General features: G+C 72.9%; 41 protein-coding genes, 1 tRNA gene and 1 pseudogene. 26 read left to right on the top strand and 17 right to left on the bottom strand.

The window, feature by feature from the left end; translation table 11 throughout:
• Window positions 1-318: 318 nt before the first annotated feature.
• The gene (locus ACFYZR_RS31895) at window positions 319-1,566 is read right to left on the bottom strand and encodes a streptophobe family protein (protein WP_391916902.1); all 1,248 of its coding nucleotides are present in this window, start codon (window positions 1,564-1,566) and stop codon (window positions 319-321) included.
• A 158-nt stretch (window positions 1,567-1,724) separates the two neighbouring features.
• Between ACFYZR_RS31895 and ACFYZR_RS31890 the strand changes: the two genes are divergently transcribed.
• Both ACFYZR_RS31890 and ACFYZR_RS31885 read left to right on the top strand, forming a co-directional pair.
• Entirely contained in the window at window positions 1,725-2,933 is a 1,209-nt protein-coding gene (locus ACFYZR_RS31890) for a DUF6777 domain-containing protein (protein ID WP_391916900.1), read from the top strand.
• A complete protein-coding gene (locus ACFYZR_RS31885) occupies window positions 2,933-3,709 on the top strand; it encodes a DUF998 domain-containing protein (protein WP_391916898.1) in 777 nt (258 codons plus the stop codon). The genes ACFYZR_RS31890 and ACFYZR_RS31885 overlap by 1 nt, the downstream gene beginning before the upstream one ends.
• Here ACFYZR_RS31885 and ACFYZR_RS31880 read toward each other — a convergent pair.
• Window positions 3,658-5,247 (bottom strand): hypothetical protein, encoded by a 1,590-nt coding sequence (locus ACFYZR_RS31880; RefSeq protein WP_391916895.1) that lies wholly within the window; start codon window positions 5,245-5,247, stop codon window positions 3,658-3,660. The two genes, ACFYZR_RS31885 and ACFYZR_RS31880, sit on opposite strands and share 52 nt — an antisense overlap.
• A 155-nt stretch (window positions 5,248-5,402) precedes the next feature.
• On the opposite strand from ACFYZR_RS31880, the gene ACFYZR_RS31875 reads away from it, so the two are divergent.
• The 5 genes from ACFYZR_RS31875 to ACFYZR_RS31855 all read left to right on the top strand — a co-directional run bounded on the left by ACFYZR_RS31875 (window position 5,403) and on the right by ACFYZR_RS31855 (window position 10,432).
• The gene (locus tag ACFYZR_RS31875; protein WP_391916907.1) at window positions 5,403-6,434 is read left to right on the top strand and encodes an SDR family oxidoreductase; all 1,032 of its coding nucleotides are present in this window, start codon (window positions 5,403-5,405) and stop codon (window positions 6,432-6,434) included.
• Complete coding sequence (locus ACFYZR_RS31870) at window positions 6,424-7,023, top strand: TIGR03086 family metal-binding protein (protein WP_391916893.1); 600 nt, start codon at window positions 6,424-6,426, stop codon at window positions 7,021-7,023. The genes ACFYZR_RS31875 and ACFYZR_RS31870 overlap by 11 nt, the downstream gene beginning before the upstream one ends.
• Window positions 7,024-7,106: 83 nt before the next feature.
• Window positions 7,107-7,910 (top strand): serine/threonine protein kinase, encoded by an 804-nt coding sequence (locus ACFYZR_RS31865; RefSeq protein ID WP_391916891.1) that lies wholly within the window; start codon window positions 7,107-7,109, stop codon window positions 7,908-7,910.
• The gene (locus tag ACFYZR_RS31860) at window positions 7,907-9,325 is read left to right on the top strand and encodes a serine/threonine-protein kinase (RefSeq protein WP_391916888.1); all 1,419 of its coding nucleotides are present in this window, start codon (window positions 7,907-7,909) and stop codon (window positions 9,323-9,325) included. Before ACFYZR_RS31865 ends, ACFYZR_RS31860 begins: the two co-directional genes overlap by 4 nt.
• Window positions 9,326-9,460: 135 nt before the next feature.
• Window positions 9,461-10,432, top strand: coding sequence for an alpha/beta hydrolase (locus ACFYZR_RS31855; RefSeq protein ID WP_391916886.1), 972 nt, complete (start codon window positions 9,461-9,463; stop codon window positions 10,430-10,432).
• A gap of 41 nt (window positions 10,433-10,473) precedes the next feature.
• Here the strand turns inward: ACFYZR_RS31855 and ACFYZR_RS31850 are convergent, their stop codons facing one another.
• Complete coding sequence (locus ACFYZR_RS31850) at window positions 10,474-14,589, bottom strand: trypsin-like peptidase domain-containing protein (protein WP_391916883.1); 4,116 nt, start codon at window positions 14,587-14,589, stop codon at window positions 10,474-10,476.
• Window positions 14,590-14,878: 289 nt separating this feature from the next.
• Here ACFYZR_RS31850 and ACFYZR_RS31845 point away from each other — a divergent pair, with 289 nt between their 5' ends.
• The 3 genes from ACFYZR_RS31845 to ACFYZR_RS31835 are packed head-to-tail and all read left to right on the top strand — an operon-like array spanning window position 14,879 to window position 17,395.
• A complete protein-coding gene (locus tag ACFYZR_RS31845) occupies window positions 14,879-15,613 on the top strand; it encodes a hypothetical protein (RefSeq protein ID WP_391916881.1) in 735 nt (244 codons plus the stop codon).
• Window positions 15,613-16,278 (top strand): RES family NAD+ phosphorylase, encoded by a 666-nt coding sequence (locus ACFYZR_RS31840; protein WP_391916878.1) that lies wholly within the window; start codon window positions 15,613-15,615, stop codon window positions 16,276-16,278. Before ACFYZR_RS31845 ends, ACFYZR_RS31840 begins: the two co-directional genes overlap by 1 nt.
• Before the next feature lie 31 nt (window positions 16,279-16,309).
• On the top strand, window positions 16,310-17,395 hold the full coding sequence (locus ACFYZR_RS31835; RefSeq protein WP_391916875.1) for a hypothetical protein: 1,086 nt from the start codon (window positions 16,310-16,312) through the stop codon (window positions 17,393-17,395).
• Between the two features lie 162 nt (window positions 17,396-17,557).
• On the opposite strand, the gene ACFYZR_RS31830 is transcribed toward ACFYZR_RS31835, so the two are convergent.
• The gene (locus ACFYZR_RS31830) at window positions 17,558-17,815 is read right to left on the bottom strand and encodes an RICIN domain-containing protein (RefSeq protein WP_391916873.1); all 258 of its coding nucleotides are present in this window, start codon (window positions 17,813-17,815) and stop codon (window positions 17,558-17,560) included.
• A 160-nt stretch (window positions 17,816-17,975) separates the two neighbouring features.
• On the opposite strand from ACFYZR_RS31830, the gene ACFYZR_RS31825 reads away from it, so the two are divergent.
• On the top strand, window positions 17,976-18,704 hold the full coding sequence (locus ACFYZR_RS31825) for a L,D-transpeptidase (protein WP_391916871.1): 729 nt from the start codon (window positions 17,976-17,978) through the stop codon (window positions 18,702-18,704).
• A 142-nt stretch (window positions 18,705-18,846) separates the two neighbouring features.
• Window positions 18,847-20,550, top strand: a complete 1,704-nt coding sequence (locus tag ACFYZR_RS31820; protein ID WP_391916905.1) for a GAF domain-containing protein — start codon at window positions 18,847-18,849, stop codon at window positions 20,548-20,550.
• Window positions 20,551-20,593: 43 nt separating this feature from the next.
• On the opposite strand, the gene ACFYZR_RS31815 is transcribed toward ACFYZR_RS31820, so the two are convergent.
• From ACFYZR_RS31815 to ACFYZR_RS31800, 4 genes are all read right to left on the bottom strand, one after another.
• Window positions 20,594-21,286 (bottom strand): response regulator, encoded by a 693-nt coding sequence (locus ACFYZR_RS31815; RefSeq protein WP_391916868.1) that lies wholly within the window; start codon window positions 21,284-21,286, stop codon window positions 20,594-20,596.
• Window positions 21,287-21,421: 135 nt separating this feature from the next.
• Window positions 21,422-22,435, bottom strand: coding sequence for a zinc-dependent alcohol dehydrogenase family protein (locus ACFYZR_RS31810; protein ID WP_391916866.1), 1,014 nt, complete (start codon window positions 22,433-22,435; stop codon window positions 21,422-21,424).
• Window positions 22,436-22,871: 436 nt separating this feature from the next.
• Entirely contained in the window at window positions 22,872-23,345 is a 474-nt protein-coding gene (locus ACFYZR_RS31805; protein ID WP_391916864.1) for a hypothetical protein, read from the bottom strand.
• Window positions 23,346-23,447: 102 nt separating this feature from the next.
• On the bottom strand, window positions 23,448-24,704 hold the full coding sequence (locus ACFYZR_RS31800) for a DUF418 domain-containing protein (protein ID WP_391916862.1): 1,257 nt from the start codon (window positions 24,702-24,704) through the stop codon (window positions 23,448-23,450).
• A gap of 323 nt (window positions 24,705-25,027) precedes the next feature.
• On the opposite strand from ACFYZR_RS31800, the gene ACFYZR_RS31795 reads away from it, so the two are divergent.
• The 5 genes from ACFYZR_RS31795 to ACFYZR_RS31775 all read left to right on the top strand — a co-directional run bounded on the left by ACFYZR_RS31795 (window position 25,028) and on the right by ACFYZR_RS31775 (window position 27,980).
• Window positions 25,028-25,414 (top strand): hypothetical protein, encoded by a 387-nt coding sequence (locus ACFYZR_RS31795; protein ID WP_391916860.1) that lies wholly within the window; start codon window positions 25,028-25,030, stop codon window positions 25,412-25,414.
• Window positions 25,411-26,244 carry a transcriptional regulator gene (locus ACFYZR_RS31790; RefSeq protein WP_391916857.1) on the top strand — a complete coding sequence of 278 codons (834 nt, stop codon included), beginning with the start codon at window positions 25,411-25,413 and terminating at the stop codon, window positions 26,242-26,244. The genes ACFYZR_RS31795 and ACFYZR_RS31790 overlap by 4 nt, the downstream gene beginning before the upstream one ends.
• A 55-nt stretch (window positions 26,245-26,299) precedes the next feature.
• Window positions 26,300-26,734, top strand: a complete 435-nt coding sequence (locus tag ACFYZR_RS31785) for a roadblock/LC7 domain-containing protein (protein WP_391916854.1) — start codon at window positions 26,300-26,302, stop codon at window positions 26,732-26,734.
• A gap of 93 nt (window positions 26,735-26,827) precedes the next feature.
• Window positions 26,828-27,202: a hypothetical protein gene (locus ACFYZR_RS31780; RefSeq protein ID WP_391916851.1), complete on the top strand. Its 375-nt coding sequence runs from the start codon at window positions 26,828-26,830 to the stop codon at window positions 27,200-27,202.
• A 205-nt stretch (window positions 27,203-27,407) separates the two neighbouring features.
• Window positions 27,408-27,980 carry a hypothetical protein gene (locus tag ACFYZR_RS31775; RefSeq protein ID WP_391916848.1) on the top strand — a complete coding sequence of 191 codons (573 nt, stop codon included), beginning with the start codon at window positions 27,408-27,410 and terminating at the stop codon, window positions 27,978-27,980.
• A gap of 71 nt (window positions 27,981-28,051) precedes the next feature.
• On the opposite strand, the gene ACFYZR_RS31770 is transcribed toward ACFYZR_RS31775, so the two are convergent.
• Both ACFYZR_RS31770 and ACFYZR_RS31765 read right to left on the bottom strand, forming a co-directional pair.
• Window positions 28,052-28,924, bottom strand: coding sequence for a hypothetical protein (locus ACFYZR_RS31770; protein WP_391916845.1), 873 nt, complete (start codon window positions 28,922-28,924; stop codon window positions 28,052-28,054).
• Entirely contained in the window at window positions 28,917-29,570 is a 654-nt protein-coding gene (locus ACFYZR_RS31765) for a hypothetical protein (RefSeq protein ID WP_391916843.1), read from the bottom strand. Before ACFYZR_RS31765 ends, ACFYZR_RS31770 begins: the two co-directional genes overlap by 8 nt.
• A gap of 352 nt (window positions 29,571-29,922) precedes the next feature.
• On the opposite strand from ACFYZR_RS31765, the gene ACFYZR_RS31760 reads away from it, so the two are divergent.
• Complete coding sequence (locus tag ACFYZR_RS31760) at window positions 29,923-30,570, top strand: 50S ribosomal protein L25/general stress protein Ctc (RefSeq protein ID WP_391916840.1); 648 nt, start codon at window positions 29,923-29,925, stop codon at window positions 30,568-30,570.
• Between the two features lie 7 nt (window positions 30,571-30,577).
• Window positions 30,578-31,996 (top strand): glutamate decarboxylase, encoded by a 1,419-nt coding sequence (locus ACFYZR_RS31755; protein WP_391916837.1) that lies wholly within the window; start codon window positions 30,578-30,580, stop codon window positions 31,994-31,996.
• 65 nt (window positions 31,997-32,061) lie between these two features.
• On the opposite strand, the gene ACFYZR_RS31750 is transcribed toward ACFYZR_RS31755, so the two are convergent.
• Complete coding sequence (locus ACFYZR_RS31750) at window positions 32,062-32,706, bottom strand: response regulator (protein WP_391916835.1); 645 nt, start codon at window positions 32,704-32,706, stop codon at window positions 32,062-32,064.
• Entirely contained in the window at window positions 32,703-33,920 is a 1,218-nt protein-coding gene (locus tag ACFYZR_RS31745) for a sensor histidine kinase (RefSeq protein WP_391916832.1), read from the bottom strand. Before ACFYZR_RS31745 ends, ACFYZR_RS31750 begins: the two co-directional genes overlap by 4 nt.
• 169 nt (window positions 33,921-34,089) lie before the next feature.
• Between ACFYZR_RS31745 and ACFYZR_RS31740 the strand changes: the two genes are divergently transcribed.
• A complete protein-coding gene (locus ACFYZR_RS31740) occupies window positions 34,090-34,638 on the top strand; it encodes a heme-binding protein (RefSeq protein WP_391916829.1) in 549 nt (182 codons plus the stop codon).
• A gap of 73 nt (window positions 34,639-34,711) precedes the next feature.
• Here the strand turns inward: ACFYZR_RS31740 and ACFYZR_RS31735 are convergent, their stop codons facing one another.
• Together ACFYZR_RS31735 and tdh are read right to left on the bottom strand one after the other, a co-directional pair.
• Entirely contained in the window at window positions 34,712-35,899 is a 1,188-nt protein-coding gene (locus tag ACFYZR_RS31735) for a glycine C-acetyltransferase (RefSeq protein ID WP_391916826.1), read from the bottom strand.
• Between the two features lie 63 nt (window positions 35,900-35,962).
• Complete coding sequence (gene tdh, locus ACFYZR_RS31730) at window positions 35,963-37,003, bottom strand: L-threonine 3-dehydrogenase (RefSeq protein WP_391916824.1); 1,041 nt, start codon at window positions 37,001-37,003, stop codon at window positions 35,963-35,965.
• Between the two features lie 94 nt (window positions 37,004-37,097).
• Here tdh and ACFYZR_RS31725 point away from each other — a divergent pair, with 94 nt between their 5' ends.
• The 3 genes from ACFYZR_RS31725 (at window position 37,098) to ACFYZR_RS31715 (ending at window position 40,440) form a co-directional block, all read left to right on the top strand.
• A complete protein-coding gene (locus ACFYZR_RS31725; protein ID WP_391916822.1) occupies window positions 37,098-38,012 on the top strand; it encodes a LysR family transcriptional regulator in 915 nt (304 codons plus the stop codon).
• Window positions 38,013-38,146: 134 nt separating this feature from the next.
• Entirely contained in the window at window positions 38,147-38,473 is a 327-nt protein-coding gene (locus ACFYZR_RS31720; RefSeq protein WP_391916820.1) for a putative quinol monooxygenase, read from the top strand.
• Window positions 38,474-38,646: 173 nt separating this feature from the next.
• Window positions 38,647-40,440 carry a choice-of-anchor A family protein gene (locus ACFYZR_RS31715; RefSeq protein ID WP_391916817.1) on the top strand — a complete coding sequence of 598 codons (1,794 nt, stop codon included), beginning with the start codon at window positions 38,647-38,649 and terminating at the stop codon, window positions 40,438-40,440.
• Between the two features lie 13 nt (window positions 40,441-40,453).
• Here ACFYZR_RS31715 and ACFYZR_RS31710 read toward each other — a convergent pair whose 3' ends face one another.
• Complete coding sequence (locus tag ACFYZR_RS31710; protein WP_391916815.1) at window positions 40,454-41,584, bottom strand: WD40/YVTN/BNR-like repeat-containing protein; 1,131 nt, start codon at window positions 41,582-41,584, stop codon at window positions 40,454-40,456.
• Window positions 41,585-41,703: 119 nt separating this feature from the next.
• Between ACFYZR_RS31710 and ACFYZR_RS31705 the strand changes: the two genes are divergently transcribed.
• Window positions 41,704-41,777, top strand: a tRNA-Lys gene (locus ACFYZR_RS31705).
• Between the two features lie 61 nt (window positions 41,778-41,838).
• Here ACFYZR_RS31705 and ACFYZR_RS31700 read toward each other — a convergent pair.
• Window positions 41,839-44,097 carry a germacradienol/geosmin synthase gene (locus ACFYZR_RS31700; protein WP_391916812.1) on the bottom strand — a complete coding sequence of 753 codons (2,259 nt, stop codon included), beginning with the start codon at window positions 44,095-44,097 and terminating at the stop codon, window positions 41,839-41,841.
• A 208-nt stretch (window positions 44,098-44,305) separates the two neighbouring features.
• Here ACFYZR_RS31700 and ACFYZR_RS31695 point away from each other — a divergent pair, with 208 nt between their 5' ends.
• Window positions 44,306-45,007, top strand: a complete 702-nt coding sequence (locus tag ACFYZR_RS31695; RefSeq protein WP_391916810.1) for a VC0807 family protein — start codon at window positions 44,306-44,308, stop codon at window positions 45,005-45,007.
• On the opposite strand, the pseudogene ACFYZR_RS31690 reads toward ACFYZR_RS31695, so the two are convergent.
• Window positions 45,000-45,609: pseudogene (locus tag ACFYZR_RS31690) on the bottom strand (DNA polymerase/3'-5' exonuclease PolX); the annotation flags it as partial. The gene ACFYZR_RS31695 and the pseudogene ACFYZR_RS31690 sit on opposite strands and share 8 nt — an antisense overlap.
• Before the next feature lie 146 nt (window positions 45,610-45,755).
• Between ACFYZR_RS31690 and polX the strand changes: the two are divergent.
• Complete coding sequence (gene polX, locus ACFYZR_RS31685) at window positions 45,756-47,477, top strand: DNA polymerase/3'-5' exonuclease PolX (RefSeq protein WP_391916808.1); 1,722 nt, start codon at window positions 45,756-45,758, stop codon at window positions 47,475-47,477.
• Window positions 47,478-47,674: the final 197 nt, after the last annotated feature.

Here is a 47,674-nt window from a genome sequence, read left to right as displayed (position 1 = left end):
CGGGGCGGGGGGGGGGGGGGCGCGGCGGGGGGGGGGGGGGGGGGGGCGGGGGGGGGCCGGGGGGCGCCCCCCCCCCCCCCCCCCGGGGGCCGCCGGGGGGCCCGGGGCGCCCCGGGCCGTGGGGCCGTGACCGGCGGGAGACCGCCGGGCACGGCCCCACGTGCGTGGGCGGTTCGGGGGCACCCACCCCCACGGCCCGCCCTGCCGGGCGGGGTCCGCCCCGTCCTGGCCCACCCCGCCGGACCGGTACGTCAATCTGCGGGCGCGTCGTGGCTGGTCGCGCAGTTCCCCGCGCCCCTTCGGGGCGCCGGCCGGGAATCAGCCCACCCCCGCCGTCCCCTCGCGGCGCCGCAGGTAGCCCACGAGCACCCCGCCCAGGAACCCCGCCACCAGTCCCCACAGCAACCCCAGTCCCACCAGCGGCAACAGCCGCGCGTCGAGGGACACCTCGCCGCCGAAGTCGCCCAGGTCGCCGATGCCGAGCAGCGACAGTCCGTAGCGGGCCGAGATCCGGGTGAGCAGCCCCACCATCAGCAAGGCCAGCGCCAGCGTCATCGCGAGGCGGATCGCCAGTCGCCAGGGGCTCGTTCCGGCGGGGGAGCGGGCGGCCGCGACGAAGCCGGTCGCCAGGAGGGCGAGGGCGGCCAGCAGGGCCAGCAGCCAGGCCCGTCCGTCATGGGCGGAGAGCGAGGACAGGTCCACCGTCGCGGTCCCCTGCCCGCCCTCCCGCAGGACCGCCGCGAGCGCCTGCGGCATCGGCAGCCCGATCCCGTCCGGGACCCGCCCCTCCCACGCGCCGCCCAGCCCGATCCCGAGCCCCATCCAGGCGAGATTGGGCAGCCCCAGCAGCAGGACCGCGAACGTCCGGTCGGCGTGGCCGCGCGTGGCGGCCACCACCAGACCCGCGAGCAGCCCGAGCACCACATAGCCCAGCAGCAGCACCAGCACCGCGAACGCCGCCGGGCGGATGGAGTCCTGGAAACGCAGCAGCCGCGAGGGCAGCGGCGTCCTGCGGGAGGCGGCCGTCGCCACGACCAGCAGGACCAGCAGCCACAGCAGCCCGTAGCCGACCGTCGGCCCGGTCGCGGCGCGGAAGCCGACCGTGGGTGTCACGCCCAGCGCCGCGCCGAGCTCGTCGAGGACGTCCTCGTCCAGGCGGATACGGAACGTGTGCCGGGCCGCCCGCGCGACGAGCAGCAGCGCCACCAGCCACACCACGGCCGTACGGGCGGCCCGGCCGAGGAACGCGGCGCCGCTCGCCACCGCGTGATGGCGCATCGGGAGCAGGAAGACCACCGCGAGCGCCAGGGCCCCGGCGAGGGTCACCGACAGCGGTACGACGGCCAGCCCCGCGCCCGTACGGCCGAGGAAGCCGGCGCCGCCCGACAGCTCGACGGTGCCGCCGACGGCGCTGACGACGGTGGCCGCGACCACGGGGGCCAGCGCGTCGGCCCCCAGCGCCCCCGCCCCGGCGGCCCACAGGCCGAGCGCGGCGACCGCGACCATGGCGGCCACTGCGGCCGCCACGGCCGCGAGGGCGTCCCCCCAGGCACGCAGCTCGCTCATGTCGCCAACGTAAGCCAGCGGCGATCACACCACCCGTCCGGGCGCGCGGGCGGGGGAACGAGGGGCGACGGCAACTTGCGGGGCCCATGGGTCTGGTACACACAATGTGCGCAGGGGCGGCGAAAAGGAATAAAAACCTCCACCGAGGAGTCAGGGCCGTGTCGTCCGAGCCACCGTCAGCCAACCGCCCCTCCGGCCCACCGTCCGGCCCCCTGTCGGGCCGGGGCTCCCAGCCGCCGGACCGCCCGGCGGGCGAGCCGGAGCCGACCCGGCCCGACTGGTCGGCACCCCGCCCCGAGGCCCCCGGCGGCCCCGCCGGACCGGGCGGTCCCGGCGGCCCGCCCGCCCCGCCGGCCGGCGGGCGGGGCACCCCGGGCGAGGGCCCCGGTGAGGGCCCGGGCGGCGGCGCACGGTGGTGGCGGTCGAAGAAGGCGCTCGTCTCGCTCGCCGCCGTGGTCGTCGCCGCCGCGCTCGCGGTCTTCTTCCTCCGCCAGAACTCCGGCGGCTCCGCCGAGGTCTACCTCCAGGCCGCGACGGCCAACGGCAGGGACCCCTTCACCCAGTCGACGGCCAAGGACTACGGCGCGTCGGCGTCCTCCCACCCCGTCGTCCCGGTCGGCACGGGCGGCGACGGCGGCACCCGCAGCGTCAAGGGCGACACCCGGGGCCTCTACGGCGGCTCCCGGCACAACGCCAGCTGCGACGTCGAGCGCCAGATCGGCTATCTGACCCAGGACCAGGCCCGGGGCCGCGCCTTCGCGGGCGCCGCCGGCATCGAGCAGAACGGCCTCGCCGCCTATCTGCGCGGCCTGACCCCCCTGCAACTGCGCGCCGACACCCGGGTCACCAACCACGGCTACCAGGACGGCTCCGTCACCAGCTACCAGTCCGTCCTCCAGGCCGGCACGGCCGTGCTCGTCGACGACCGGGGCATGCCCCGGGTGCGCTGCGCCTGCGGGAACCCGCTCGGCCCGCCGGTGGCCGCCAAGGGCACCCCGACCGCCAAGGGCGACTCCTGGCCCCTCTACAAGGCGTCCGACGTCGTGGCGGTCACCCCGGCCGACTCCGTCCTCGAGTACTTCGTCGTCTGGGACCCCGACACCGGCGAGTGGTTCGAACGGCCCGTGGGCACCGACGGCGAGGACGACCGCTCCACCTCGGCCCCCAAGGGCGGGGTGACGATGAGCCCCAAGCCGAATCCGTCGCAGGGCGGCGGGCAGCAGTCCCCGCCGGCACCCCCGCCCCCGCCCAAGTCGCCGCCGCGCACCACGCCCCCGCCCGCTCCCACCACGCCCTACGGCACCACGCCGCCCACCCAGCCGCCGGCGCCCCCGGCGTACGGCCCGCCCCCGGTCCGCCCGCGCTGATGCCCCGTCCGACGTGTGACCCGCACACCGCGCGAGCGGTGTGGGCACCGCCGCTGCTGACCACGGCGGCCGTGGTCTACAACGACTGGGTGCTGGAGTTCCTCCTGCCCACGGGCCTGGACCCCCGGCACTCCTACGTCAGCGAGCTCTACGCCGCCGACCAGCGCTTCCACGGGCTCTTCGGGGGCATCGAGCTCGTGGCCGCCGCCCTGGTGGTCGCGGGGGCGCTCCTCGCGCGCGGCCGGTCGCGGGACCGGGCGCCGGGCAGGCCGCCGAGCCGCTTGGAGGAGGCCGGCTGGTGGTCGCTGGTGGCCTTCGGCGCGGCCTCCGTGGCCGACGTCGCCGTCCCGATGCGCTGCGCCCCCTCGGTGGAGAGCCTCTGCGAGGCCGTCAACCCCTGGCACACGACCACCAGCGCGCTGGTGCACCTCGCGCTGTTCGCCTCGATGGCCCTGCTGGTGACCGCGGCGGCGCTCGGCGCCCCGCGTCGCCCCGTCCTCCGCCGCTGGGGTCCGTGGGTGCTGGGCGCCGCGCTGACGACGGCGCTGGCTACGGTGGGCCCGCTGCTCGGGCGGCCGGGCTGGCACGGGGTGCCCCAGCGGGCGCATCTGCTGCTCGTGGGGGTGTGGTTCGTCCTGCTCGCCGCCGCCCTGCGCGCGGAGGCCCGGCGGCCGCCGCGCGCGGCACGGGTGCCCGAGCCCCCGGACCCCCGGGTCGGCGCCGCTCAGCCCGTCGGCCCGTACACGTGCAGCGCGCCGGAGAACGACGGCAGGTAGACACGGCCGTTGGCCACGGTCGGCGGAACGAACTTGGCGAACTTCCCGACGTCGTCCCGGGCTGCGTTCATCCTGCTGTGCCACACCTCGTCGGTCAGGTCGTGCGCCCGGTAGGCCCGCAGGACGCCGTCCACCACGGCCTGGTTGGCGTTCTCCCGCCAGGGGTGGGAGGCCCACACCAGGCCCGACCGGGGGTCCCGGCCGGCGGCGGAGACGGACAGCATCCCGCCGGGCATGCCGGGGGAGCCGCCCGGCACGCCCGTGGGGTCGGTGGTGGTGCTCGTCGACACCGGGGACGGGTCCAGGCGTCCGCCGGCGAAGCGGTAGGCGCGCAGGAAGGCGTTCTCCGGCCAGATGTAGCACCAGGGGCCGCCGGGGACGTCCCACCAGACCGGGCCGCCGTGGATGTGGTGGGTGTTCGCGTCGGGCGTCACCACGAAGAAGCTCTGCGGTATCTGGCTGTCGGAACCGGCGTGGAAGTGCCCCATCGCGGCCGTGTCGAGCAGATAGAACTTGCCCTCCTTGCCCCCGCCCAGCAGTAGCCGGGTGCCCGGGAGCAGCAGCGGCCCGGCCGAGCCGAGGTCGGCGTCGGCGGCGTCCAGCCCGGCGTTGTTGAACGGCGAGAACCAGTCGGCGGGCGTCAGGTCCGGACGGAGCTTGACGACGCTGTCGCCGAGCTCCGAGCCGTCGGGGCGGAAGCCGCCGTTGCCGGTCATGAAGTACAGGCACCCCGCCTCGTCCACGGCGAGCCCCTGCCCGGCCTGCCAGATGCCGCCCAGCCCGGTGCCGGGCGTGGTGACGTACACCCCCGTCCGGCGCAGCGTGGTCGCGTCGAAGCCGAACACCCAGCCGTGATACGGGCTGCGGTCGCCGTAGGCGGCGAAGGCGGCGTACACCGTGCCGTTCGCCAGGGTCAGCGCCGAGCGCTGGATCTGCCGCTTGCTGGTGAACGTGAGCCGCCCGCCCACGCTGCCGTCACCCGTCCCCGGCACGGTCGCCTCGACGCGCACGGCGCCGCCGAGGACCGGCTGCCCGGTGCGGGTGTCGAGCGCGTGGAGGGTGTGGTGGTGGCCGTCCGCCTCCTTGGTGAAGGCCAGCACGTAGATCACGTGGCGCGCGGCGTCGATGACGGGGGTGCTCACCACGCCCACCTCGACCGCGATGTCGCGGTAGTGCGACGGGCCGATCTCGGGGTCGGGCAGCGGGCAGGACGGGCCCAGCGAGGTGCGCCACAGCGGGGCCGAGGCGGTGGGGTCGACGGCGTCGTAGGCGTAGACGCTGTTGTGCATCGTCGCCACGTAGACCACGTCGCGCGGGCCCGGGCCCGGCAGCTCCACCCCGGGGAGGACCAGCGGCTGGGCGTAGACGTGGCCGTCGACCGCGCGGCTGAAGAGCCGGCCGAAGGAGGCGGGGGTGACGTTGCCCGGATGGAGCGTCGTCTCGCACGCGTTGAGGCCGGTGCGCCTGTTGTCATTGTGCTGCGTGGTGACCGCCACCCGACCGTTCGGTGCCTTTGGACCGTTCGGTGTGCGCGGCATGGCGCTCCCTCCTCCGTTCCCCCCCCGGCGGTTCCGGGATTCAGGGTGGGCGGCAACACCAGGTCACCGTCACCGGAATGGGTGAAAGCGCACTGATGTCGCCTCTATCGGCAGGTTTGTTTGCCGTTGACGGTCGCGGGTACCCGACGCCGGTGATGAAGAGAAACCAGCCGAGCGTCGTCGTGGTGACCGGGGCGAGCGGCGGCGTGGGCCGGGCCACCGCCCGGGCCTTCGCCGAGCAGGGCGCGAGCGTGGCGTTGCTCGCCCGCGGCCGCAAGGGGCTGGACGCCGCCGCGGACGAGGTCCTGCGGGCCGGCGGCGCCGCGCTGCCGCTGTCCGTGGACATGGCCGACCACCGGGCCGTCACCGAGGCCGCCGACCGGATCGAGGAGGTCTTCGGCCCGGTCGACGTCTGGGTCAACAACGCCTTCACCGGCGTCTTCGCCCCGTTCGTCGAGATCGAACCCGACGAGTTCCGGCGCGTCACCGAAGTCACCTATCTGGGCTATGTGTACGGCACCCACGCCGCGCTGTCCCGGATGCTCCCGCGCGACCACGGCACCATCGTCCAGGTCGGCTCGGCGCTGGCCTACCGGGGCATCCCGCTCCAGTCCGCCTACTGCGGAGCCAAGCACGCCATCCAGGGCTGGAACGAGTCCCTGCGCTGCGAACTCCTCCACCAGGGCAGCAAGGTCCGCACCACCATGGTCCAGCTGCCCGCCCTGAACACCCCGCAGTTCGGCTGGGTGCTCAACCGGATGCCCCACCGCCCCCGGCCCGTGCCGCCCGTCTACGAGCCCGAGCTCGCCGCCCGCGCCATCCTCTTCGCCGCCGCCCACCCGCGCCGCCGCGAGTACTGGGTGGGCGCGAGCACCGTCGCGACCCTCCTCGCCAACGCCGTCGCCCCCGGCCTGCTCGACCGCTACCTCGCCCGGACCGCCTACGACAGGCAGCAGACGCCCGATCCGCCGCCGCCGCTTCCCGCGGTGAACCTGTGGCACCCCGTCGACGGCGACGGCGGCCACGACCACGGCGCCCACGGCGACTTCGGCATGGGCGCCCGGACCCACGGCCCGCAGCTGTGGCTCTCCGAGCACCGGGGCGCCCTGGCCGCCGGAGCGGCGTTCGTCGCCGCCGCGTTCGCCGCGACCCGCATGCGGGCGGACCATGGGTGGCATGAGCGCTGACACGCCCCCGACCGAATCGCGCCGCAGGACCGTGCGCGCCCGGCACGCGGAGGCACTCGACCTCTTCACCGACCGGGTCCGCGCCGTCCGCCCCGACCAGTGGCAGGCGCCCACCCCGTGCACCGAGTGGACCGTCCGCGACCTCGTCAACCACCTCACCGTCGAACAGCTGTGGGTGCCACCGCTGCTGGACGGCGCGGGCATCGCGGACGTGGGCGACTCCTTCGACGGCGACCAGTTGGGCGACGACCCCGTCGCCGCCTGGGAACGGGCGGCCGAGGCCGCCCGCGAGGCGTTCGCCGCCCGGGGTGCCCTCACCGGCACGGTGGAACTGTCCTACGGGCGCACCGCCGCCCACGCCTACTGCGCCCAGATGATCGCCGACCTGGTCGTCCACGCGTGGGACCTCTCCCGGGCCATCGGCGCGGAGGAACACCCCTCGAAGGCCCTGGTGGACTTCACCCGCCATGAGGTGGAGCCCTACGCCGACGCGCTCTCCGGCTCGGAGCTGTTCGCCCCAGCGGTCGAACCGCCGCCGGGCGCCGACTCCTGGCAGCGGCTGCTGGCGCAACTGGGGCGGCGGCCCTGAGCCCTGACCCCGTGACCGGACGCGGGATCGGTACTCTTCGGCACTGAGTGACACCTGGTGACGGGGAGCGAGGAGGGGGCCGAGTGAGCGGGATAGTCGTCCATCTGCCGCGGGGGAGCGGCGGTGAAGTGCCGGGCGGCAGCCACGACACCGGCGCGGTGACGTTACGGCTCGGCCCGGGGGAGGTGGCGCGCTTCGGCCGGGGGTCCGCGACGACCCCCGTCGAGCTCCGTCTCGTCGACGAGGCGATCTCCCGGCTGGCCGGGGAGATCCGGGTGACCGACGACCACTGGCAGCTCAGCAATCACAGCGCGACCCAGAGCTATCTGGTGGAGAACCCGGAAGGGGCCGGGGAGTACTTAAGAGTGCCACCGCGACGGGCCGGGGCGCCGATTCCCTTCGAGTTCTCCAGGGTCGTGCTGCCCACCCGCGGCGACGCCACGGTCGCCTTCCAGGTGTTCGCGCCCGACCACGTCTATCTGGACCCGGACGGCGTGGGCGGGCCCTGGGAAGGCCGCACGGTCACCGCGTACTCCCTGGACGAGACCGCCACCTACTTCCTGGTGCTGGTCGCCCTCTGCGAACCGCGGCTGCGCGACGAGTCGCCCGTGGCGGTGCCGACCACCCCGCAGATCGTCGAGCGGCTGCGGGGCCACGCCGCCTGCGGCCGGCTGACGGCACGGGCCGTCAGCTCGCACATCGACTACCTCGCCGGGGAGAAGATACGGATCGCCTTCCCCACCGGGGGCGAATCCGGCCGGGAAGCCCGCCGCAACGGCAAGCGCGAGGCGATCGTCGGGCTCGCGCTGCGGTTCGGGCTCGTCAGGGAGGAGCACCTCGCGCTGCTGCCGCCCCGCCCCGGGGCGGGCGCCGGGGTGACCGCGTGACACCGCTCCCGCCCGGCCACCGCATCGGCGACTGGGAGGTCACCGAGCCCATCGGGACCGGCAGCTGGGCCACGGTCTACGCCGGACGACCGGCGGGCCGGAGCGAAGACGAGACCGACGACGGCACCCACGACGTCGTCGCGCTCAAGATCCTGCCCACCGAGGGGCTCGCACCGAGCCAGGCCCGCAAGGTCGCGGAGACGGCCCGGCGCGAGGTCGAACTCGGGAGCCGGGCCCGCCACCCCCGGCTCATCCGCCTGCTGGGCTCCGTCGTGCTCAGCGAGCCGGGCCATCCGTTCCTGGACGGCGCGATCGTGCTGGTCATGGAGCGGGCCGCGCGCAGTCTGCGGGACGTGCTCGACAGCGGGGTGACCGAGGCCGAGGCCGGACGGATCGTCGCCGAGATCTGCGAGGGCCTGGCGCATCTGCACGCCACCGGCTGGGTGCACGGCGACCTCAAACCGGAGAACGTCCTGCTCATGGCGGACGGTTCGGTCAGGCTCTCGGACTTCGGGCTCGCCACGGAACTGACCGGCGACCAGGGCACCCACGGCTACGCGCCCCCGATGGGCACCTTCGACTACCTCCCGCCCGAGCGCTGGAAGGCCCCGCTCGGCGAGCACGGCGTACGGGTCCGGCCCAGCGCCGACATCTGGGCCCTGGGCGTCATCGTCCACCAGGTGTTCGCGTCCGGCGCCTCCCCCTTCCCCGGCGCCACACCGGTGTCGCGCGCCGCCTCGACGCAGGAGTACGCCGAGGGGCGGGCACCGCTGCGCATGGACAACGCGGTGCCCCCGTTCTGGCGCGCCCTGGCCGCCGACTGCCTGGCCCCGACGCACTCCGCGCGCGCCGCCCACACCGCCGAGAGCCTGCTGGCCCGCATCACCGCCCGGCAGGACGACCGGCAGGACGCCCGGCCGGAGCCGGCGGGCCCCGGCGGGGAGCCGGGACGCCGCCGACGTCGTCGTACGCGTGCCGCCGTCGTGGCCGTCGCGGTGTGCGCCGTGGTGGCGGGCTGGGCGTCCGTCCTCCACGATCCCGGATCCGCCCCGCCCGACGGCCCCGGGTCCGCGCCGAACGGCCGGATCCGGGTGTTCAACGTCGAGCGGTCCTGCCAGGACCGCCAGGACCGGAACGCCGAGTGCAGTCTCGGCCTGGCGATCGATCCCTTGCGGCCCTACACCATCGACAACGTCGTTCCGGCACGGGTGTGGCACGACGACGTCCTCGCCGTCGACTGCCAGTTGTCCAGGGGCGTGCCCATCGTCGACGAGACGGGGACGTGGTCCGCCGACTGGTTCCGCGTCCGGCTCCCACGCGGCTCCGCGCGGCCCACCGCCTGGCTGCCCGCCGTGCGCACCAAGGATCGCCCCGCGCTTCCCGTCTGCCCGCGCCCCACACCTTCCTATCGGTGACCGCCGGGCGCCGTCACTCCGGATCGTTCCGGGTGCCGCGCCCCGGCGCACCGCCGCTACCTTGCGGCCCGCACGTCTCTCTTCGTTCGACTCGTTCGACGGCATTCGACGACATTCGACGACCAGGAGGTCATCGTGAGTGAGCACCGGCCCACCCGCAGAAGTCTTCTGAAGGCCGCAGGCGGCCTCTCCGCCGCGGCGGCGCTCGGCGCCGGTGGGGTCCTCGCGGCGGCGTCCACGGCCCACGCGGTCGGTGACGGCTTCGGGCTGCGCGTCGCGGAGCGCGGCGAGAACGACCCCCGTATGTGGTACTACCGGTTCGAGACCGCCGAGATCGGCTGGAAGCCCGCCGTCAACGTCCTGCTCCCCGACGACTACCACACCAGTGGACGCACCTACCCCGTCCTCTACATGCTCCACGGCGGCGGGGGCGACTTCATCGAGTTCGACCGCGCGGGCATCCGCGAGCTGACCGCCGGCAAGCCGATCATCGTCGTGATGCCCGACGGCGGGAAGACGGGCTGGTACTCCAACCCGGTCCGCTCCAACGTGGGTCCCCGCAACTGGGAGAACTTCCACATCAACCAGCTCATCCCGTGGATCGACGCGAACTTCCGGACGTACGCCGAGTACGACGGCCGCGCCATCGGCGGATTCTCGATGGGCGGTTTCGGCGCCCTGAAGTACACGGCCAAGTACTACGGCCACTTCGCGTCGGTGAGCTCCTACTCCGGACCCGCGAGCCTGCGCCGCGACGGCGGCCTGGTCGTCCACTGGGCGAACCTGACGTCCGCCCTGGACCTGGGCGGCGCCACCGTCTACGGCACCCCGTGGGACCAGAACCGGGTCAGCATGGACAACCCGGTCGAGCACATCGAGAGCTACCGGAACAAGCGGATCTTCATGGTCGCCGGTACGGCCCCCAAGACCGCCTTCGACTGGCTCAACGAGCCCGAGGTCCTGGCCGGCCAGCGGGAGTTCCGCGGTCTCCTCGACCGGGCCGGCATCCCGTACGAGGCGCACGAGGACGGCGGCGGCCACTTCTTCCGCAAGGAGTTCTTCCGCGGCGACCTCGACGGCATCATCGGCCGCCTCCGCAAGGCGTAGGCGCAGGCGCGGGCGCAGGCGACGGGACGGGCGGCGTGCCGCTAGGAATCCGGGCACACGGGAGCGGACGGCAGGTCGCGCAGGTACGAGGAGCGCTCGCTGTCGGTGAAATCACGGTGGAGGGCCCGGCAGAGCGTCCTCGCGGCTTCCTCCGCGTCGGGCATTCCCACGGCCCACAGCCGTACGGTCCTGTCGTCGCCTCCGGTGGCGAGAGTGCCGCTGTCGGGGCTGAACGCCACCGACCGCACGATGCCGCTGCGGCCGGGGAGGGTGGTGCGGGTCTCACCGCCGGTGACGTTCCGGAGCCGCACGGTCCTGTCGGCGCCGCTGGTGGCGAGGGTCCTCCCGTCCGGGCTGAACGCGACCGACTCGACCGAATCCGTGTGCTCGGTCAGGTTGTCGCGGGGGATCTCCTTGGCCACGTCCCAGAGCCGTACGGTCTTGTCCGCGCTGCCCGTGGCGAGGGTCTTGCCGTCCGGGCTGAACGCCACCGAATTGACCTGGCCGGAGTGGCCGGTGAGGTAGTTCCGGGCTTTGCCCCCGGCCGGATCCCACAGCCATACCGTCCTGTCCTGGCCGCCGGAGGCGAGGGTCCTGCCGTCGGGGCTGAAGGCCAGGGACAGCACTTTGCCTGTATGAACGGGGAGGCTGTTCTTCATCTCCGCGCGGGGCATATCCCACAATCGCACGGTCCCGTCGGTGTTTCCGGCGGCCAGGGTCCTGCCGTCGGGGCTGAACGCCACCGATAGCACCTCTCTGTCGGGGTCGGTGTAGGTGCCGCGGGGGTCGCCGCCGGCCGTGTCCCAGAGCCGTACGACTCTGCCGCCACCGGCGGTGGCGAGGGTCCTGCCGTCCGGGCTGAACGCCAATGAACTCACGGGATCCGTGAGCACGGTGAGGGCTTGGCGTGGTGTGCCGCCGGTCAGGTCCCAGAGCCGTACGGTCCTGTCCTCGCTGCCCATGGCGAGCGTTCTGCCGTCGGGGCTGAAGGCCACCGCGCTCACCGTTCCCGTGGGGCCCGTGAGGGTGTTGCGGGCGCCCCCGCCGGCGATGTTCCAGAGCCGTACGGTCTTGTCGGTGCCGCCGCTGGCGAGACTCCTGCCGTCGGGGCTGAAGGCCACGGACAGCACCGTGTCGCGATGGCCCGTCAAAGTGCCGCTGAATTCCCGCTCGGGAATGTTCCAGAGCCGTACGGTCTCGTCGCCGCCGCCGATGGCGAGGGTCCTGCCGTCCGGGCTGAACGCCACGGACCGCACACGACCGGTGTTGGCGGTGATGGTCTCCCGGGAATCGCCGCTGCTCGTGTCCCACAATCGCGCGCTTCCGTCGTCCTCACCGGTGGCGAGGTTTTTTCCGTCGGGGCTGAAAGCCACCGTCCGCACCGCGTGGATCGGGTCGATTTTCCGCTGGATTTCTCCACTGGACGTGTTCCAGATCAATACGGACTTGTCGGTGCTGCCGGTGGCGAGGGTTTTTCCGTCCGCGCTGAATGCCACCGATCTCACGGTGTCGGTATGGCCGGTGAGGACACGCCGGACCTTCGCGCCGGGCACGTCCCACAATCGGACCGCCCCGTCCAGGCTTCCGGTGGCGAGGGTCCGGCCGTCACGGCTGAACGCCACGGATTCCACGGCGCCGGCCGGGCCGGCGAGAGAACTCCGGAGCCTTCCGCCCGGCACGTCCCACAACCGCACGGACCCGTCGACACCGCCGGTGGCGAGCGTTCTGCCGTCGGGACCGAAAGCCACCGACGACACGATGTCCGTATGCCCCTTGAGGGTTTTCCGGACCTTCCCGGTGGCCGTGTCCCAGAGCCGTACGGTCCTGTCGTCGCCTCCGGTGGCGAGGGTCCTGCCGTCGGGGCTGAAGGCCACCGAGTTCACCCGGGCCGTGTGGTCGGTGAGGCGGTGCCGCAGCGGGAGGGCGACGGCCCGGTAGAGGCCGGCGACGGCTTCGTCGGTCGGGCTGGTCCGGTAGGCCTGGACGGCCAGCAGCGAGGCGAGGTCGGGCTGGGTGTCGATCAGGGCACCGGACTGGGTGGCGAGCTGCCGGGACTGGGACTTGTACTGCTCGGCGAGGGTCTTCTGCCGGGCGTCGACGGCTCTCCGAGTCTCCCAGAAGGCCATTCCCGTGGCGATCAGGGCGAGAACGAGCAGAACGGCCAGGACGGTGTTGACGAGCAGGCCGCGCCGGACCGTGGCCTGATGGCGCTCCCGGCTGGTGGACAGGAATTCGGCGATCTCCGTGGGGAGGGGGCGCCGGCGGGCCCAGTCGGTGCCCTCGTCGAGGGCGGTTCCGTGCAGCAGGTCCCCGGGGAGACCGCTGCCGGCGTGACGTGCGTGCTGTTCGGCCGTACGGTGCAGCCAGACCTGGAAGCGGTGGTCCTGGGCCACCCAGTCGCGAAGATCGCCCCAGTCGCGGACGAGCGCGTCGTGGATGAGCTCGGCCGTGGGCTCGCCCGGCAGTCCGCCGCGCCTGGTGGCGGTGCGCGTGGTGACGATGCGGTAGCGGGTCAGGGCCGCGAGGACCGTGTCGAAGACGCGACCGTGCTGGGGGTGCACGGCCTCGGTGGCCAGCGCGCGCAGGCGGGTGAGGGGCACCTGCTGGCGTGTCGCGGGAATGGCGTGGCCCTCGTCGGCGGGGCGTACCAACGCCGTGAGGATGCGTCTGGCGATGGGGCGGTGGTCGGCCGGCAGCTGATGCAGGGCGGTGTTGCACCAGGTCGCGAGGTTGCCGGAGATCTCGCCGAGCTGCTGGTACGCCTGGTGGGTGAGCCGGCCGTCGGAGCGTCGCTCCCACAACTGGCTCAGCGTCAGCTCCAGGGGCGGCAGCAGGGTGGTGGACGCCTGTCCGGTGGGGCTCGCGGCGAGGACGTCGGTGATGATGCGTTCCGGCAGCCCGTCCTCGAAACGCGCTCCCGCCGCCCGGGCGGGCCGGGTGATGATCTCCCGGAGCTCCGGGACGGTGAGCGTGGCGGGAACGTTGAGCAGCCCGGGGGCCGCGGCCGCCAGCAGCTCGGGCGCGAGGGCCGCCAGTTGGGGATAGAAGTCGTCCCGCATGATCAGGACGACACCGAGCTCGGTGCCGGGGGCCGTGAGCGACCGGGCGGCGGTCGCGCATCTGCCCGGTACCGGGCCGTCCGTAGGGGCCGGCTGGGCGAGGACCTCCTCGAACTGGTCGATGACGAGGAGCGCGCGGTCGTAGCCCGGTTCGGCGGCCAGGCGGCGTCGCACCGCCGGCATGATTCCGTCGGTGGCGGCCCCGGGCAGACCCGCGCGTTCGAGCTCGGCCAGGAGATCCTGTCCGGGCCGTGCCAGCAGCGGCAGCCAGCGGTCGCTCCCCGGCAGGACGCCCGAGGCGAGGGCGGGCAGCAGCCCCGCCTGGACGAGGGACGACTTCCCCGCGCCGGACGGCCCCAGGAGCAGCAGGAGCCGTCGTTGCGTACCCAGCGCCTCCAGCAGGCCGTGCACCGCGGAGTCCCGGCCGTGGAACCATTCGGCGTGCTCGGCGGTGAACGGTTCCAGCCCCCGGTACGGGCACACCTCCTGCTCGACGAGTTCGTTCCAGGCCTCCCGCAGGACCTGTGTGGGTGTGGCGTAGGCCAGGGAGAGGCCTTTGAGATGCCGGTCGGGGGCGGCGATGGAGGTGACCATGCCGATGACCAGTCCGGTCATCTCGTCGATCACCGGTCCGCCGCTGAAGCCCGTGGTGATGTCGTTCGCGTCGGTCAGCTGCAGCAGTGTGCTGGATCCGTTGCCGCTCGCCAGCAGATCGCCGGCCTCCGCGTACCCGAAATGACCCCCGGGTGGTGCCTGGGCCGGAAACCCGAAGGTGCGCACCCGATGCCCCCGGCAGCCCTCCGCCGACCCCAGGGACAGCACGCCCATCTCCGGCGGAGCGCTCTTGAGACGCAGAACGGCGATGTCCTGCGCACCGGGAGGCCGCCATGGGCCGGGCAGGACATGGGCCTCGACGTGTCCGGCGACGTCCGTGTGCGGGAAGGCCACCCACACCGTGGCGCCGGGGCCGTGGCCGGCGGCGTGGACGACGTGCGCGCAGGTGATGACGGTGTCCGCGGCGACCGCGAACCCCGTTCCCGCCACGCCGCCGTCCGCGTCGAGTATCTGGGCGACCGCTTTGGAGATCTTCTCGCTCACTCGCGCGGTTCTCACCGGAATCAGTTCCCCCGTATCTTCCAGTGGAATTGACGCCATATCCTCGCCCGCAGTGCCATTGCCCTGGAGGCGAAGGCGGCGTCCTGGCAAGGTAGCAACCTCCCCCGGTGTCACGGGCCGATTTTCCGGGTCGCCGGGCAACGGTATCCGGACAACGTGAATCGGCCGCGATTGTCCGGCCGGGGGAGGAAGTGGAAGAAACGCTTCGGACGATTCCTTCGTCTTGCCAAGAAGTGTGCGGTGCAATTCCTCGCCCCGGAAGGGAGACCGGATGGACCACGCGGAAAAACTGCTCGCCGTGATCTGGGAGGAATCGGGTGACCTCCGAGATCATCTGGACGACGACCAGTACCGGTCGCTGCTGGCTCTCGCGCGACACCTCGTCGACGTGGCGGACGATCCCGCCGTCGCGCTGAGAGCCGTCCACGACATCCGGCACCTCCTGAGGGCACTGCCCGGCGGCCATCCGGTGTGGCCGGCGCTCAACGCCCTGCTGGTCCCCTCTTCCCAGGCGCCCGGGGGGCCGGTGCCCGCTACAAGTGCCCTGCTGACCAGGCCGTCGGCGTGCGCCGGTGCACGAGCCGTCGAGAGGGGCGGAGAAGGAGAGGGACCCGTGAAACCGACGAGCATTCCGGAACCCGAGCCCGGCACCGACGCCATCGTCGCCGAGGTGCAGCGCCGATTGCTGACGGCACCCTCGCTCTCCGCCCACGAGGCGCGGCACCGCTGCGCGGGCGGGCCTCCTCCCGAGCTGATCCGGCTGGACGACCCGCTGCGGGGCGAACGGTATCCGGCCTTTCAGTTCGCCATCGGTTCCGGCGGACCGCCGATCCCCGTGGTGCGCCGGGTCAACCGGCTGCTCATGGCGCACGTCGACCCCTGGGGCGCCGCGGACTGGTGGCTCAGCGGCAACACCTGGCTGGGCGGGCCCCCCGTCTCGTTCCTCGGGATGCTTCCGGACGAGGCGCTGACGGGAGTGGCCCGGGCCTTGGTGGAGGGGGACTGATGACGGGCAACGTCTCACCCGCCTTGTACGCGATGCGACCCAACCCGTATCTGCTTCCCGCGGGGACGGAATGGTGGCGCGTGCACAACAAGGCCCGCTCGGCTGCGCAGTTCAACCCCGTCTCCGTCGACGCCCACTTCGGCGGCAACCGCTTCGACGGCACGTCGTACGACCCGTACCCCTACCTCTATCTGGCCAGTGACCCGGCCACCGCGCTGGCCGAGACGCTGCTGCGCTCACTCGACTTCGACACCGAGTCGGGCATGCGGCTCATCCCGTACGCCGCGGTCGCGCACAAGGCGCTGAGCGTGCTGCGGACGCGGTTCGACCGGAAACTCATCTCGCTGATCAGCGAGGAGGACCTCGCGGCCGTCTGCCAGGACTCCTGGCTGCTGGAGACCGAGGGCGACGGATACGCGAAGACACGGCGGTGGGCGAGCGAGATGCGCGCGCAGGACCCCGAAGCCGCCGGCCTGGTCTGGCAGTCCCGCAGACACCGGCCCCGCCTGGCCTCCGTCCTCTTCCAGGACCGGTGCGGAAAGGAACCATTGACCGTGTCGGCCGCCGTGGCCGAATTCCAGGATCTCGGATCCCCCGCCGGTGTCGCCGCCGTGAACCGGATCCTGGCCCCGCTGCGCGCGGCTGTCGTCGACCCATGGCGCTGACACGACTTGTCCGCCCGCGGCGCACGGTGCCATGGTGCCTGACGTGCCGACAAACGATGCGGACTACACGTCAATGCTGGGAGAATTGAAGGAAATCAGAAGAGCCGGGCTCGTAAAGCTCCGCGCGCTGCGCGTTCCGGTGCTGCAACGGACGGCGGTCGCGCGGACGTCGAACGGTTCCGTCGAGGAACTGCTCCGGACCGCCGTCTGCCGGCTCGACGAGGGGACCCTGCGCACGGCGGCCGAGTACACGCTGGGTCTGGCCCAGGGCACACGCGACTGGCCGGGCGCCGACCGGCGAAGACGCGCGGCCGAGATCTACGGAGTGAGCATCGAGCGGTTCCGCAAGGACCAGGAGCTGATGCTGCTCGGCCAGGTCGTCGAGGCCATAGACCACCTCGGGGAGGAGACCGCCGCGGACCGGTGGGACATCGGCACCACGCACCGCGCCGTCACCGTCGCCGTCCGCGGCCGGGCCGTTCCCATGACCGTCCACGTCCACCCGGTCGACCTTCTGCGGGACGTCGATGTCGTGGTGGCACCGACCAATGTCTTCTTCGCGCTGCCCGAGCCGTACAAGTCGTCGGTCTCGGCGTCGCTGCGCCGGGCCGGGGCCGTCCGTGGGGTGACCGGCGACGTCCTGGAGGACCGGATCCAGGACGACCTGCGGGCCTGGGCGGCGCGACAGGGCGCCCTGGGCCGTCCCGTGCCGCCCGGCACGGTGGCCGCCACCGGCTCCGGCGCCCTGACCGGCCAGGGAATACGCCGGATCTACCACGCCGCCGTCGCCGTCCCCCGGGGCGGCACCAACGACTACGACGTCCAGCCCGCCGACGTCACCCGGGCCGCGACCCGGGCACTCGCGATCCTGGCGGAGGAACAGCACGAATTCCGCCCGCCGCTGCGCTCGGTGTGCTTCACCCTGCTCGGCGCCGGCCGGGGCGGTCTGCCCTACGGGACCAGCGTCGGCGCGCTGTGGGCGGCGGTGGAGGCCGAGCTGGCACGAGGCGCGCGATGGGATGTCCACTTCGTGGTCCGCAACCCTTCGGCGGCGGCGCTGCTGTCCCGGCTGGCCACCCGGATCCGCCCGGAGGCCGACCCGTCCCCGACCGGCTGACCGGCTTCACTGGAGTCGTGCGGCCGGGCCGAGGACGGGGTTGTGGAGTACGGGGGTCTTCACGCCCGTACGAGGTCGTTGTGCGGCGCAGCGAGCGAGGGGGCGGCATCAGCAACTGATGCCGCCCCCTCGGTGATTCACACGCGCTGTGCCGATCGCCGGTTAAAAGCGGAAGGTCCAGAACTGCTGCTTCACATTGGCGAAGTCCCACTGCTGAACGCGGGCGCCGTTCCTGGAGCTGGAGTCCTCCACCTCCAGGCACTTGCCGGACCTGTCGTTCTTGATCGTGGTGCCGTCGAAGTGGACGGGCTTCGCGGAGACGGCGTCGGACCGAACGGCGTTGGCGGTCGAGCCGGAGCAGCCCAGCGCGACCAGGGCCAGCGCGCCGGCCATGGCGGCCTTGAGGGAGATGTTCCTCATGAGACTTCCCTTCGCTCGGTGAACCTCGGCATTCCCAGCTAACGGGAGGAGCTGGTCGTGGAACGGTCGCCGGAAGGGCGGATCCTGGCGCTCCCGCGGACGGCACCGCGCCGACTGATTCGAAGCGCAACCAAGCGGCCTCCCCGTGTGTCATACGGGCATGACAAGCGCAGCAGCGAGCAGAGCGAACGTACGCGCACGCGGAAGACTCGGTGTTCTCCTCGGCGCGGCCGTGCTGGCCGTGCCGCTCTCCGTGGCGGCGGGGGCGGGGAGCGCGCAGGCGGCCACGGCCTCCTGCACCGCCGGGGCCGGGCCGTACCAGAAGCAGGCCGAGCGGTTCCTGGGGCGGCCCGTCGACGGGCGGCAGTCGGCCGCCGACTGCCGGGCGATCCGGGACTTCCAGCTCGACCACGCCATCAGCCCCGCCATCGGCTACGCCGGGCCCGTCACCTGGGGCGTGATGGACCTCGTGGCCAAGCAGCGCGCCGCGGGGAGCGATCCCAACGCCGAGCGCAAATGCCCGGTGGACAAGGGACGGATCGCCTGCGTCGACCTGACCCGTCAGCTGAGCTGGATACAGGACGGCTCACGGCTGGCGTTCGGGCCGGTGCCGATACGGTCCGGCCGGGACGGGTACGGGACACGGACCGGGCTCAAACGGATCTACTGGCGCAGCGTCGACCACTGGTCGACGATCTACAAGGTGCGGATGCCCTACAGCCAGTTCTTCGACGGCGGGCAGGCGTTCCACGCCATCGACGGCAACGTCTGGTCGGCGCCGGGCTCCCACGGCTGCGTCAACATGCGGCGCGGGGACGCCAAGACGTACTGGTCGATGCTGAAGAACGGCGACGACGTCTACGTCTACGGGCGCAAGCCCGGCACCTGAGCCGACGCCCCGGCCGGGCCCTGTCCATGGCCCGGCCCCCGGCTCGTTCGGCGCTCCGGTCTGCGGATACGGTGGTCCCCGGGTGGGCTGGTCGTCCGTCCGTGAAGGTTCGGACGCGCCTACGAGGAGGCACGGCACGGTGGTGCGGTTACCCCAACTCAGACTGGACGAGCTGCTGGAGGAGCTCCAGGCCCGGATCGACGCCGCGCGGGGCACCCGGGACCGGGTGCACAGCCTCCTGGAGGCCGTGATGTCGGTCGGGCGCGAGCTCGACCTGGAGCATGTGCTGCGCCGGATCGTCGAGGCCGCGGTGGTGCTCGTGGACGCCCGGTACGGCGCGCTGGGCGTCATCGGGCCGGACGGGCGCACCCTGTCGCAGTTCCTCACCGTCGGGCTGGCGGAGGAGCACATCCGGGCCATCGGGCCGTACCCGTCGGGCCACGGCATCCTCGGCGAGCTCATCCGCCACCCCGAGCCGCTGCGGCTGTCGCGGATCTCCGCGCACCCGGCCTCGTACGGCTTCCCGGCGGAGCACCCGCCGATGGCCAGCTTCATGGGCGTGCCCATCCGGGTGCGCGAACAGGTCTTCGGCAATCTCTACCTGGCCGAGAAGCAGGGCGGCGCGGACTTCGAGGACGAGGACGAGGAAGTGCTGTCCACGCTCGCCGTGGCCGCGGGCGTCGCCATCGACAACGCCCGGCTGTACGAGGAGTCCACCCGCCGCGAGCGCTGGCTGCGGGCGGGCGCCGAGGTGACGAACCGTCTGATGTCCGGCAGCCGGCCGGCCGACGTCGTCGGCCTGATCGCCGAGCGGGCGAAGGAGATCACCTGCTCCGACCTGGTCACCGTCTCCCTGCCGCTGCCGGAGGGGGAGCCCGCGCTGACCGTCGAGGCCGCCCTGGGGGAGGGGAGCGAGGAGCTGCGCGGCACGGTGCTGCCGGCCGAGGGCACCCTCGCCGGGAGCGCGTACGTCTCGGGCCGGCCGGTCCTGAGCGCGGGCCTCGCCGCGGACCCGGCGAACTCCGCGGGGCCCTGCCGCGCCACCGGCCCCGCCGTGGCCGTGCCGCTCACCTCCGGTGACGCGGTGCGCGGCGTGCTGCTGCTGGCCCGGGCCAAGGGCCGCGCGCCGTTCACCCGGGAGGAGACGGAGCCCCTCCTCGCCTTCGCCGGGCAGGTAGCCGTGGCCATGGAGCTCTCCGAACGCCGCGCGGACGCCGCGCAGATCGCCGTGCTGGAGGACCGCGACCGCATCGCCCGCGACCTCCACGACCTGGCCATCCAGCGGCTCTTCGCCACCGGGATGACGCTCCAGAGCGCCGACCGTTTCATCGACCACCCCGAGGCCGCCGAGCGCGTCCAGCGGGCGGTCGACGACCTCGACGAGACCATCAAGATCATCAGATCGACGATCTTCGGCCTGCGGTCCCGGGAGACCGCCCCCCAGCACGGGCTGCGCACCCGGGTCGTCCAGACCGTCGGCGAGGGCGGCGCGCTCCTCGGCTTCGCCCCGAGCCTGCGAATGGAGGGGCTGCTGGACACCCAGGTGCCGCGCGAGGTCACCGAGGACGTCGCCGCCGTCCTGGGAGAGGCCCTGGCCAATGTGGCCCGCCACGCCCGCGCCCGGTCGGTGGACGTCGCCGTCGTCAACGACGGCCGCCGGCTGACGCTGACCGTCACCGACAACGGTGCCGGGATGCCGGAGGGCGAGGACGGCCGTCGCAGCGGTCTGCGCAACCTCGGCGAGCGGGCCGACCGCCACGGCGGCCGGCTGCTGCTCACAGCGCCACCGGGCGGCGGGACGACCCTGACGTGGAGCATTCCGCTGCCGGACCAGCCGGCCGGGTAGTGAGGGCCGGGGGCCGACGGCCGGGAGTCGCGGGCTACGGGGCTCAGGACGGCCGGGCGACGCTCGACGCGAGCACGGCCGCCTGGATCCGGCGCTCCACGCCGAGCTTGGCGAGCATCCGCGAGATGTGGTTCTTGACCGTCTTCTCCGACAGGTAGAGCCGCTCCGCGATCTGACGGTTCGTCATGCCGTCGCCGATGAGGCCGAGGATCTCCCGCTCGCGCGGCGACAGCCCGGCCAGGCGCTCGTCCTCCGGCTCGGGCCGCTCGTCCTCGCCGCGCAGGCTGTTCATCAGACGTGTGGTCGTCGCCGGGTCCAGCATCGACTGGCCGGAGGCGACCGTGCGGATCGCGGCCACCAGATCGGAGCCCTTGATCTGCTTCAGGACATATCCGGACGCCCCCGCCATGATCGCGTCCAGCAGCGCGTCGTCGTCGTCGAACGAGGTGAGCATCAGACAGGTCAGCCCCGGCATCCGGGACCGCAGCTCACGGCAGACCGTGATGCCGTCGCCGTCGGGCAGCCGGACGTCCAGCACCGCCACATCGGGCCGGAGCGCCGGCCCCCGCGTGAGCGCCTGGGCGATGCTGCCGGCCTCGCCGACGACCGAGATGTCGTCCTCACCGTCGAGCAGATCGTGGATGCCCCGCCGTACGACCTCGTGATCGTCCAGGAGGAACACCCGGATCGGCCGCTCCGCGGAGAACGCCCCTCCTCGCGCTGACTGCTGCTCCACCGCTCCGGCTCCTCATCGCTTTCGTCGGCATGTCGTCCTGTTTGGATCATGATCCAACATTTGTCGGACCGCCATGGGCCGAACGGCCCCGATCCGGCCAGGGACGCGGCCGGGGATGCGTGGCCGGGGGCCGGTTCACTCCTCCGCGATGAGCACCGCAACGCCCGTGACCCGGTCTCCCGCCAGGTCCGCGAGCGCCTCGTCGGCACGGCTCATCGGATACGGCTGTACGTGCACCACCGGCCGGTGCCGGGCGACCTCCGACAGATACGCGCGCCCGTCGGCCCGCGTGTTGGCGGTGACGCTGCGCAGCGTCCGCTCCTGGAAGAGATGCCGTTGATAGCCGAGCACCGGGATGTCGGTGAGATGGATTCCGGCCACGGCCAGCGTCCCGCCCCGGTCCAGGGCCGCCAGCGCCACCGGCACGAGATCCCCGACGGGAGCGAAGAGGATCGCCGCGTCGAGCGGCACGGGCGGATCGTCGTACGTGCCGCCCGCTGACGCCGCGCCCAGCTCCAGCGCCAGCCGGCGGGCCGGCTCGGCACGCGTGAGGACGTGCACGGAGGCGCCCTGGGCGATCGCCAGCTGCGCGGTCAGATGGGCGGACGCGCCGAAACCGTAGATGCCGAGCGCGCCGCCGGGCGGCAGCTCGGCCCGCCGCAGCGCGCGATAGCCGATGATGCCCGCGCAGAGCAGCGGCGCGAGCTCCTCGTCCGGCGGGCCCTCCGGCAGCCGGTAGGTGAAACGGGAGTCCGTGACCACGTGCTCGGCGTACCCGCCGTGGATGTCCCAGCCGGTGTAGCGGGAGTCCGGGCAGAGGTTCTCCCGGCCGCCGGTGCAGTAACGGCACGTCCCGCATGTGCCCGCCAGCCAGGCGGCGCCGACGCGGTCGCCGGGGGCGAAGCCCTCCGCGGCCGGCCCGGCGGCCAGCACCCGGCCGACGATCTCGTGGCCGGGCGTACGGCGGGACGCGCGCGGCGGCAGATCGCCCTCCGCCAGATGCAGATCGGTACGGCACACCCCGCACGCCCGCACCTTGATCAGCAGATCGTACGGGCCGGGTTCCGCCAGCGCTCTGCGCTCCCGGCGCAGCGGGCGTTCGGCGGCGGGCGCGGTGCGGTCGACGACCCAGGCCGTGGTCTCCGCCACGGCCGCCATGGCAGCCCCGGGCCCGGGGGATTGCGGATCCTGCGGTTCCGGGACCGTCATCGTGCTCACCTCCGGCCGTCGTCCCCGGCAGCGCCCCCGTCGGGCCCTCGCTCCTTCCACCGTGCGCCGGACCGGGAAGGACGGCAAGGCCCGGGTGTCCCCGCGAGGGGCCCGTTCGGCCCCTGCGCGCCGCGGCGCCACGACGGCATGCTGGTCACAGCCCGGACGGGATGTCGTCCCCGCCCGGTCCCCCGGGCGCGTGCCGGGGCCGGAAGCCGATGGCCGGCCCCGGCACGCCGCCCCGGCGGGCACGCACCGCCGGGCACCGTCCGGCCCGGCCCCCGACCGCTCTCCCGGGTGGGGAACCGGACCGGACGCCCCCGATGCGAGCAGTGGCGCAACGGCGCCCGGTATCCCGCGTAAGTCGCGGAAGGGCTCAGTGGTGCCAGCGCGGGCGGCCGCCGTCGCCACCGCAGGTGATGAGGAGGCCGCCGGCGTCGTGGGTACTGGCGCCCACGTCGCCGTTGCGGCAGTACTGGCCCGCCTTGTAGCAGTTCCCGGCGCTGGAGCGGATCTCACAGGACGACTTCGACACGGACGCCCCGTTCGCGCCCGCCGTGCGCTCCGCGCCGGGTGCCGGGGGCTCGGTCTGCGGCCCGCGCGTCTTGGGCGGCGCCTTCGGCGCGTGGGTCGACGGCTCGGAGGTGGGCGCGGGGGTGTGCGTCGAGCTCTCCGTGTGGTCCGGCGCCGTCGGCACGGACGTGGACACGGCCGGTGAGGCGGACGGGCGCGTCGACGACTTGTCGTCCCCCGTGCACCCGGTGAGGGTCAGCGCGGTCGCGAGGGCGAGCCCGCACGCGGCGGCGAGGCGCCGGCGGAAGGCGGGGCGGGACACGGTGGCTATGGCCAAGGCGGAGCTCCACGATCGGTACGGACGGGCAGACGGCATCGCCGCCGAACGTGGGGGGACCGGCAACGCTCACCCTAACGCCCCGCACGGTGATCCGCCCCGTCAGCGCCGCAGGGCCCATTTCTGCACCGACTCCAGCGGGCCGTGCGCGAACTTCCGCAGCCACAGCGTCGATCCGGCCACGAGCACCAGGCCCACCGCCGCCCAGAGCCCCATGACCCACCACGGCCCGGTGCCCGCGAACCGGTCCGCGAGCCCCAGACCGATGCCGTAACAGGCCAGGACGCACAGCACGTTCTGGGCGACGTAGCAGGTCAGTGCCATCCGCCCCACCGATCCCAGCCCCGCCGCCACCCGGCCGCGTCCGGGGTCGCGTCCGTGGCCACGGCCCCGCCGTCGGTCCAGCAGCACACCGATCAGGCCGAGGTACCCGATGGCCACCACGGGGGCGGCGGCATAGCGGCCCAGCAGGAAGAAGTCCGTACCGCCGAGCGACATCGCCGCGTTGAACGGCAGCCCGGCGCCCAGGCCCCAGCGGAGCATACGGACCCGCAGCCGCCGCCCCGCCTCGTCGTCGGCGAAGGCTCCCGCGCGGAACAGCCGTACGCCGAGGAGGAAGAGGAAGACCAGCAGCCCGAAGGAGATCACGGGCTCCATGCGCAGCGCGATCGCGTTCTGGAGCCGGAAGACGACCTGGTCGAGGTAGTCGCCGTGGGCGTAGAGGCCGACGACGCGGGGGTCGGGGCCGTCGCCACCGCCGCCCGTGCCCGCCGTCGCCATGCCGAGGGTGAGCAGCGCCATCACGGACAGGTGCAGCCCGCCCGCCACCCACATCGCCGTGCGGCGGACGCGTTCGGAGCGGGCGAGCAGCCGGGCCACGAGCAGGGCGGTGACCGCGTACCCCATGAGCACGTCCCAGGCGAAGACCAGTACGAAGTGCACGGTTCCCTCGGCGAAGAGGAACAGCGCGCGCCGGTGGTAGCGGCCGGGCCAGGGCTGTCCCCGCTCGGACGCGGAGGCGAACTGGATGGCCAGCCCCACGCCGAACAGCATCGTCAGCATGGACAGGAACTTGCCGTCGGCGAGGAAACGGAAGACGCTCTCGGCCGCCGCCGGCAAGGACGGCTCGGAGAGCAGCCCGCGCAGCGTGCCCCTGTCACCGCCCGTGCCGCCGCTGACGACGCCCCACTCCGCCCCGGGCCCGGAGAACAGCCACACGTTGGTCATCAGCGTGCCCAGGACGGCCGCGCCGCGCAGCACGTCGAGGAGCGGCAGCCGCCCCGGAGGCCCGCCGTCGGCACCGGCGCGGCCGGAGGCGGGCGCCGGTGCGGGCGCGGTGGATCGTACGGTCTCCGTCATGGAAGCCCCCGGAATCGTCGTTCTCCTCATCCTCGGCGCGCGCCGGACGACGGACCTCGTAGGCAGTGATGAATCCTCGCTACATCCTTCGATGTAGCGCCGCTCCTCCCGGTCCGAAGAACGGTCCGAAGAACGGACCGGGACCGAGTCGGTGCGGGTTTATAGCACCTCCGCACATGTGCCGAGGGAAAATGCCAAAACCCTCACCCTCCACCACCGTTATCGGTTACCTTCCGTCGCATGGGTCACGTCCCCTGGTGATCACCCCCCTTGTACCGAGACGCGGCGCTCCTCGTTGCCGCCGCGCGGCTGGAGAGGATCGTGTGACCGGAATAGACGGGTGCCTGACGGAGGCCATGGCCATACCCGGGGCGCGGGGCGCGAGCCTGGTGGACTGGACGAGCGGGCTCACCCTGGGGGCGGTGGGCGACGGACCGGACGGCGATCCCGAGGCGTCGGCGGCGGAGGCCGCCGAACTGGCCCGGCTCGCCGTCGAGAACGGTGTGTTCACGGGCGGTGGTGCGCGCCGTGACGGCCCGGTCGAGGAGCTGATCGTCACGGCCCGGGGGAGCTACCACCTGTTCCGGTACGTGGCGACCTCGTTCGACAGCAGCGTCTTCCTCTACGTCCGGCTGGACCGTACGGAGGCCAATCTCGCCGTGGCGCTGTTCCGGATGAAGGACCTGGCCACCCGGCTGGTGTCGGCATGACGGCGTTCGCGGGAGCGGAGAGGGTGGAGAAGGCGGAGAGGGCGGCGGTCATGGACCCGGGCTCGCGGGCGGGCGGGGCCGTCGTGACGGCCACGCTGGACCGGCTGGTCCGGGAGCGGGCGACGGGGGCGCTGCACGGCCGGGCCGGGGCGCTCTATCTCGCCGACGGCGCCCTGGTGCACGCCGAGAGCCCGGTCGTGCCGGACGTGGGATGGCGGCTGACGGCGGGCGGCCGGCTGTCGAGGTCGAGCTGGGAGGAGGCGGTGGCCGAGGGCGGCCCGGGCCACCGCGCGGGGAACCTGCTGGTCGAACGGGGCCGGCTGAGCCGGGGCGAGCTCGAACTGTGCCATCTCAGCGCCCTGTTCGACGCGGCCTATTTCGTGCTGTTCCCGCTCGACGGCTCCCAGCGGGCCCCCGACCGGTTCCTGCGGGAGGCCCGGCACTGGTTCGGGCCCGTCCGTCCCGTCCCCGTGGCGGCCGTGCAGCGCGAAGCGCGCCGCAGGCGGGGCCTGCTGGAGCGGGCCTGGCCCTGCCCGGAGGTCGATGTGTCCCCGGTCGTCCCCGTCCCCGGCGCCGTCCGCCGCGCCCACCCCGGCGCGGTGCTGGCCGCGGCCGACGGGGTGCGGACGCCGACGCAGATCGCCGGGGCGCTGGGCCGCTCCGCCTTCGCCACCCTCCTCGACGTCCGGCGGCTGGCGGCGGCGGGGCTGGTACGGACCCCGGCGCCGGGTACGCCGGCGCCCCGCCCGGCACCGGCCGCGCGGGTCCCCGCCGACGCCCCGGAGATCTCCCTGCTCAGGCGGATCCGTGACGCATTGGAGGCCTTGTGACCCCGAGACGCTCCGCGACCGTGCCGGGTGCCGACCGGGTCCCGACGATCCCATGATGAGGCGCGCGTTGAGGCAATTCGTCGTAAGGAGGCAGCAGATGACCGCCGCACCCGAGGTGCTCGCCGAGCTCCAGGGGTTACGTGTCCGGGTACCGCATCTGACCGGTGCCATGGTGGCGAGCACGGACGGGCTGGTGATCGCGCACCTCGTCACCGGTGCCGAACCGGACGGGCTGGCCGCGCTGACCGCGGCGGCCCTGGGAGTCGGCGCGCGGCTCTCGGACGCCGTGGGCCACGGGGGGTTCCGCGAGCTCGTCGTCAGCGGCGAGCTCGGCTACGTGGCCACGTACGCGGCCGGCACCACGAGCGTACTGACCCTGCTGGCCTCGGCCGACGCCAACGTGGGGCGGCTGAATCTGGAGGCCCGCAGGACGGGCGCCCGTATCGCGGAGCTCGTCGACGGCGCACCGGAGCGGCAGCGCCAGACGTAGCCGATTGCGTATTTGTCAATAAATTTCCCCGCGCGTGCCCGATGCGCGTATATCCCATCACCGGTAATTCATCGACAAGGAAACGGATTTCCCATGGCGAACACCGAAATGGCCCTCAAGGACGCGATGAACTCGATCGACGGCGCGCTGGGCGTGGCCCTCGTCGACTACGGCAGCGGTATGGCGCTGGGCACCCTGGGCGGCTCCGCGACGCTCGACCTCAACGTCGCGGCCGCGGGCAACACGGACGTCGTCCGGGCCAAGCTGCGCGCGATGGAGATGCTCAACATCCAGGACGCCATCGAGGACATCCTCATCACCCTCGGTACGCAGTACCACTTGATCAGGCTGCTGACGGGCCGGGGCGGCAGCGGTCTGTTCCTGTACCTGGTACTCGACGGCAAGCGCGCCAACCTCGCGATGGCCCGCCACCAGCTCCGGCGCATCGAGTCCGAGCTGGAGGTCTGAGGCGTTTTGGCGACATGACGACCACACCGCGCCGGTGCCGCCGCTCCTGGCATCCCCCGGCGCGGCATGTCAACGGCGCCACGCCCGAAGTGCACCATCCGGCCGGGCGGTTGCTGGGCTGTTAGGGGTGGCCCGATTTGCGGGGGCGGCGCACCCGGCGCAGGGTCTTCGTGAAGATCCCCTTCTGTTCGAAGGAGTTACCTCCATGGGTGTCCCCCGAAGATCCGGCCTGCTGGTGTCCGCCACCGTGTGCGGTGCGCTCCTCCTCGGCACCGCGGCCCCCACCACGGCCGGCACGGTGTCCGCGCCGGCCGGCGCGTCCGGCGCCACCGCCCACGTCCAGGCCCCCTCGCCCGACGCCCTGCGCAAGGCCGCGGGCCAGGCGATGCGGGCCATCGACGAGAACGCCGTCGGCAAGGAGGCGGCCGAGGAGGCCGCGGGCTGCGCGGCCCTCGGCCCGGAGCGGTCCCGCGCCGGGCACTGCGGAGTGATCCGGGAGAACCTCGACGCGCTCGGCCGGGCCCGGGCCGGCCTGGAGCGGCAGGCGGGCTCCGGACGTCCCGAGCTCCGCGCGGTCACGTTCGCCACGACCGACGCGGTCGCGGCGACCGTACGGCTCGCGAAGGAGCGGGCCGCGCGCGACGGCGGCCGGGTCGACGGCGCCGGGCTGGTCCCCGCCGTGCAGGGCCTGCTGAGCGGCGTCGTCAACGCGCTCGGCGGCGTGGTGGGCGGCCTCAACGACCTGATCAGCGGGGTGGTACGGGGCCTGCTGATCTGACGCGAGGTCCGGGCCGCGGCACGAGGCGCGGCACGGGCGCCGGTGCGGGCGACCGCGCCGGCGCCCGACCGTCACCACGGACCGAACGGGACGAGGTCCGGGCCCACGCCGTGCCAGTCGTCGCCTCCGTGGGCGACACGGTGGAAGAGGTGCGCGGCGTACCAGACGACCAGGTCCTGCCCGTCGGTGCTCTCGTCGTTCAGATAGGCGCCGAGCCCGTCGTCGGCCGCGCCGCCCTGCCGTCCGTAGCGGTCCTCGCTCGCGCGGTAGCGCAGCAGCCACAGGTCGGAGGCGGAGAAGGCGTCCGCGGTGCCGTCGTTCGGCCCGGGCAGCACGTGGTAGCCGCGGTGGCTGTCCAGGTCGACGACGGCCCAGCTGCGGCGCGAGGGCGGGTTCTTCAGCCGCTTGGTCTCGGTGCGGAAGGGGTGCCAGCCGACGCCCCAGCCCTCCTCGCCCGTATAGGTGTTGTATTCCAGCGCCAGATCCCGCCGCGCGCCGTCGATGTCGAAGTCCAGCCGCCAGTAGACGTGGTGGCGGTGGTCGAAGGGGCACTGGATGCCCGCGCTGAAGAGCCGGGGCATGACCACGCCGTTCTCCCAGAACACCCAGCGGTGGGTGAGCCGGTAGGCGCTGATGGTGTGGTACGACTCCACGCTCAGGGCGCGCAGGCCCCCGCTGGTGTAGGCGTAGACGCACACCCTGCTCCCCGGGCAGCGGGAGGTGGGGTGCGAGTTGTTGTAGTTGAGCGGGTCCTTGTACGGGCCGCACGGCCCGTCGTACTGCACCCGCAGGGACGGCAGGCTGGCCTTGGCGAAGACCTGGTGCCCCCGGTAGGCGGCGTCGAGGATGACGATGCCCTCCTCGTCGGGGGCGTCCGCCAGCCGCCAGTCGAAGGTCCACACCGGCTGCTGGGCGGGCCAGCTGATCCGGCCGGACTCACTCATCGTCCTCCCTCCTTCCCGTCTCGACCACCCGCTCCTCCCCGAGGTCGACCAGGACGCGCACCTGGGGCATGCGCCGGTCGGGGGAGCCGAAGGCGACATAGGCGCGCCGCCGGCCGTGGTGCTCGTCCCCCCCGCGCTCGTCGCTGGTGAGCAGCACCATGGGCACGGCGTCGGCCGGTGCCCGGCCGACGGCCTCGGACTGGGCGCGGGCGATCGCGACCGCCCGCTCGATCTCGGCGTCCGAGAGGGCGGGCTGCGCGGGGCCCGCGGTCACGCCGGTGAGCACCGGCGGCTCGCCGTCGTCGAGGGTGAACTCCAGCGTGCGGTCGTCGGTGTAGTCGTAGACGAGTACCAGGATCGCGGGCGTCGTACGGTCCTTGTCATCGGAGAGCAGGCCGGCGCCCAGGAAGGCGTAGCGGTGTCCTTCGAGCGCGGCCCGCGCCCGGGGGTCCGCGAGCACCGCCGGGGCGGCGCGCTCGAGCAGCTCCTCGCCGGAGGGGGTCGCGGTACGCTCCCAGGCCACCGGCTCGGCGGGGCCGGGGGCCGGCGGCGGAGCGGGAATGTCACGGAGGGCGGGCTCCACGACGGCTGGGAATTCCGGGAGGCCCGGTCGGTCCGGCGGTGGTTCGAGGCGGATTTCTGGCATGGGCCACCCTTTCCTCGCGTCCGCGCAGACGGGCGGCACCCGGCGGCGGCCGGATGCGGAATGCTGCGCGCCACGATGATTTCACCGTGCTTTCCGGCCGTCACCGGTGATTCACAGGTGACGGCCCATGGGCCGAAGCGCGGCCGTCCGGCCGTGCTCCGGCGTGCGGAGAGGGCGCGCGGACGGGTGGTTCGCCCCGTCCGGCCGGACCCGGCGGCACAGCCCTCGTACGGCATCCGGAAATGGGTTTCTCGGCCGAACGGAGCAATCAGGAATTTCCCGGGCGCCCCGCCCGGATGAACCCGGAATAAACTCGGCGGCCGGAGAGACACGAATTCCGAGGAGTGCCCCCATGGCCGAAGTGAAGCTTGCCGCCACGCCGCGTACCGACTTCGGCAAGGGTGCCGCCCGGCGTATCCGCCGCGACAACAGGGTCCCCGCCGTCGTCTACGGCCACGGCGCCGACCCGAAGCACGTCGCGCTCGACGGCCACGCGCTGTGGATGGCCCTGAAGACGCCGAACGTGCTCATCCGGCTCGACATCCAGGGGGGCAAGAGCGAGCTGGTGCTCCCCAAGGCCGTCCAACGCGATCCGCTCAAGGGATTCCTGATCCACGTGGACCTCCTCGCCGTGAAGAAGGGCGAGAAGGTCACCGTGGACGTCCCGGTGCTCACCGAGGGCGAACTGGCCCCCGGCGGAAACCTGCTGGAGCACATGCTGGACGCGCTGCCGGTCGAGGCCGAGGCCACCCACATCCCGGAGTCGTTCACCGTCTCCATCGAGGGCCTGGAGGCCGGTCACACCATTCGCGCCGAGGACATCGACCTGCCGCGCGGCTGCTCCCTGGCCGTCGACGGGAGCACGGCCCTGCTCCAGGTCGTCGCCGCGCAGGCGGAGGAACTCCCCGAGGAGGAAGAGGAAGAGGAGGAGGGCGCCGAGGCCGCCGCCCCGGCCGAGGGGGCCGAGGCGGAGCAGCCCGCGGAGGGCGGCGAGGGCTGACCCGCGCATGGCACTGCACAAGGGCAGGGGCGACGACCGGCACCCCGGCCGCCGCTACGCGGTCAACCCCTTCTACGGGGAGGCGGACCCCGTCTCCTCGATGGCGCTGGAACCGCCCCTGCACCGGCTGCCCGACGGGCCGATGACCCCGAGCGCCGCCTATCAGTTCGTCCACGACGAACTGATGCTCGACGGCAACTCCCGGCTCAACCTGGCCACCTTCGTCACCACCTGGATGGAGCCCCAGGCCGGGGTGCTGCTGGCGGAGTGCCGCGACAAGAACATGATCGACAAGGACGAGTACCCGCGCACCGCCGAGCTGGAGCGGCGCTGTGTGGCCATGCTCGCCGACCTGTGGCACGCCCCCGACCCGGCCGCCACCGTCGGCTGCTCCACCACCGGCTCCAGCGAGGCGTGCATGCTCGCCGGCCTCGCCCTCAAACGCCGCTGGGCCCTCGCCCACGGCGACCGCTACCCGGGCGGCGGGGCCCGGCCCAATCTGGTGATGGGCTCCAACGTCCAGGTCTGCTGGGACAAGTTCTGCAACTTCTGGGAGGTCGAGGCCCGCCAGGTGCCCATGGAGGGCGACCGCTTCCACATCGACCCGGACGCCGCCGCCGGGCTGTGCGACGAGAACACCATCGGCGTCGTCGCCGTGCTCGGCTCCACCTTCGACGGCTCCTACGAGCCGGTCGCCGAGGTCTGCGCCGCGCTGGACGCCCTGCGGGAACGCACGGGCCTGGACGTTCCGGTCCACGTCGACGGCGCGTCCGGCGCGATGATCGCCCCCTTCCTCGACGAGGACCTGGTGTGGGACTTCCGGCTGCCGCGCGTGGCGTCCATCAACACCTCCGGCCACAAGTACGGCCTGGTCTACCCCGGTGTCGGCTGGGCCCTGTGGCGCGACCGGGAGGCGCTCCCCGAGGACCTGGTCTTCCGCGTCAACTACCTGGGCGGCGACATGCCCACCTTCGCCCTCAACTTCTCCCGCCCGGGCGCGCAGGTCGCCGCGCAGTACTACACGTTCCTGCGGCTGGGCCGCGAGGGCTACCGGGCCGTCCAGCGCAACTCCCGCACCGTCGCGAGCGGCCTCGCCCGCCGCGTCGGCGAACTGGGCGACTTCCGCCTGTTGACGCACGGCGACCAGCTGCCGGTCTTCGCCTTCACCACGGCCGACGGCATCACCAACTTCGACGTCTTCGACGTCTCGCGCCGGCTCCGCGAGCGCGGCTGGCTCGTCCCCGCGTATACGTTTCCGCCCGACCGCCAGGACCTGTCGGTGCTGCGCGTCGTGTGCCGCAACGGCTTCTCGCAGGACCTCGCGGACGTCTTCCTCGACGACCTGAACGCCCTCCTGCCCGAACTGCGCCGGCAGGACGCACCGCTGGACCGGCCGGAGCGGGTGGCGACGGCGTTCCACCACTAGGCGCCCCGAAGGGGCGCGGGGAACTGCGCGACCAGCCACGACGCACCCGCGGACGACGTACACCGCTACGGCAGCAGCCGCTGCTCCTTCGCCACCGCCACCGCGCCCGCCCGCGTGTCCACGCCCAGCTTGGCGTAGATGCGGCCCAGGTGGGTCTTGACCGTGGCCTCGCTGATGAACAGCGCCCGGGCGATGTCGCGGTTGCCGAGGCCGCGCGCGAGCTGGCCGAGGATGTCGCGCTCGCGGTCGGTGAGCGTGCCGGTGGCGGGCCGGGCGCCGCGCAGCCGGGCCATGACCCGGCCGGCCACCGGCGGGGAGAGCGCCGTACGGCCCTGGGCGGCGGCCCGGACGGCCGCGAACAGCTCCTCGGGCCGCTCGGCCTTCAGCAGATAGCCGGTCGCCCCGGCCTCCAGGGCGCGGGTGACGTCGGCGTCCGTGTCGTAGGTGGTGAGCACCAGCACCCGTACCCCGTCCGGCCCGTCCGTGATCCGGCGCGTGGCCTCCACCCCGCCGATGCCCGGGCCCAGCTGGAGGTCCATCAGGACGACGTCCGGCCGTAGCTTCGCCGCCATGGCGACGGCCTCCTCGCCGGTGCCCGCCTCGCCGACGACCTCGATGCCGGACTCGCTGGCGAAGAGAGCGCGCAGCCCGGCGCGGACGACGGCGTGGTCGTCGCACAGCAGCAGACGGACGGGCGTGGCGGCGGTCATGGCAGCTCCGGGGAGTCGGGGGAGACGAGGGGGAGGGCGACGGAGACGACCGTGCCCTCGCCGGGCACCGACTCCACGCTCAGCCGGCCGCCCAGCCGGCCCGCGCGGGCCCGCATCGCGGGCAGCCCGTGGCCGCGCCCCGGGCCGGCCGCCGGGGCGGCGGAGGCGTCGAAGCCCCGCCCGTCGTCGGCGACGTCGAGGACGACCTGGTCGTCGAGCCAGGTGAGGGTGAGGGCGGCGGTGGTCGCCCCCGCGTGCTCGCGGACGTTGGCGAGCGCGCCCTGCGCGATGCGCAGCAGCGCCGACTCCGCGCTCTCCGGCAGGGGCACGGGCGTCCCCTCCAGGTGGAAGCGCACGGTGAGCCCGGGCTCCGGTTCCCGCTCGGCCAGGGCGCGCAGCGCCTCCGCCAGGGGCACCCCGTCCGCCAGGTCGGCGGGGGCCAGGTCCGCGACGAAGCGGCGGGCCTCGGCCAGCCCGCGGGCGGCGACGTCGGCCGCGGCGCGGACGTGGTGACGGGCCGTGCCCGGGTCGTCCGCCCAGATCCGGTCGGCGGCCTGGAGCAGCATCTGCTGGCTGGACAGGCCCTGCGCCAGGGTGTCGTGGATCTCCATCGACAGTCGCTGCCGCTCGGCGAGCGCGCCCTCCCGGCGCTCGGTGGCGGCCAGCTCGCGGCGCGTGCGCAGCAGATCGCCGATCAGGGCGTCCTGCCGGGCCCGCTGCCGCTCCATGTGGACGAAGGCGGCGGTGGCCAGCGCGGCGACGGTGGGCGGGGCGACGACGAGGTTGGGGTCGAAGCCGAAGAGGCTGATCTGGGCGGCCACGACGAAGACCGTCAGCCCCGTGATCAGCGCGAGGGAGGCGCGGACGGGCAGGGTGCGCAGGGCGGTGTAGACGAGCGGGACGGCGCACCAGGCGAAGCTCGGGGCCGCGACGACCAGCACCACCCACACGCCGACGACCGCGCCGAGCCACAGCCGCCGCTGTGTCGGGGCGGCGTCGTCGAGGCCCGCGCCGAGCACGTAGAGGATGCCGAGCAGGGTGCTCAGGGCGATGATCCAGGGCGTGTCGGGCTGGCCGGGGTGGCGGATCAGGAAGCGGACGAGGGACGCGCCGAGGAGGAGGAAGAAGGCGGAGTGCCGGACGACGGCGAACCACCGCGCGTCGGGGTCGCGGTCCGGGGGCGGTGGGGCGGTGCCTGTCACGTACGTGTTCACGTCTCTTGTCCTAACCCCTGGTGATCGCCCTCGCATCATCCGATCGGTCGACCCCGGGTCGTCCGAACCGCTCGCCGATGCCCACCGGACCGACGACCGGTAGGGGCCGTGATCGCTTCGAGGATGGTGATGTCCCGATCGGCTCCGATCACTTCAGTAGGAGTTCCCCATGAAGAGCCAGAAGTTCTCCGTCCGCGCCCGTGTCATCACCGGCAGCGTGGCGGTGGCCGTCGCCGGTGCCGCCACCTTCGGCGCCGTCGCCGCCACGGCGGCCCCCGCCCCCGCCGCCGCCCCGGCCCCGTCCGCCAAGGGCCTGGTCCAGGTGAACCGCCTGTCGGTGGACGCGGCGGCCAAGGCCGCGCAGGCCGCGCTCGCCGCCGCGAAGAAGGACGGGCAGAAGGTGTCCGTCGCCGTCGTCGACCGCGACGGCAACACCGTGGTGACCCTGCGCGGCGATGGCGCGGGCCCGCAGTCCTACGAGTCCGCCGGGCGCAAGGCGTTCACCGCCGTCTCCTGGAACGCCCCGACCTCGGAGCTGGTCAAGCGGCTCCAGCAGACGCCGAACCTCAAGGACATCCCCGGCACCCTCTTCCTGCCCGGCGGCGCCCCCGTCCAGGACAAGGGCGCCCCGGTCGCGGGCGTCGGCGTGGCGGGCGCGCCCAGCGGCGACCTCGACGAGAAGTACGCGAAGGCGGGCGTCGCCGCCCTCGCGGACTGATCCCGGCGGTCCGACCGCACGCCGAAGGGCCCGCCCCGGTGATCCGGAACGGGCCCCACAGGTGTCATATCGCTCAGGCCGAGGCGACCAGCGCGTCGCGGACCTCGCGGAACGCGGCGACCGTGCGCAGCACGTCCTCGCGGGAGTGCGCGGCGGACAGCTGGACGCGGATGCGCGCCTTGCCGTTGGGCACGACGGGGTAGGAGAAGGCGATCACATAGATGCCCTTCTCCAGCAGCGCCGCGGCCATCCGGCCGGCCAGCGCGGCGTCACCGATCATCACCGGGGCGATCGGGTGCTCGCCCGGCAGGATGTCGAAGCCCGCGGCGGTCATCTCCGTGCGGAAGAGCTTGGTGTTCTCCCGCAGCCGCGCCCGGCGGTCACCGGACTCGGTCAGCAGGTCGAGCACCCGCAGCGAGGCGCCGACGATGGACGGCGCGAGGGAGTTCGAGAAGAGGTACGGGCGCGAGCGCTGGCGCAGCAGCTCCACGATCTCGGCGCGCGCGGCGACGTAGCCGCCGCTGGCCCCGCCGAGGGCCTTGCCGAGGGTGCCGGTGATGATGTCGACCCGCTCGGTCACCCCGAACAGCTCGGGGGTGCCGCGGCCCTCCTCGCCGACGAAGCCGACGGCGTGCGAGTCGTCGACCATGACCAGGGCGCCGTAGCGGTCGGCCAGGTCGCAGATCTCGTCCAGGGGGGCGATGTAGCCGTCCATGGAGAAGACGCCGTCGGTGACGATCAGCTTGTGGCGGGCGCCCTCGGCCTCCTTGAGGCAGCGCTCGAGGTCGGCCATGTCGCGGTTGCGGTAGCGGAAGCGGGCCGCCTTCGACAGGCGGATGCCGTCGATGATGCTCGCGTGGTTGAGCTCGTCGGAGATCACCGCGTCCTCGGCCGTCAGCAGCGTCTCGAAGACACCGCCGTTGGCGTCGAAGCAGGAGCTGTAGAGGATCGTGTCCTCCATGCCGAGGAACCCGGAGATCTTCTCCTCGAGCTCCTTGTGCGGCGCCTGGGTGCCGCAGATGAACCGGACGGAGGCCATGCCGAAGCCCCAGTCGTCCAGGGCCGTCTTCGCGGCGGCGATGACCTCGGGGTGGTCGGCGAGGTCGAGGTAGTTGTTGGCGCAGAAGTTCAGGACCTTGCCGTCGCCCACGCTGATGGCCGCGGACTGCGGGCTGGTGATCACGCGCTCGGACTTGTACAGCCCGGCGTCACGGATGCCCTGAAGCTCCTTGCGCAGGTGCTCGCGCATGTTGTCGAACACGGGGGGACTCCTCGTGGTGTGGTCGTACGCCAGGGGATGACCGGCGTCGGGGGCGGGACCGGGTCAGGGCAGGGTCGGCCGGGTCCAGTCGAGGACGATCTTTCCGCACTGGCCGGAGCGGGCCGTGGCGAACGCCTCGGCGTACTGCTCGAAACCGAAGCGGTGCGTTATCACCGGCGAGATGTCGAGGCCGCTGCGCAGCAGCACGGACATCGCGTACCAGGTCTCGAACATCTCGCGGCCGTAGATGCCGCGCAGCGTCAGCATACGGGTGACGACGGTGGCCATGTCGATGCTCACATCGCCGGTGGGCAGGCCCAGGGCGGCGATCCGGCCGCCGGGGGACATGGTCGCGATCATGTCCTGGAGGGCGTCGGCGCGGCCGGACATCTCCATGCCGACGTCGAAGCCCTCGGTCATGCCGAGCTCCGGCATGACGTCGGCGATGCGCCGCTCGCTGACGTCGAGGGCGACGGTGGCGCCCATCTTCTCCGCCAGGGCCAGCCGGTAGGGGCTCACATCGGTGATCACGGTCGAGCGCGCCCCGGCGTGGTTCGCCACGGCCGCGGCCATCATGCCGATCGGGCCGGCGCCGGTGATGAGGACGTCCTCGTTGAGCACCGGGAAGGACAGCGCGGTGTGCACGGCGTTGCCGAACGGGTCGAAGATCGCGGCGACGTCGATGTCGATCTCGTGCCGGTGGACCCAGACGTTCGACTCGGGCAGGACCACGTACTCGGCGAACGCGCCGTCGGTGTGGACGCCCAGGCCGATGGTGCGGATGCACAGGTGGCGGCGGCCGGCCATGCAGTTGCGGCAGGTGCCGCAGACGAGGTGGCCCTCGCCGCTGACGATGTCGCCGACGCTCACGGTGGTCACGCCGGGGCCGGTCTCGACGACCTCGCCCGCGAACTCGTGACCGACGACGAGGGGCGCGCGGACCACTCGGGCCGCCCAGTCGTCCCAGCTGTCGATGTGCAGGTCCGTGCCGCAGATGCCGGTGCGCAGCACCTTGATCAGTACCTGCCCGGGACCGGCCTCGGGGGTCGGTACCTCGGTCAGTTCGAGACCCGGCCCCGCCGTGGTCTTCACCAATGCCCTCATGAGGGATCACTGTGGCGGCTGTGGACTGTGAAGTCCATCAACGTTATGCGGTGACACCTGTGAAGCTGAGCTTCACAGGTGCGATAGTGGACAAATGATCGACCCCCGCCGGCTCAGGGTGCTGAGCGCCCTCGCCGACCACGGCACCGTGACCGCGGCGGCCCACGCCCTGTACCTCTCGCCCTCGGCGGTCTCCCAGCAGCTCGCCGCCCTGGAGGCGGAGACCGGGCACGCCCTGCTGGAGCGGCGCGGCCGTACGGTGCGGCTCACGGCGGCCGGCAGCGTCCTGGCCGGGCACGCGGTGGAGATCGCCGCCCAGCTGGAGCGGGCCGAGGCCGATCTGGCCGGGTGCTCCACGGGCCTGGTGGGCGAGGTGACCGTCGCGGCGTTCGCCACGTCCATCACCGAGGTCGTCGCCCCCGCCCTGGCCGGCCTCGGCCGGCGGGCGCCCCAGGTCCGGGTGCGGGTCAAGGACGCCGAGGGGCACGCCAGCGTCCGGCTGCTGCTGGACGGCGAGGCCGACATCGCCGTGGCCGTCGAGCATCGCGACGCCCTGGCGTCCGACGCCGGGCGGCTGCTGCACGCCCCGCTCTACGAGGAGCCCTTCGACGCCGTCCTGCCGCCCGGCCACCGCCTGGCCGACAAGCCGGAGGTGGACCTCACGGACCTGCGGGACGACCCGTGGATCACCCCCTGGCCGGGCAACCCCGTCCACGAGGCCGTGGTGCGGGCCTGCGAGGAGGCCCGGTTCCGGCCCCGCGTGGAGTGTCTCTCGGACGACTTCTCGGCGGTCTGCGCGCTGGTGGCCGTCGGGGCGGGCGTCGCGCTCGTACCGCGCTCGGCCCTCCACGGCATCCGCCCGGCGCTCACCCCCGCCGTCCGCCCGTTGCGCGGCCCGGGCCCCACGCGCCGGGTGTTCACCGCCGTCCGCCGGGGCAGCGAGGGGCACCCCCTGCTGAGGCTGGCGCTGGCGGAGCTGCGCGACCGGGCGGCCACCCTCACGGCGTGAGCCCGCACCCGCGCATGGGGTGGGCGGCCCGTTTTCCGGCAGGGCCGGAATCGGCGGCAACGGCGTTCGCGGGCCGCGCCGGGCCGGGGCACGATGGTGTTCGATTCAGCCGACCGCATCCCCCGGGAGCACGCATGATCTTCATCGCCGTCAAGTTCACCATCCGCCCCGAGCGCAGCGCCGAGTGGCTGGACCTGGTCAAGGACTTCACCGAGGCCACCCGCGCGGAGGAGGGCAACGTCTTCTACGAGTGGTCCAAGAGCGTCGACAACCCCCACCAGTTCGTCCTGCTGGAGGCGTTCAAGGACGGCGCGGCCGGTGAGGTGCACGTCGCCTCCGAGCACTTCAAGACCGCCATGGCCTGGATGCCCGACGTCGTCGCGAGCACGCCGGAGATCATCCACGTCGAGACGCCGGGCACCGGCTGGTCGGCGATGGCCGAGGTGTCGCCGCGTCAGTAAGGCCCTGGTGAGGGAGTGAGGCCGTAGTGGGGCCGTCCGGCTGAGCGCGCCGGGGGACGGGGCTGTTCGGGTCACGACCCGGCGCGTCGGAATATCCGAAGAGATGGTCAAAGCCATAGTCGGGATCGTGTGACGAAAACGTCGACAAAGCGATTAGACCAGGCGGAGACACAGTGAACGCAGCCACGGCCAGGCCCCCCGACCATCCCCGGACCCGCTTGCGCGCCCGGTGCGCGGCATGGCTGCGGCGCACGGCCGCGGGCGCCGCCACCGCGGCCGCGGCACTCGGCGGCCTGGCCCTGCCCGCCCTGGCGGCCCCGCTGCCCGGCGGCCTCGGCCCCTGTCTGCCGGGCAGCTGCCCCCGGACCTACCCCGCCCTCAACAACAGGCCGTTCGCGGGCCGCGACGACAACATCAACGTCTTCACCGGCGGCGACTTCCGCGTACGCGGCGGCGCCGTCGGGGCCGAGGGCCGGGTGGTGACCCTCGGCGACTTCGATGTGAACAAGTCCTCCGGCGGCGCCCTCTACAACGTGGGCGTCCTCGGCGTCGGCTCCCGCGTCCCCCCGTCCGACGGCGCCGACTTCCTGACCACCGACGGGGACGTCCTCGTCGCCCCCGGCCAGCGGCTGGACGCCGAGCGCGGCGTCGTCCGGCACGCGGGCGACGTCTCCGGCCTGCTCATCGGCGGCGACGCCGCGGCCTCGGACGCCGCCCGGCCGTACACCGGGCTGCGCGAGCAACTGGGCGTCGCCAGCCGCTGCTACGCCGGCGGCGCGGACGGGCGGGCCCGCCCGGCCACCGGCACCGCACGCAACACCGGCACGGAGACCGTGTTCACCGGCGACGGCACCTCCCGGCTCCAGGTGTTCCACGTCGGCTTCGACCTCGTCGGCCGCGACGGCGGCCAGCAGGCCATCCGCTTCACCGGCATCCCCGCCGGCGCCACCGTCCTCGTCAACCTCGAAGGCCGCTCCCGCGTCGTCAACACCTTCAGCGGCGGCAGCACCGACGACAACCCCCTCAACCGGCTGCGCGAGCGCCTGCTGTGGAACCTCCCCGACGCCCGGCGCGCCGACTTCCTGGGCACCGGCCAGTTCCAGGGCAGCGTCCTCGTCGGCGACCCCACCAGCGAGACCACCGTCACCCTGCCGGGCATGAACGGCCGCTTCTTCACCGCCGGTTCGCTCACCCACACCTCCGCCACGGGCGGCGCCGGCGGCCAGGAGTTCCACGCCTACCCCTTCACCGGCGACCTTCCCGACTGCGCGCCCCCGCCCCGGCCCACCGGAGAGGTGACGGTGGTGCAGCGGGACGCCCAGGACGGCCGGCCCCTGCAAGGCGCCCGGTTCCAGCTCTGGCGGGAGACCAACGGCGTCCAGGGCCTCCAGACCTCCGGCGACCGGCCCGACACCCGCTCCGCCGACGTCTGCGTCACCGACCCCCACGGCGAGTGCCGCAGCACCGTGGAACCCGGCGCCTACTACTGGCAGGAGCTCCAGCCCCCACCCGGCTACCGGCTGCCCGAACGCACGGTGTTCGGGCCGCTCGTGCTCAGCGCCGCCAACGCGCCCGAGGGCGTCTCCCTCACCGTCGGCAACACCCCGGCACCGGACTCCTACGGCTCGATCCACCTGGTGACCAAGGACGCCGGGACCGGCCGGCCGCTGCCGGGGGCCCGCTTCGAGCTGTGGCGGGAGACCAACGGCCGCCCGGGGCTCCAGATCGCGGGCGCCGCCCCCGACCGCCGGGCCGACCCCGGCTGCGTCACCGACCGGGCGGGCCGCTGCGCCTTCCGGGGCCTGCCGCCGGGCGCGTACTACCTGCGCGAGACCGTCGTGCCCGACGGCTATCTCCCGCCCCTGGAACGGGTCTTCGGACCGTACGCGGTGACCGCCGCCAACGCGCGGTCCGGCATCACCGTGACGCTGAAGAACACTCCGCGCGAACGGGGCGGGCGCGCCTGACGTGACGCACGGGTCAGTCGACCCGCACCTCCTCCACGCCCAGGTACATCACCTCCGGCCGGGCCGGGTTGAAGGCGATCGCGGAGACGCCGTCGTAGGCGTTGTGCGTCGCCGTCACCCGGCCCGTCGAGGCGTCGTAGCGGAACAGGTCGGTGCCGTAGTTCTGGAAGTACGTGCCGTACGCGAAGTGGAGGACCTTCGGGTCGACCGGACTGGGCGCCAGCAGCGTGCCGTTGGTGAGCTTGACCGCGGCGGAGTCGTCGACTGCCTTGGTGTACGTCAGACCGCCGTCGGCCGACCGGTACAGATGCCGCCCCTCGGAGGACGAGCCCGGCGCGGCCTCCACCAGGTCGATGCCCAGGGCGTAGACGACTTCGGGGTCGGCGGGGGAGACGACGGCGTCGAAGAGGTTCGCCCGCCCCCCGTCCGCCGACAGCCCGCGCGCCGCCCGCCAGGTGACGCCCCCGTCGGTGGTCACGGCGCCACCGGCCGCCATGCCGCCCGCGACGGCGTGATCGGGGTCGGCCGGGTCGAAGGCCACGCCGTAGACGCTCGCGGTGCCGCCGAACGCCGGGGTGCCGACGCGGCGCCAGGTGGCCCCGCCGTCCACGGAGTCGTAGAGCCGCCCGTCGTCCCCGGCCAGGCGCACATGGCCGGGCCGCGCCCGGTCGGTGCCCAGACCGCTGACGCGCGCGGTCGGCGCCTTCAGGGGCGTGACGGTGGTGCCGTCCACCCGGGCGAGGTAACGGCCGTTCTTCTGCCAGGCGAAGGCCCGGCCGCCGGGCGCCGCGGCCAGCCGCACGGACGCGGCTCCGAGTGTGGCGACGCGCTGCCAGCCGCAGCCGGCGTCGGTGGAGCGCAGCAGGGCGTCGTTGTGGGTGGCGAGCAGGGTGCCGGGGGTGTCCAGCGTGACCAGGCCATGGGTGTAGCCGGTGGCCTTGAGGGTGCCCGTGGTGGGCGTGACGGTCCTGCCGTCGTCGGTGGTGAAGGTGACGGAGCCGTCACCGGTGACGCGGGAGCAGGACGGTGCCGTCCAGGCCGCCGGTCCGCTCGCCGCGGTGGTGGGCGGCTGTGCGGGGGCGGGCGGCTGGACGAGCGCGAGGGCGGCGGCCGCCGCGGTGGCGGCGATACCGATCCGCTGCATGGGAACTCCTGAAGTAGGCAAGGGGTGGAGCCAACCGGGCGATCATGCCCCTGGGGCGAGGAGGGCAACCATGGGCCGATGGCACCAAGCACGTCATCCGATCGGGTAGTATTCCTTTCGCGCCGCTAGCTCAGTTGGTTAGAGCGGCTGACTCTTAATCAGCAGGTCCGGGGTTCGAGTCCCTGGTGGCGCACTGGATGCAAAGGCGGAGGCCCTCACCGTACGGTGAGGGCCTCCGCCGTTTCCACAGGGCGTCAGCTCCGCAGGAGGGTCGCGATCCGGGCGCCCGAGGTGCCGATGCCGGCGGGGCCGCCCAGGGGCGTCTCCACGGGCGGGGCGGCGGACGCGGCAGGGGCGCCCGCGGCGTAGCGGCGGACCAGGTCGGTCTCGCCGTAGCGCCGGCACTCGCGGTGCCAGGTGAGGATGGCCGCCAGCCAGTCCTTGAGCTCCTGGACGTAGCCGTCCAGGGCGATACGGGCCTTCGCGTCGAGCCCGAGCTCCTGGCAGAGGGCGGGCAGTTGCGTGGCGACGATGTGGAGGAACTCCCGCATCCGGGACCTCAGCAGGTCGGCGACGACGCCCAGGGCCTGCTCGCGTCCGCAGTCGAAGAAGTTCTGGACGACGAGGACGGCGTTGTGGACCTCGCCCTCGAACTCGATCTCCTTCTGGTAGGAGAAGACGTCGTTCATGAGCGTGGCGTAGTCCGAGGCGGCGTTCTCCAGCGCCTGGACGGGCCGTGACGCGAGGACTTCCGGGGGCAGCGCCCTGCCGTGACGGAGCCGGGAGAGCGTCATGGTGAGCGGGGAGCCGAAGGTGTTGCGGCGCATCTCGATGTAGTCGACCGGCTCGGGGATCTTGTTCATGCGCTGGTTGGTCAGCTCCCACTGCCAGCTGTCCAGCATCCCCTCGACCGCCCGCCGGAACGCCTCGCGGCCGGCGGGGGACATGGGCGTCACCGTCCGGACCCAGATGTCGGCCAGGCTCCGCTCCAGGCAGTTCAGCGGTGTCTCGGTGACGACGGCGTCCAGCGGCATGAACAGCCGGAGCCGGTCGGTGCAGTGCTTGGCCGCCGCCAGGCCGTCGGGGCGCCTTCCGAAGTGCGCGGGATAGACGTCGTCCCCGTAGGTGCCCCAGATGAGCCAGTCCGTGGCGAGGTCCAGCTCGTCCGGGCCCGCCTCCGGGTTGATGCCGGCGGCGCACAGGCCCAGGTCGAAGTCGCGGAGGTGCTCGTCGTCCCAGTGGCCCGCGAGGGGGTCGGTGGGGCTGGGGACGCTGATGCCCATGCGCCGGGCCCAGTCGGCGCCGTGCCGCCGGGTGTCCTCGAGATGGGGGTTGTGCCGGGTCTGGAAGGGCATCTCGAAGTCGGGGAGCGGCAGGGGGCCCGTCTTCTCGAACGGGACGTGTGCGAACCCGCGCAGCCGCGCGGGCAGCGCCGCCAGGATCGAGGGCACCAGCAGGGCCGCCGAGGTGCCGAGCCCGAGCGGCCCGCCCAGCAGGGCCTCGGGCACCCGGGGGGTGCCGGTGGTGCTCTTCATATAGCGGCTGGAACGCAGATGCCACTCGTGGCCGCCGGCCTGCCAGTCCTGAAGTCCCTTGACGTAGGCGAAGACGTCGGCGTGAGCCTGCGCGTCCAGCCCGTGCTCCGCCAGGACGGGGCCGACCTCGGTGAGGGCGGTGTGCTCGAACTGCTGGAGGCGCGAGGTGAGGAGCTCGCCCACGGCGTCGGCGGCCCGCTGGGTGTCGCAGCCCAGGAAGTGCTCGAAGACGAGGACGGCGTTGGCGAGTTCGCCCTCGCTCTCGGTCTCGCGCTGGTAGGAGAAGAGGTCGTTGCGCAGGTGGACCCCGTCGGCGAAGGTGTCCTTCAGGACGCGCAGGGGCCGGGTCGCCGCCACCGCGTCGGGGACCTCGGCGCCCGCCGCGTACTCGACGAGGTGGGCGGACCAGGGCGCTCCGCCGACCTTGCGGCGCATCTCGATGTACTCGACGGGGTTGGCGACACGGCCCTCGTTGATGTTCGACAGCTCCCACATCGACTCCTCGAGCAGATGCCGGGTGCTCTCCCGGAAGCGCCGCCGCCACTCCGGCGACATGTCCGGGACCGTACGCGCCCACAGGTCGGCCAGGCCCGCCTCGACCTGGTTGGTGGGCTCCGGGGCCGGTTCGTCCGGGCCCAGCGGCATAAAGGCCGGGAGGCGGTCGAGATAGGCGCGGGCACCATGGGTGTCGCCCGTGCGCTTGAACCTCGCCAGGAAGTCGTCGTCGAAGAAGAACACCCACACGTACCAGTCGGTGACCAGGTCCAGCTCGGGGCCGGAGGCGTCCGGATGGGTGTAGGAGCACAACAGGGCGTAGTCGTGGGAGTCGAGATCCTCCTCGTCCCAGATTCCCGATCCCTCGATCATGCCCATGCGCCGCGCCCAGGCCTTCGAATGCCGCCGCGCGCCCTCGAGATGGGGATTGAGGCGGGCCGGGTGCGGTGTGTAGAAGCGGGGCAGCTCGAAGGGGTTGGGCATCGCGTGCGCGGCCTTTCGGTGCGGGTGCCGGTGCGGACGGTCCGATCGGGGGCACGCTATGACGGGGAGTGGGCGAGGAGTTCAGGGAAAGTAGGATTTCCGCCCAATGTGGTGAATAAATGAAGGGTTGAGATTAACGATCTTGCTGTCGATGGCGCCTTTCCCCTACAGTCCCTCCGTTTTAACTCGTTTGATCTTGGGGGAATCGATGACCGTCGCGTCATCCGCGCCGTCCCGGCGCTTCGGGCCCGGCGCCATGCTGAGCTGGGCCGTGTCCATCGGCTGCAATGTGGTACTGCCGTTCGTCACCTACAACCAGCTCACCGGCGCCGGCTGGAGCGACTTCTCCGCCCTGGTGGCCTCCGGCGTCTGGCCGGTCGTGGACATGGTGATCTATCTGATCTGGCACCGGCGCGTCGACGAGTTCGCCGTGATGACCATGATCTTCCTGGTGCTGACCCTCGCCGTCACCGGTGTCGGGCCGCACTCGGCCCGGCTGCTGCTGGTCAAGGACTCCCTGATCACCGGCCTCTTCGGGGTGGTCTGCCTGATCAGCCTGGCCACCCCGCGCCCGCTGATGTTCTATCTGGGCCGGAAATTCGGCACCGACGGTTCCGCGAACGGCGTCGCCCACTGGAACGGCCTCTGGCAGTACGAGGGATTCCGGCGGACGATGACCCGGATCACCATGACCTGGGGCCTCGGATACGTCCTCGAGGCCATCGCGCGCGTCGGACTGTCCTACGCGCTGCCGACCGGCACCATGGTCGCCGTGAATTCCGTGCTGGCCTATGGCGTTCCCGCCCTTCTGATCGCCTGGACGATCACCTATTCCAAGCGCGCCCGCGCCAAGGGCCGCGGCGCCCAGGCCGCTGCCGCGGGACAGGCGGCCGCTGCCGCCGTCAATTAGCGGACAGGAAACGGCGCAGCTTTTGCAGCGGCCAGGTGTTGATGACGTCGTCCTTGGTCAGCCAGCCCCGCTGCGCCGTTCCCACGCCATAGCGCATATACGGAAGATGCGTGATGGAGTGCGCGTCCGTGTTCACCGCGAACTTCACCCCGTGGCGCCTGGCCCGCAGAACGTCCTCGTCGCACAGGTCGATCCGCTCCGGATGGGCGTTGATCTCCAGAGCGGTGCCGGTCCGCGCGCACGCCTCGAACACGGCGTCGAAGTCGGCGTCGATTCCGGGCCGTTTGCCCAGCAGCCGCATCCGCCGGTGCTTCCCGTCGAGCTCCCGCACCCGCTCGCGCTGCGCGAGGATCTTGGCGTCCGTCATCCGCTGCATAGACGAGTTCGGGCAGCTCGTCGCGCAGCCCCGCCGCGACCTCGCCGCGGTCCTCGCGCAGGGTGGGCGGGATCCAGGGCAGGCCCAGCCGGGCGCAGACGTCCTCCTCCGTCGCCGAGGTGATCCGCCGCCCGCTCTTGGCGTGGAACAGCCCGTACTCGGACAGCTTGTACCCGTGGCGGACGGCGAGTTCACGGACGCGGATGTTGTGCGCCTTGGTCGCGGAAACACTCCGACACCTAGGATAGCCGCAGGTCAGGCGCTGTGCCCCACCCGGCGGACCGGGCGAGGGCTCTGCCCGGCTCGCACCGGGGTCTGACACTTCCCCCCCGCCGCCTCGCCCCGCGACCGCTCCGGTGGCACGCTGAAACCATGGCCCGGCCCAACGAAGAGGTCGCGGCGGTGCTCCAGGAGTACGCCGATCTCGTCGCCATCACGGGCGGCGACGCCTTCAAGGCGCGCGCCTACGAGAAGGCCGCCCGCGCCATCGGCGGCCACCCCTCCGACGTCTCCAAGCTGGATCTCCAGGGCCTGCGCGAGATCCCCAACGTCGGGAAGTCGATCGCCGAGAAGGTCGTCGAGTTCCTGGGCACCGGCCGGGTCGCCGCCTTCGAGGAGACCCGCACGTCCGTCCCTGCGGGCGTCCGCGAGCTGCTCACCATCCCGACCCTGGGCCCCCACAAGGCCCTCGTTCTCTACGAGGAGCTGGGCGTCTCCTCCGTCGACGGACTCCTCGACGCGATCCACGAGGAACGGCTACGGGACCTCAAGGGGTTCGGCGAGAAGACCGAGCAGAACATCCTCCACGGCATCGAGCTGATGAAGAAGGCCGGCGGCCGAATCCTGCTGTCCGCCGCCACGGACGCCGCCGAGCGGATCGTCGCCGACCTCTCGCGGGTCGAGGGCTGCGAACGCTGCGCCTTCGCCGGGTCGCTGCGCCGCATGCGGGAGACCATCGGGGATGTCGACGTCCTCGTGGCGGCCGACCGCGCCGAGCCGTTCATGGAGGCGATCAGCACCCTCCCGTACACCGCGGAGGTCATCGCCCGCGGCCCGAAGAAGACGTCGGTCCGCACCGTCGACGGGCTCCAGATCGACCTGCGGGTGCTGCCGCCCGACGCGTGGGGCGCGGGGCTGCTGTACTTCACAGGCTCAAAGCCCCACAACATTCGGATACGAGAAATCGCCGTCAGGCAGGGCTGGAAGCTCTCGGAGTACGGCCTGTTCTACGGCAAGAGCGGCAAGAAGATCACTTCCGAGACCGAAGAGGCAATCTACGCCAAGCTCGGCCTCCCGTGGATACCGCCCACCCTGCGCGAGGACCGTGGGGAGGTAGCGGCCGGCCTCCGGGACGGGCTGCCGACGTTGATCGAAGAGGCCGATATTCGGGGCGACCTGCACACCCACACAGATCTCACAGACGGACTGGCATCCCTGGAAGACATGATCGCGGCCGCTGCTGAGCGGGGTTACACGTACTACGCGATCACGGATCACGCGCCCAACCTGTACATGCAGCGGATGACCGATGCGAAGATGCTCGCTCAGCGGGAACAGGTACGGAAGCTGGACGGCAAGCACCGCAAGATGCGGCTCCTGCACGGCACGGAGCTGAACATTGGTCCGGATGGTGATGTGGACTGGCCGGAAGAGTTCCTAGTGGGGTTCGACCTGTGCGTTGCCTCGGTGCATGACCACTTCAAGCAGAACCGCGCAGAGCAGACCCGCCGGCTCGTCCGGGCCTGTGAGAACCCGGCCGTGAGCATCATCGGGCACCCCACTACCCGGTTGCTGGGCAAGCGCCCAGGGATTGACGCTGATTTCGACGAGGTGTTCGCCGCCTGCGCGCGGACGGGCACCGCGTTGGAGATCAACGCGCACCCGGAACGGCTGGACCTAGGTGACGAGGAGATCCTTCGGGCCAGGCGCCACGGAGTGAAGTTCTCGATCAACACCGATGCCCACTCGGTGATGCACCTGCCTTACATGCGGTACGGGATCGGGACGGCACAGCGCGGATGGTTGACCAAGGACGACGTGATCAACACGTGGCCGTTGCAGAAGCTGCGCCGGTTCCTCCGTACCAGCCGCTGACCCTGCCCCGAGCGGGCCCGTTCGCTCAGCTGTGGGCCAGGTGGTAGACGCCTCCCGCGACACCGGCCCCCGCCACCAGGGCGGGCAAGTTACTACTGAGGTTTTCGTTAGTTCTGTGGGTGCAGAGGCTGTAACAGTGCGAGGATGCTGGTGTGCCTTCTGAGCCTCAGTCTGTTGTTGTCGCAGCGTCTGTTCCG

Origin of the sequence: Streptomyces sp. NPDC001678 (assembly GCF_042892945.1) — a bacterium.
Classification (GTDB): Bacteria; Actinomycetota; Actinomycetes; order Streptomycetales; family Streptomycetaceae; genus Streptomyces.
The sequence above is the reverse complement of the archived record's forward strand: the minus strand, read 5'-3'. Positions and strand labels throughout refer to the sequence as shown.

Excerpts from the sequence above, each read along its gene's own strand:
- ACFYZR_RS31875 (WP_391916907.1), top strand. The coding sequence starts at position 5,403 with ATGAAGAGAAACCAGCCGAGCGTCGTCGTGGTGACCGGGGCGAGCGGC.
- ACFYZR_RS31700 (WP_391916812.1), bottom strand. The coding sequence starts at position 44,097 with ATGCCCAACCCCTTCGAGCTGCCCCGCTTCTACACACCGCACCCGGCC.
- ACFYZR_RS31785 (WP_391916854.1), top strand. The coding sequence starts at position 26,300 with ATGAGGCGCGCGTTGAGGCAATTCGTCGTAAGGAGGCAGCAGATGACC.
- ACFYZR_RS31790 (WP_391916857.1), top strand. The coding sequence starts at position 25,411 with ATGACGGCGTTCGCGGGAGCGGAGAGGGTGGAGAAGGCGGAGAGGGCG.
- polX (WP_391916808.1), top strand. The coding sequence starts at position 45,756 with ATGGCCCGGCCCAACGAAGAGGTCGCGGCGGTGCTCCAGGAGTACGCC.
- ACFYZR_RS31840 (WP_391916878.1), top strand. The coding sequence starts at position 15,613 with ATGACGGGCAACGTCTCACCCGCCTTGTACGCGATGCGACCCAACCCG.
- ACFYZR_RS31765 (WP_391916843.1), bottom strand. The coding sequence starts at position 29,570 with ATGCCAGAAATCCGCCTCGAACCACCGCCGGACCGACCGGGCCTCCCG.
- ACFYZR_RS31825 (WP_391916871.1), top strand. The coding sequence starts at position 17,976 with ATGACAAGCGCAGCAGCGAGCAGAGCGAACGTACGCGCACGCGGAAGA.
- ACFYZR_RS31835 (WP_391916875.1), top strand. The coding sequence starts at position 16,310 with ATGGTGCCTGACGTGCCGACAAACGATGCGGACTACACGTCAATGCTG.
- ACFYZR_RS31895 (WP_391916902.1), bottom strand. The coding sequence starts at position 1,566 with ATGAGCGAGCTGCGTGCCTGGGGGGACGCCCTCGCGGCCGTGGCGGCC.
- ACFYZR_RS31845 (WP_391916881.1), top strand. The coding sequence starts at position 14,879 with ATGGACCACGCGGAAAAACTGCTCGCCGTGATCTGGGAGGAATCGGGT.
- ACFYZR_RS31770 (WP_391916845.1), bottom strand. The coding sequence starts at position 28,924 with ATGAGTGAGTCCGGCCGGATCAGCTGGCCCGCCCAGCAGCCGGTGTGG.
- ACFYZR_RS31830 (WP_391916873.1), bottom strand. The coding sequence starts at position 17,815 with ATGAGGAACATCTCCCTCAAGGCCGCCATGGCCGGCGCGCTGGCCCTG.
- ACFYZR_RS31760 (WP_391916840.1), top strand. The coding sequence starts at position 29,923 with ATGGCCGAAGTGAAGCTTGCCGCCACGCCGCGTACCGACTTCGGCAAG.
- ACFYZR_RS31870 (WP_391916893.1), top strand. The coding sequence starts at position 6,424 with ATGAGCGCTGACACGCCCCCGACCGAATCGCGCCGCAGGACCGTGCGC.
- ACFYZR_RS31725 (WP_391916822.1), top strand. The coding sequence starts at position 37,098 with ATGATCGACCCCCGCCGGCTCAGGGTGCTGAGCGCCCTCGCCGACCAC.
- tdh (WP_391916824.1), bottom strand. The coding sequence starts at position 37,003 with ATGAGGGCATTGGTGAAGACCACGGCGGGGCCGGGTCTCGAACTGACC.
- ACFYZR_RS31880 (WP_391916895.1), bottom strand. The coding sequence starts at position 5,247 with ATGCCGCGCACACCGAACGGTCCAAAGGCACCGAACGGTCGGGTGGCG.
- ACFYZR_RS31755 (WP_391916837.1), top strand. The coding sequence starts at position 30,578 with ATGGCACTGCACAAGGGCAGGGGCGACGACCGGCACCCCGGCCGCCGC.
- ACFYZR_RS31800 (WP_391916862.1), bottom strand. The coding sequence starts at position 24,704 with ATGACGGAGACCGTACGATCCACCGCGCCCGCACCGGCGCCCGCCTCC.
- ACFYZR_RS31710 (WP_391916815.1), bottom strand. The coding sequence starts at position 41,584 with ATGCAGCGGATCGGTATCGCCGCCACCGCGGCGGCCGCCGCCCTCGCG.
- ACFYZR_RS31780 (WP_391916851.1), top strand. The coding sequence starts at position 26,828 with ATGGCGAACACCGAAATGGCCCTCAAGGACGCGATGAACTCGATCGAC.
- ACFYZR_RS31750 (WP_391916835.1), bottom strand. The coding sequence starts at position 32,706 with ATGACCGCCGCCACGCCCGTCCGTCTGCTGCTGTGCGACGACCACGCC.
- ACFYZR_RS31720 (WP_391916820.1), top strand. The coding sequence starts at position 38,147 with ATGATCTTCATCGCCGTCAAGTTCACCATCCGCCCCGAGCGCAGCGCC.
- ACFYZR_RS31740 (WP_391916829.1), top strand. The coding sequence starts at position 34,090 with ATGAAGAGCCAGAAGTTCTCCGTCCGCGCCCGTGTCATCACCGGCAGC.
- ACFYZR_RS31775 (WP_391916848.1), top strand. The coding sequence starts at position 27,408 with ATGGGTGTCCCCCGAAGATCCGGCCTGCTGGTGTCCGCCACCGTGTGC.
- ACFYZR_RS31695 (WP_391916810.1), top strand. The coding sequence starts at position 44,306 with ATGACCGTCGCGTCATCCGCGCCGTCCCGGCGCTTCGGGCCCGGCGCC.
- ACFYZR_RS31885 (WP_391916898.1), top strand. The coding sequence starts at position 2,933 with ATGCCCCGTCCGACGTGTGACCCGCACACCGCGCGAGCGGTGTGGGCA.